Origin of the sequence: Microvirga zambiensis WSM3693, from assembly GCF_016735695.1 — a bacterium.
Taxonomy (GTDB): domain Bacteria; phylum Pseudomonadota; class Alphaproteobacteria; order Rhizobiales; family Beijerinckiaceae; genus Microvirga; species Microvirga zambiensis.
Window position 1 is genome coordinate 1 of the sequence record NZ_JAERQD010000040.1, and the last position, 57,671, is coordinate 57,671.

Here is a 57,671-nt window from a genome sequence, read left to right on the forward strand (position 1 = left end):
GAGGCAGATCTTGAGGCAACGATATAGCCGAGGTTGGGAATGATGTCAAGAACAAAGTGAGAACATAACATCACGCTTCCGTCCTGCCGCCTCGCCCCCCTCGTCCCCGCGCCGTCATGGCCGCACTTGGTGCGGCCACCCACGTCTTCGAGAACCGCCGCGCTGCTTAAGACGTGGGTGCCCGGGACGAGCCCGGGCATGACGGCGCGGGGGGGCATTCCCGGTCCGAGAGGCGCCGCGCTCCACCGTATCGGGATCACCGGCACTGATCCCCGGAACAAGTCCGGGGATGACGGCAGAGGGTTTTCACCCCAGCTCGAAGGTCGTGATGCCGAAGATCCGCGACAGGGGCAGGTCGGGCGTCTCGCCGCGATACATCCGGGCCGTCTCAAAAACCGGCGACAGGCCGTGGCGGGTGGCGAGCCGGATCGCAGCCTCGTTCGGTTCGGGCAGGTCGAGAAAGACCGGAGCACCGCCGGCCTCGGCGGCGAGGCCACGAAACAGCAGTTCCGCCTCGTGTTCGCCCTCGGCAAAGAGCGGACCGATCTTGAAGCCGCTCCGACAGGCGCGGATAACGCCGTAGCCCCTCACTGCCCCATCCTCCACGAGGGCCAGGACCTCGCGCGCATCGGGCCTGAGCCAGCAGCGCAGGAAGGCTTTTCGCGCGGCGGGGAAGAAGGGCCGGTCATAGGCGAGGATGGCCTCGAAGAGAGCGGCATCGGCCGGCCGCAGGCGCGGATCCGTGGGCGCATCCACATGCGGCGTGCCGCCGAAGCGCACGTTGCGGTGCGCGAGCGCGAAGCCGGAGCGCGCGTAATTCGCCTGCTGCGCCACGACGCCATCGAGACCCACGGTACGGCCTTTCAGATGATCCATGCCGGCCTGCCAGAGGCGATAGCCGAAGCCGCGGCCGCGCCATTCCGGCCGCGCGATGTAGAGGCCGAGAAAGCCGAAGGCCTCGCCGTAGCGCACGACCGAGATCGAGGCGACCGGCTCGCCGTCCACGAACCCCATCAGGAAGCCCGCCGGATCGGCTGGATAAAAACATTCCGCATCGTCGAGGCCGGGATTCCAGCCCTCCGCCGCGGCCCACCCGATTGCCACGTCGAGATCCGCGCGCGTCATCGCGCGAATGGTCAGGTCGTCCGGCTCGGCATGGGCCATGTTCGGCCTCGTCAATCAGCGCTGCGGGAGCATCGACCCCAGGATAGAACGCACATCACGCGAGGCAAGCGCCCTTCAGCACGGTGGGGCGCTGCACGCCCGTGAAAACGCCTCTAGAACCACGGCAGAAAGATTTCCCTCCATAGCGAGAAAGCACTTTTCCGTTCGACGGTGCCGCCCTTGGTCTCGACAAGATGACGGAGCGCATCGGGGATTAGGAATTTGTCGCCTGAGAGAATCTTGGACGAGAAGACGAATCGTGTCTCGTCAACGCTCCGCGATCTCACTTTCCGCCGGTTGAAGAAAGAGCGAAACCGCAGGCGGACAGGCTGCCCCGTGGTGATGCAGAGGTCCAGCGGTTCGCCGCTGAGATAATGCACCTCGAGACGTCGGATATCGTGGAATGCGATGGGATCGACCAATTGAAAGTGCCAGAATTTCTCTGCGTCGAATCCTGCATGATGGCCTTTATGAAACACGCCACGAAGCGCAATGAGGGCGCCTTCGCTGATGGCCATCAGAAAAGGTAGGAAGATCACAAGACCAAGCACGATTTTGAGGAACGTGAAAGGCGCTTCGTCGAATTCCAACGCTGCCGATATGAGGGCAATCGGTGCGATGATCCATACCAAGGGGAGAAGCGGCAATCCGAGAACAAGCAGCACCGCCATTCTCCACCGCTGCATTCGGACGAGATAGGGCAGTTCGATGCGTCGTGGCGGAAGGTTCGTGGTGCGCCAGACCGTTGGTTGGCCCGGGAGATCGAGAATTTGCGGCGCTGCCTCGCCTGGGTTCATCGCCCGATCGCCTCCGATGCCCTGGGTTCAAGCAGGCCCAGCACAAGGGTGGCTGCGTCGGACAGGAGAGAACCGAGGATAGGGATGACGAAAAGATGAGACGGACGAGCGATGATCATCCCGCCATTAGGCGCGCCTCATCGCAAAAAACAATCAAATTGTTACTTTGATACAAAAACAGCCTGGGAGGACCCAGGCTGTTTCACATCGGACGAAAGCGGAAGTCCGAGAGCCTTACAGCCCCAGCTTCTTCTTGCGCTGGGCCAGGGTCCGCAACCGCAGCGCGTTGAGCTTGATGAAGCCGGCGGCGTCGCGGTGGTCGTAGGCGACCGCGCCTTCCTCGAAGGTGACGAGGTCCTGGTCGTAGAGGGAATAGGGGCTTGTCCGGCCGATGAGATGGACGCCGCCCTTGTAGAGCTTGAGCTTGACTTCGCCGGTGACGAATTCTTGGGATCGGTCGATCAGAGCCTGCAGCATCTCGCGCTCCGGCGAGAACCAGAAGCCGTTATAGATGAGCTCGGCATATTTCGGCATGAGCTCGTCCTTCAGGTGAGCCGCGCCGCGGTCGAGGGTGATCGACTCGATGCCGCGATGGGCGAGGTGAAGGATCGTGCCGCCGGGGGTCTCGTACATGCCGCGGCTCTTCATGCCGACGAAGCGGTTCTCGACGAGGTCGAGGCGGCCGATGCCGTTGATCCGGCCGAGTTCGTTGAGCTTCGCCAGCAGGTCGGCGGGGCCGAGCTTCTTGCCGTCGATGGCGACCGGGTCGCCCTTCTCGAAGGTGATGGTGATCACGGTGGGCTTGTCGGGCGCGCTCTCGGGGCCGTCGGTGCGCGAATAGACGTAGTCCGGCACCTCGACGGAGGGATCCTCCAGCACCTTGCCCTCGGAGGAGGCGTGCAGGAGGTTGGCGTCGACGGAGAAGGGCGCCTCGCCGCGCTTGTCCTTGGCGATCGGGATCTGGTGCTGTTCGGCGAATGCGATCAGCTGCTCGCGGGAGCGCAGGTCCCATTCGCGCCAGGGGGCGATCACGGTCACGTCCGGCTTCAGGGCATAATAGCCGAGCTCGAAGCGCACCTGGTCGTTGCCCTTGCCGGTGGCACCATGGGAGACCGCATCGGCGCCGACCTTCTCGGCGATCTCGATCTGCTTCTTGGCGATCAGCGGCCGGGCGATGGAGGTGCCCAGCAGGTAAAGGCCCTCGTATTGCGCGTTGGCGCGGAACATCGGGAACACGTAGTCGCGCACGAACTCGTCGCGCAGGTCCTCGATGAAGATGTTTTCGGGCTTGATGCCGAGCAGCTCGGCCTTCTTGCGCGCCGGCTCCAGCTCCTCGCCCTGGCCGAGATCGGCGGTGAAGGTCACCACCTCGCAGCCATAGGTGGTCTGCAGCCACTTGAGGATGATGGAGGTGTCGAGGCCGCCGGAATAGGCGAGCACGACCTTGTTCACGCGCTTCTCAGCCATAGCAAGGATTCCAGAGTAGAAAGGGTGTCAGCGACTTAAAGCGGAAGCCTTGTCCGCGCAACGGCATTTATCGCGCCGGCATGCTCCCTCTGCATTCCTGACCGGAATGATGCGGCCTGCCATCACTCAAGGGAATGCGGTACGTCCCTCCTCGGAGGATAACGAGCCGGCTCAGGAGGCAAAAGCCCTGCTGCCGGAGCGACTGGCCCCGAAGGACGCGCATGATCCGTCAGCCCATTCTCGAATTCTGGTACGAATTCGCCTCGACCTATTCCTATCTCGCCGCCATGCGGGTGGAGAAGGCGGCTGAGGCGGCCGGGATCCAGCTTCTGTGGCGCCCCTTCCTGCTCGGGCCGATTTTCAAGGCGCAGGGGTGGGAGACCTCGCCCTTCGCTCTCCATCCCGACAAGGGCCGCTACATGTGGCGCGACATGGAGCGCGAGGCCGCCCGGCTCGGGCTGCCCTTCTACCGCCCCAAATCCTTTCCGCAGAACGGCGTCCTTGCCGCGCGCATCGCGCTTCTGGGGGTCGATCGCGGCTGGACGCCCGCCTTCACGCGGGCCGTCTACACGGCCGAGTTCGGCGAGGCGCAGGATATCGCCGACCCGGAGGTGCTGGGCCCGATCCTGACGGATCTCGGTCTCGATGCGCAGGCCGTGATCGCCGAGGCGCAGACCGACTGCAACAAGCAGCGCCTGCGCCGGATGGGCGACGAGGTGCTCTCGCGCGGCATCTTCGGGGCGCCGACCTTCTTCACCGAGGACGGCGAGATGTTCTGGGGCAACGACCGCCTGGAACAGGCCCTCGACTGGGCCATCGCCCAGGCCCGCCGTTCGGACTGGCCGGTTTGACGGTCAACTCCTTGAAAGCCTTGTGATCCCGGGCCATTTGGGATAAGACAACCCCCATCCGACGAGACATTGACGGTTTTCGATTGTCAGGGTGCGTGTTCCGCGCCCTCGCGGCGTCCCGGAAAAGTCTTGTCGGTACAGCGTTTCCATCCGTCGACGATACGCCGGCCTGCTCCATGGAGCAGCATGCCTCGGACATGGCCCTCAAAGGGGCGTCTTGAGGCAGCGGCGGCTGGAAACGGCCCGTTAACACGAGCCGCCGGCGTTGCCCCTTTGAACGAGGGCCATTCAGGAGAACTTAATGTCTGCAGCTTTGCAACAGCCGAGCCGTGAAGATTTCGCGGCCCTGCTCGAAGAATCCTTCCGCACCTCCGAGATCAGCGAAGGCTCGGTCGTGAAGGGCAAGGTGGTCGCGATCGAAAAGGACGTCGCGGTCATCGATATCGGCGCCAAGACCGAAGGTCGCGTCGCCCTGAAAGAATTTGCCGGCCCGAACCGCGACCAGACCGTGGTCGTCGGCGACGAGGTCGAAGTCTATGTCGAGCGCATCGAGAATGCGCTGGGCGAGGCCGTCATCTCCCGTGACAAGGCCCGCCGCGAAGAATCGTGGGTGAAGCTCGAGAAGGCCTTCGAGGCCGGCGAGCGCGTCAACGGCACGATCTTCAACCAGGTGAAGGGCGGCTACACGGTCGACCTCGACGGCGCCGTGGCGTTCCTGCCGCGCTCCCAGGTCGATATCCGCCCGGTCCGCGACGTCACCCCGCTCATGGGCGTGGCTCAGCCGTTCCAGATCCTCAAGATGGACCGCCGCCGCGGCAACATCGTCGTGTCGCGCCGTACGGTTCTCGAAGAGAGCCGCGCCGAGCAGCGCTCCGAGCTCGTGGCCAACCTCGAAGAGGGTCAGGTCATCGACGGCGTGGTCAAGAACATCACCGAATACGGTGCGTTCGTTGATCTCGGCGGCATCGACGGCCTGCTGCACGTCACCGACATGGCATGGCGCCGCGTCAATCATCCGTCCGAGGTCGTAACCATCGGCCAGACGGTGAAGGTGAAGATCATCAAGATCAACCACGAGACGCACCGCATCTCGCTCGGCATCAAGCAGCTTCTCGCCGATCCGTGGGAGGGCATCGCCGCCCGCTACCCGGTTGGCGCCAAGCTGAAGGGCCGCGTCACGAACATCACCGATTACGGTGCGTTCGTCGAGCTCGAGCCGGGCATCGAAGGCCTGATCCACGTCTCCGAGATGTCCTGGACGAAGAAGAACGTCCATCCGGGCAAGATCATCTCCACCTCGCAGGAGGTTGAGGTCGTGATCCTCGAGGTCGATCAGGTGAAGCGCCGCATCTCGCTCGGCCTGAAGCAGACGCTCCAGAACCCGTGGGAGGCCTTCGCCGAGAAGCACCCTGTCGGCACCGTCGTCGAGGGCGAGGTGAAGAACAAGACCGAGTTCGGTCTCTTCATCGGCCTCGAGAACGACGTCGACGGCATGGTCCACCTCTCGGACCTCGACTGGAACCGTCCGGGCGAGCAGGTCATCGACGACTTCAAGAAGGGCGATGTCGTGCGCGCCCAGGTTCTCGACGTCGATGTCGAGAAGGAGCGCATCTCGCTCGGCATCAAGCAGCTGGCCGGCGACCCCTTCGCCGAGGCCGGCGAGCTGAGGAAGGGCCAGATCGTCACCTGCGAGGTTCTCGAGGTGAAGGACGGCGGCCTGGAAGTGAAGATCGTCGACACCGACCTCTCCACCTTCATCAAGCGCTCCGAGCTTGCTCGCGACCGCGCCGACCAGCGCCCCGAGCGCTTCGCCGCCGGCGAGAAGCTCGATGCCCGCGTCACGCAGTTCGACCGCAAGGCCCGCCGCGTCACCGTCTCCATCAAGGCCCTCGAGGTCGCTGAGGAGAAGGAAGCCATGGCTCAGTACGGCTCGGCCGATTCGGGTGCCTCGCTCGGCGACATCCTCGGCGCCGCCCTGAAGGCCAAGGACAAGAAGTAATCGGGTTCTGCACGTCAGAGACTGATGGATCCCCGGGCCGCAAGCCCGGGGATTTTTGTTTGGCTACCGCACGATATTCCCTCTCCCCTTTGCGGGAGAGGGGAAAGGCGCGCCATATATTTTTGGATCAGCCTCTGAGGATCCGACAAAGCTTCGTAGAGGTTTTTGTTGGCCGTTCCGCTTGCCGCCCTATCTGCTTCGCGGTGAAGCGTTTTCGGGCGGAAAGGGATTCCGCTCCGCCGCCTGGAAAATGCGCTCAAACCGATCTAGGGTGCTGCCCCTCGCACCCGGTGCGAATCCAGCACGATACGATTTCGAGAGACGATCAGATGTCCATCGATGCCGAAGCCATCGCCGACCGCCGCCGTCTGCGCCGCAAGCTTTCCTTCTGGCGCGTGGCGGGCTTCTCCGGCTTCATCGCGGCTGTCGCCGCCATCGGCTATGCGGCCGCCGACCGGGTGGGCTACGGCGCGCTCCAGCATCAGATCGCCCGCATCTCCATCGACGGGGTGATCACCGGAAACCAGCGCCTCGCGGACCTGATGCAGCGGGTCGGCGATTCGAGCGCGGTCTCCGGGGTGGTGATTTCCATCAACAGCCCGGGCGGCACCACCACAGGCTCGGAGGAGATCTACCGCAACATCCGCCGTCTCGCCGAGAAGAAGCCCGTCGTGACCTTCGTCGACGGCACGGCCGCCTCGGGCGGCTACATCACGGCGATCGCCACCGACTACATCGTCGCCCGCGAAACCTCCATCGTCGGCTCGATCGGCGTGCTGTTCCAGTATCCGGATCTGACGGGCCTCATGGGCCAGGTAGGCGTGAAGCTGGAGGAGGTGAAGTCCTCGCCCCTCAAGGCGGAGCCGAGCCCGTTCAAGCCGACCTCGCCGGAGGCGCGCGCCGCCATGCAGGCCGTGGTCAACGACACCTATGACTGGTTCAAGACGCTGGTGCGCGAGCGGCGCCGCTTGAGCGAGGGCGAGCTGACGACGGCCTCCACCGGCCAGGTCTTCAGCGGCCGCCAGGGCGTGCCCCTGAAGCTCGTCGACAAGATCGGCGGCGAGCGCGATGCGATCGCCTGGCTCGAGCAGACGAAGGGCGTCGCCAAGGACCTGCCGATTCGCGACTGGAAGCCGAGCTCGGACCGGGACCTCTCGATCTTCGCCATGAGCGCGGGGGTCGCCGATCTCTTCGGTTTCGAGCGGGTCGCGGAAGCGCTGCGTAGAACATCCGCTCATGCCGAGATAGCGCAACTTGACGGCCTCCTGGCTGTCTGGCAACCTTCGGAAAAATAAAGCAACGTCAAAGATATAGCTCTTCCATGATCAAATCCGAACTGGTGCTCAAGATCGCCGAGCAGAATCCCCACCTCTACCAGCGCGATGTCGAGAAGATCGTGAACGCGATCCTCGATACGATCGGTGACGCGCTGGCCCGGGGCGACCGTGTCGAGCTGCGCGGCTTCGGGGCGTTCTCCGTGAAGAAGCGGGACGCCCGCACGGGCCGCAACCCGCGCACGGGCGCATCCGTTGCCATTTCCGAAAAGGTCGTTCCCGTGTTCAAGACGGGCAAGGAAATGCGGCAGCGGCTCAATGCTCCGGCTCCGAAGGTGCTCAAGGCCGCGGCCGCCCAGTGATTCGTTAAGAGGTGTCCGTGATTCGCTTTCTGAAGGCGCTCATTCTTCTGCCGATTGCCATTCTGGTCGTGCTGCTTGCGGTGGCGAACCGCGCGCCGGTGACCCTCTCGCTCGATCCGTTCTCACAGGACGCGCCGGAATTCGCGACCAAGCTGCCCCTCTTCGCGATAATCTTCGCCGCGGTCATGCTCGGCGTCGTGATCGGCGGCGTGGCGGCTTGGCTTGCGCAGGGCAAGAACCGGCGCGCTGGCCGCCAGTCTCGCCGCGAGGCGCGCGAGCTGCGCTATGAGACCGAGCGCCTGAAAGCGCAAAGCGCGCCCGGCACGACCCTGCCGGCCACCGTTCCCTCGCCGCAAAGTTCCAGGTTCTAAGCTCCGCCCATGCGCGTCGTGACATCCGCCGAGATCGATCGGGTTCTCACCTTTCCCGCCCTGATCGAGGCTCTTGCCGCTGCCTTTTCCGGCGACATGGTCACGCCGGTGCGCCACCATCACGAGATCGAGCGGGAAGGCACCCACGGCACGCTGCTGCTCATGCCGTCCTGGACCGGGCCTGCGATGCAGGACGGCTTTCTCGGGGTGAAGGTCGTCACGGTCTTCCCCGAGAACGGAGCAAAAAACCTGCCCAGCGTGATGGGCTCCTACCTGCTCATGGACGGCACTACCGGCGCGCCGGTCTCGATTCTCGACGGCGCGCGTCTCACCGTCTGGCGCACCGCCGCCGCCTCGGCGCTCGCCGCTCGCCATCTGGCGCGCGAGGATGCGAGCCGCATGGTGATGGTCGGTTCGGGCGCACTCGCTCCCTTCCTCATCCGCGCCCATATGAGCCAGCGTCCGATCCGCGAGATCGCGCTCTGGAACCACAGGGCTGAGAAGGCCGACAAACTCGCCGCTGAGCTTGCCCGCGAGGGCCTGCCCGTCACGGCCGTGACGGATCTGGAAACTGCCGTGCGCGCGGCCGACCTCGTCTCCTGCGCGACGCTGTCGACGGCGCCCATCATCCGGGGCGCCTGGCTGAAGCCGGGCGCGCATCTCGATCTCGTCGGCGCCTTCAATCTCAAGATGCGCGAGGCGGACGACGAAGCCCTGTTGCGCTCGCAGGTCTATGTCGACACGCCTGCAGCCAAGGTCGAGGGCGGCGACGTGGCAGTCTCGCTGCAGGCCGGCGCGATGCCCGAGAGCCATGTGCTGGGCACGCTTGCCGACCTGTGCCGCAACCCGCCCATGCGCGAGGATCAGGCCATCACCGTCTTCAAATCGGTTGGTGCTGCCCTCAAGGATCTGGCTGCGGCGATGGTGGTGTGGCGCTCGCTGGCAAAAGCGTAGTAAAAGTACGCTCATGGACAATTTGATAAAAATCTGCGGGCTCTCCACGCCCGAGACCCTCGACGTCGCCCTTGGAGCGGGCGCGGATCTCGTCGGCTTCGTGCGTTTCCCCAAGAGCCCCCGTCATGTCAGCCTCGATCTCGGCCATAAGCTTTCCCTGCAGGCGAGGGGGAGGGCGCAGCGCGTCGTTCTCCTGGTCAATCCCGGCGATGAGGACATCGCCCAGGCCATCGAGGCCATCAACCCTGACCTGATCCAGCTGCATGGAAGCGAGACGCCCGAGCGCGTGGCCGAGATCCGCTCCATGGTCAAGCGGCCCGTCATGAAGGCGTTCGGCGTCGCGGAGCCTTCGGATCTCAAGGCGCTGACCCCCTATGCCAGCCGCGTCGACCGCTTCCTGCTCGACGCCAAGCCGCCGCGCACGGCGAATGCGCTTCCCGGCGGCAACGGGCTCGCTTTCGACTGGCGGCTGCTGAACGGGCTTGACCCCAAGCTTTCCTTCATGTTGTCAGGGGGCCTCACCCCGGACAACGTGGCGGAGGCGATCCGGCTCACCAAGCCGGAAGCCGTCGACGTGTCGACTGGGGTGGAGAGCGGGCCGGGTCTCAAGGATCCGGCGCGGATCGAGGCCTTCATCAGGGCCGCCCGGACAGCATTCGCTGCTGCTCATCACTAACATCGGGTGTACGTCCTCTCCCAGGGCGTGCTCTTAACGCCAAGGCAGGACAGGCCGTGTCAGCTCAAGCTCAACCCAATTCCTTCCGCACCGGACCCGACGAGCGCGGGCATTTCGGCACCTTCGGCGGCCGCTTCGTCGCCGAGACCCTGATGCCGAACATCCTCGAGCTGGAAAAGGCCTATGAGGAGGCGAGGAACGATCCGGCCTTCCATGCCGACATGGCGAGCTACTCGACCCATTACATCGGCCGCCCGAGCCCGCTCTATTTCGCCGAGCGCATGACCGAGCATCTTCGTGAGGTTTCTGCGGCCTCCGGCCGCTCGGGCGGAGCCAAGATCTACTTCAAGCGCGAAGAGCTGAACCATACCGGCGCGCACAAGGTGAACAACGTGCTGGGCCAGATCCTTCTTGCCCGCCGCATGGGCAAGAAGCGCATCATCGCCGAGACCGGCGCCGGCCAGCACGGCGTCGCCACCGCAACGCTCTGCGCCCGCTTCGGCCTCGACTGCGTGGTCTATATGGGCGCGGTCGACGTGGAGCGGCAGAAGCCCAACGTCTTCCGCATGCACATGCTCGGCGCCAAGGTCGTGCCGGTGCAGTCGGGCACGAAGACCCTGAAGGACGCCATGAACGAGGCCCTGCGCGACTGGGTCACCAATGTCGCCGACACCTTCTACTGCATCGGCACGGTGGCGGGGCCGCATCCCTATCCGGCCATGGTGCGCGACTTCCAATGCGTCATCGGCAACGAGACGCACGAGCAGATGATGGCGGCGGAAGGCCGCCTGCCGGATTCGCTCGTCGCCTGCATCGGCGGCGGCTCCAACGCCATCGGCCTGTTCCATCCGTTCCTCGACGACAAGGACATCGAGATCTACGGGGTGGAGGCGGCCGGCCACGGCCTCGACAAGCTGCATGCGGCCTCGCTCTCCGGCGGCCGCCCGGGCGTGCTGCACGGCAACCGCACCTACCTGCTCATGGACCATGACGGGCAGATCCAGGACGCCCATTCGATCTCCGCCGGCCTCGACTATCCCGGCATCGGTCCCGAGCATGCCTGGCTGCACGAGATGGGCCGGGTGAAATACATCTCCGCCACCGACCAGGAGGCGCTCGACGCTTTCCAGCTCTGCTCGCGCCTCGAAGGCATCCTGCCGGCGCTCGAGCCGGCTCATGCGCTCGCCAAGGTGATGGAGCTGGCGCCAAGTAAGCCGAAGGACCACCTGATGGTGGTCAACATCAGCGGCCGTGGCGACAAGGACCTGTTCCAGATCGCCGAGCATCTGGGCGACCAGATCGTTTGAAACCTTTCCGTCATGGCCGTCCCCGGACATGATCCGGGGATCAGTCCCGGCCACCCACGTCTTGGGAACCACAGCGCTGCAAAGACGTGGGTCCCCGGAACAAGTCCGGGGATGACGACGAAGGTTCTTTTCAAAGGTCGTAACGGTTTCACCCCGCCTCTCTCCCATGCTAAAGACGCAGCCCATGACCCAACGCATCGAAGCCCGTTTCGAAAAATGCCGCGCGGAAGGCCGCGCCGCGCTCGTCACCTATGTGATGGCCGGCGATCCGGATCCCGAGACCTCGCTCGCGATCCTCAAGAGCCTGCCCAAGGCGGGAGCCGACATCGTCGAGTTCGGGCTGCCCTTCACAGATCCCATGGCCGACGGCCCGGCGATCCAGGCGGCGGGCTTGCGCGCGCTGAAAATGGGCCAGGATACGGTCAAGACCCTCGACCTCGTCCGCCGCTTCCGGGCCGAGGATCAGGACACGCCCGTGATCCTCATGGGCTATTTCAACCCGATCTACGTCTACGGCGTCGACCGCTTCCTCGCCGACGCGAAGGCGGCTGGCGTCGATGGCCTGATCGTCGTCGACCTGCCGCCGGAGGAGGATGACGAGCTCTGCCTGCCGGCGCTCGAGGCGGGGCTCGCCTTCATCCGGCTGGCCACCCCGACCACCGACGACAAGCGCCTGCCGGCGGTGCTCACGAACACGGCGGGGTTCGTCTATTACGTGTCGATCACCGGCATCACCGGCGCCGCGACCCCGGATTTCGGCAAGGTTGCGACGGCCGTGGAGCGGATCAAGCGCCATACGCCTTTGCCGGTGGTGGTGGGCTTCGGCGTCAAGAGCGGGGCCCATGCGGCGGCGGTGGCTGAAGGAGCCGATGGCGTCGTGGTAGGTTCTGCCCTCATCGATGCCCTGAAAAACACCCTGGACGACCAGGATCGCGCAACGGCAGGCACCATCGAGGCGGTCACGAAGCTGGTGAAGGAATTGAGCGACGGCGTGCGCTCAGTGGCAAAACGCGCGGCGGCCTAATACATACAGAACGTCATGACCGCACTTGATGCGGTCATCCACGCCTTCGAAAGCGTGGTCAGACGTGGATGGCCGGGACAAGCCCGGCCATGACGAGAGGATTGGTACCATGAACTGGATTTCCGAAGTCGTCCGTCCGAAGATCAAAACGCTCTTCAAGCGCGAGGCGCCGGACAATCTCTGGATCAAGTGCCCGGAGACGGGGCAGGTGGTGTTCCACAAGGATGTGGAGGCGAACCAGTGGGTGATCCCCGGATCCAACCACCACATGCGCATCTCCGCCACCCAGCGCCTGCAGCTGATGTTCGACGGCTCGACCTGGCTCGACGTGGCTTTGCCCGAGGTGCCCGTCGATCCGCTCAAGTTCCGCGACGAAAAGAAATACATCGACCGCCTGAAGGATGCGCGCACCAAGACCGGTCAGCAGGACGCGTTCAAGGTCGGTTTCGGCCGGGTCGACGACCTGCCGATGACCATCGCGGTGCAGGATTTCGGCTTCATGGGCGGTTCGCTCGGCATGGCGGCGGGCGAGGCCTTCATCAAGGGCGCCGAGACGGCGCTCGACAAGAAGACACCCTTCGTGCTCTTCGCCGGCTCCGGCGGCGCGCGCATGCAGGAAGGCATCCTCTCCCTGATGCAGATGCCCCGCACCACGGTGGCGATCCGCCGCCTGCGCGATGCGAAGCTTCCCTACATCGTCGTGCTCACCAACCCGACCACGGGCGGCGTGACCGCGTCCTATGCCATGCTGGGCGACGTGCATCTCGCCGAGCCCGGCGCGCTCATCGGCTTTGCCGGCCCGCGCGTGATCGAGCAGACCATCCGCGAGAAGCTGCCTGACGGCTTCCAGCGCGCCGAGTATCTCAAGGAGCACGGCATGGTCGATGCCGTCGTGCACCGCCACGACCTGAAACCGACGATCGCCCGCCTGTCGCGCCTCTTCACCAAGGCGCCCTCCGCCAGAACCGCTGCGGTACCCGTCGCGGCGAATGCCGAGATCACGGCAGCGGCCGCCGAGTAAGCGAGAGAGCAGGGCATGGAATCCTCCGATGCGCTGATCGCGCGCTTTCTCGCCCTGCATCCGAAGACCATCGACCTGTCGCTCGGGCGCATCCAGCGGCTTCTGGCCCAGCTCGGAAGCCCCGAGCGCCGCCTGCCGCCGACGATCCATGTGGCCGGCACCAACGGCAAGGGTTCGACCATCGCCTTCATGCGGGCGATCCTGGAAAGCGCGGGGCTCGCCGTCCACGTCTATACCTCCCCCCATCTGGTGCGCTTCCACGAGCGCATCCGGCTCGGAAAGATCGGCGGCGGGCGCTATGTGAGCGAGGAGCGGCTCGTCGAGGCCTTCCGCCGCTGCGAGGCGGTGAATGCGGGCGAGCCGATCACCGTGTTCGAGATCACCACCGCTGCGGCGCTCCTGATCTTCTCGGAGGAACCGGCCGACGTGCTCCTGCTCGAGGTCGGCCTAGGGGGCCGCTTCGACGCCACCAACGTCATCGACCATCCCGCCGCTGCCGTCGTCACGCCCATCGGCCACGATCACGCGGAATATCTCGGCACGACACTCCAGGCCATCGCCGGGGAGAAGGCGGGCATCTTCAAGCGCGGCTGCCCGGCCGTCATTGCGCCGCAGGATTACGTCGAGGCCGACCAGACCCTGTTCGCCGCAGCCGAGCGCATCGGCGCGTCCCCGATCCTCGTCGGCCAGCAGGATTTTTCCGTGCACGAGGAGGGAGGGCGCCTCGTCTACCAGGACGAGACGGGACTTCTCGACCTGCCGCGCCCGAAGCTCATCGGCCGCCACCAGTTCACCAATGCGGGCACGGCGATCGCGGCGTTGCGCGCCGCCGGCTTCGAGAAGTTCGAGGCCCAGGCCTTCGAGGCGGGCGTCACCCGCGCCGAATGGCCAGGCCGCCTGCAGCGCCTCAACCGGGGCCGCCTGCCCGAGATCGCGCCGAAGGATTGCGAGATCTGGCTCGACGGCGGCCACAACCCGGATGGCGGCCGCGTGCTCGCCGCCGCCATGGCCGACCAGAGCGAGCGCTCCGATGCGCCCCTGGTGATCATCGCCGGCATGCTCGGCACCAAGGATTCGGGAGCCTTCTTCAAGAATTTTTCGGGACTCGCCCGCGAAGTGATCGCGGTGCCGATCTCCGGCCAGATCGCCGCGCGCCCGGCGGAAGAGGTCGCCTCCATCGCGTCGAGTGTTGGGCTCACCACCTCGACCGCGCCGAGCGTCGAATCCGCGCTTGCCGCACTCCACAACTACGTCTGGGACCGCCCGCCCCGCGTGCTGATCTGCGGCTCGCTCTACCTCGCCGGCGAGGTGCTGGCGGCGAACGGGACATTGCCGGAATAGCTCTTCGTCATCCCCGGACTTGTTCCGGGGATCCACGTCTTCAGGCCCTTAAAACGTGGATGGCCGGGACGAGCCCGGCCATGACGAGGATGTAGGTGTTTTGACCGGACTTAGGCCGAAGCCTGGATCCAGCGCGAGAGTTCGCCCTTGGGGGCGGCACCGACCTTCTGGGCGACGACCTTGCCGTCCTTGAACATCATCAGCGCCGGGATCGAGCGGATGCCGAGCTGGGAGGAGATCTGCGGGTTCTCGTCCACGTTGAGCTTGGCGATCTTCACCTTGCCGGCCATCTCGTCGGAAATCTCTTCCAGAGCCGGGCCGATCATGCGGCAGGGGCCGCACCACTCGGCCCAGAAATCGACCACGACGGGCTCGGAGGATTGCAGGACGTCCTGCGAGAAGCTTGAGTCGGTCACCTTAACGGTTGCCATGCCATCACCTTTGACTTGAGCGCGACTCAGGTTCCGAGCCGCTCGGCTATAGGGCCAAGGTAAGAACCGGCGTTTCGGGAATCAAGCAAGGGTCATCGCCCTCACGCCGCTTTGATGAGGGTAAGTGCCGATTCCAGGTCCGGTTCCATGAGCTCGTGGATCACCGGGCCCGAAGTCCAGATCAGGAAGGTGCGGATGCGCTTTCCCGGATAGATCTCGGACAGCAGGGCCCGGTAGAGCGCGAGCTGCGCCACGTAGGATTTCGGCGGCGCCTGCCCGGCCTTCGGCGGGCGCGCGGTCGTCTTGAAATCCGCGACGAGCACTTCCCCTCCGAGCACGGCAAGCCGGTCGATCTGGCCCGAGACCATGATCTCGCCCTCTGTCGTGCAAACCCTTCCGGCGATGGGCGCTTCCGCGCGCGAGCCTTTGCCGAACAGCGGCTTCAAATCCGCATGGTCGAGCACGGCGAGGGCATTGGCCAGAACCGATTCGCGAAGTTCGGCGGCGAGGCGCGGCGCGCGGGCTTTGATATAGGCGCGCGCCATGCTCTCGCGATGCTCGGACGCGAGCGCAGGCAGGCGCTCCAGGAGAGCGTGGACCAGGGTTCCGCGCAGGCGCGCCTCGGGCGCGTAGGGCCCGTCGCCGGGCCGCGTCATGCGGTCGGCGGCACCGAGCGCGCTGGAGGGTCGGATCGGCGGCATGGGCTCGGGCTCCGCCACGACCGCCGTGGTGAGCCAAGCCGGCACCGCGATGGGATCGAGCGGCACGATGTCGGATTCGGCGACGAGCGTGCGCGCGAGCGGCGAGCCTTCGCGCCAGATTTCGATCTCGCCGTAGGGCGCCACATCGCGTTCGAGCCCGTCGGCCTTGGCCACGAGCCCGCGCCGGATCATCTCGCACCAGGCTTCCTGCCTGGTCTCGTTGCCGTTCGTGCGATAGGGCGCGATCACGAGCCGGTCCTTGGCGCGGGTCATCGCGACGTAAAGCAGCCGGTTGTGCTCCTCGTAGCCCCTGGCGTGCAGGGTCTCACGCGCCTGGAACATCACGTCCGAATCCGAAGTCTTGCCCGACGACCAGACGGGGATCCTGTCTCCCATCCTCGTGTGCAGTTGCAGCAGCGGCGGGTCTCGCCCCAGCACCTCGCAGCCGTCGATGAGCACCACGATGGGCGCTTCGAGGCCCTTCGCGCCGTGTACGGTCATCACGCGCACTTCGTCGTTCACGGAATCGAGGTCGCGCTTGATCGTGTGCGAGGCGGATTCGAAACGGTTGAGGAAAACCGTAAGCGACGGCGTCTCCGTCATCTCCGATTGATGCGCGAAACATAGGAAAGCATCGATCGCATCGCCCGCCTCGCTGCCTAAGCGCGCCACGAGCAGGGAGCGTCCGCCGCGGGGACCGAGCAGGGTGGCGAAGAAGCCGAAGGGGCCGTGGATGCGCGCAAGCTCGCGCCAGGCAGCGAGCGCCTCGCAGCCGCGCCCGGCTTTCGCATCGCCGTTGTCCGCGTGGCGCATCAAGGCGGCGTGCAGCGATTCATCGTCAGCGCGGTCGCTGGCGATACGGATGAGGTCGTCGTCGGTCAGCCCGACGAGAGGGGACTTCAGCGCGGTCGCGAGAGTAAGATCATCGTCCGGCAGAAGCGCCGCGCGACCTGCGGCCACGAGATCGAGCACGGCGATGTGCTCGCCGATATTGAGCCGGTCGGCACCGGCCACCGGCACGCCTGCCCCTTTCAGCGCGCGGATCACCGCCTCGAAGGCCGCGCCGCGCTTTCTGACCAGCACGAGCACGTCGCCGGCCTTCCACACGCGGCCCATCTCGTCGCCCTTGGTGGTCCAGCATTTCACCGCCTGCGCGATGCGCCGCGCGACCGCGACGGGCGGCGCGTGCTGTTCGGGCTCGTCGATGGGAAGCACCCAGGCCTCGGGCTCTTCTTCTGCGGCAGGCGTTTCGATCGGCCACAATTCCACGAGGCCCGGCGCGTGCGGGCGCGCGCTCTCATGCACGGTGCCGATGGCCTTGTCCTCGAAGGAAAGGCCCTTGAAATTCGTCTCGACCGCGAAGGTGGCGTCGACCGCCGAGAGCACGGCTCTGCCTGAGCGGAACGACATGGTGAGCGACACGTCCTCGAAGTGAAGCTCCGCCTCGCGCACCTTCTGCGACCAGTCGCGGCGGGTCGTCTCGAATTCCTGCGGAGCCGCACCTTGAAAGCCGTAGATCGACTGCTTGGGATCACCGACCGCAAAGAGCGTGCGCATACGCGCACCCGAAGCGCCGGCGCCAGCCGTAAAATCCTCCGTGATCCTGCGCAGGATCTCCCATTGCTCCGGGTTCGTGTCCTGCGCCTCGTCGATCAGCACGTGATCGATGCCGCGATCGAGCTTGTAGAGCACCCAGGCCGTGTCGCCACGCGACAGCAGCGCCAGCGTCTTGTCGATGAGGTCCTGGAAGTCGAGAGCGCCAAGGCGCATCTTCGCCTGCTCGACGCGGGTGTGGATCTCGGCGGCGAGCGTGAACAGAGCTCCCGTACGTTCGGCGGCGCGCGCGGCCTTGCGCTTGTCGATCAGCGCGCACACGCGATCCTGTTCGCGCAGCAGCGCATCCTTCAGGCTCTCGCTGACATCCTTGGTAAGGAAGGCCGACCCTTTTCGCGGCGTGCCGGTATCCGTGAGGAAGACCGAGAGGTAGTGTCCCAGCTTGTCCGCAATGTCCTTGGCTTCCGAAGCGGCGATGAGAGAGGTGGCCCGCTTCTGATCGGTCGATTTCCCGCCGAGCAGCTCCTGTGCGATGGCGGACCATTTCTCAGGCTCGAGGCCGTCTTCGAGCATGGCGCGTTCGACGGTTGCGAGCGTCTCATCCGGGCCAAGCCCGAGCTCCTGGCGCAGCCGCGCGACGCCGGTCGGATCGTGCAGGAACGTCTTGCACTTGAGGGCTGCGTTGATGGCGGAGGTGAGCGCGTCGCCCACCGCATCGACGCTGACGATGTCGAGGGCGTCCGCCAGGGCATCGTATCGTTCATGGCCGCTCGCCGCATCCGCCATCACGTTGGCGGTGGCCTGCGCCAGCATCTCGTCGGTCTGGGTCTCGTCGAGCACGGCGAAGCGCGCGGGCACATTGGCCTCGAAGGGCACGAGATGCAGAAGCCGCTCGCAGAAGGCGTGGATGGTGTCGATCTTCAGGCCGCCCGGCGTCTCCACCGCACGGGCGAAGAGCGTGCGCGCGAGCTTCAGCTGCTGCCGCGTCGGCACGGCACCTTCGAGTTCCGTCAGCTCCCCGACGAGGCTCTCCTCGTCGAGCGTGACCCAGCGTCCGAGGCGCTCGAAGACGCGGATCGCCATGTTGGCGGCGGCGGCCTTGGTGAAGGTGAGGCACAGGATACGTCCGGGCAGCGAACCGCTCAGCAGCAGGCGCACGACGCGGTCGGTGAGCACCTTGGTCTTGCCCGCGCCCGCATTGGCAGACACCCAGGCCGAGGCGCGCGGGTTCGCTGCGCGGCGCTGCGCGTCCTTGGTGTAGTCCGGGATGACGAGATCGGCGCTCATTCGGATCCCTCGCCGCCGCCTGCGCTCGCCAGCGACCATTCCTTCACCCGCGCGAGATGATCGTATTCCGAGAAACGGCGCGCGTATTTCGGGAAGGGCCGCGAGACGTAGGCCGCCTCGCCCTTCGCGAAGCGCACGATCATGCCCTCGAAACGGCGGCGGTGCTCCTCGACGATCTCGGACACCGAGCGTTCCTCGCCGCGTCCGGGCTTGATCTCGCGCGGATCGAGAGGAGTGCGTCCGCCGGTCGTGTGCACGTAGAGAAGAACCGGCGTCTCCTTCGCCATGGGAAGGCCCTTGAAAGCGCCTTTCATCAGCATCATCGCCTCGAGCGTGAGCTGCGGCGAGAAGCCGGCATAGACCTCTTTCACGCCGGGCGGCTGGCCGGTCTTGAAATCGACGATGGCGAAGCCGCCGTCGCGGCGATGCTCGATGCGGTCGGCGCGCGCACGCAGGTTGAAGATGGTGCCGTCGGGCAGGGGGATCGACAGGCGGGCCGAGCGTTCCGCGTAGATCTCCACGAGATCGGGGCGGCGGTTCTGCTCCCACACCACGAATTCCGTCGCGAGCCGCGTGAAGCGCGGCCACCATTCCGCATAGAGCTCGGGATAGGCCTCCGCGATTTCGGCGAAGGCGTCCGTGCCGAGCGCAAGCAGGATCTCCTGCGCATGCGCCGGCAGGGCCTTCGGATATTGCTCGGCGAACGTTCCCAGCACATCGTGAATGATCGTGCCGCGCTCGGCGGCGCTTGGCGTCACGGCGATGGCATCGAGCGCGTCGAGTTTGAGGACGTGACGCGCGAAGATCGAATAGGGATCGCGCACCAGGATCTCGATTTCGGTGACGCTGAGATCGCGCGGAAAGAGCGCCGGATCGGGCTTCGGCCGCGGGCGCGGGAGCGGCGGAGCGGGTTCCTGCGTGTCGAGAGTGCGGGCGAGGCGGCGGTAATACTCGCCGGCCTTCGTCATGCGCTCCCACACCTCCTTGCCGGCAAACGCCTTCAGCCGCTGCAGGAAGCGCGAGGGCACCATGGGCGAGCCGTCGCGCTTGTGTGCGCGGGTGATCACGACATCATGCGTGCCGAGGGCCTGCACGAAATCGTGCGCGGTCTGGCCGATGCGCCGCTCCGGCGGCATCAGGCCGACCCGCGCGCGCATGGGACGGTTGAGGAAGGCGTCGGTCACCGTGCGCGGCGGCCATGTGCCCTCGTCCAACCCGCCGAGCACCACGCGGTCGACGGAGAGAAGGCGCGCTTCGAGAAGGCCCAAAATCTTCAGGCGGCGGTGCGTGGCGCGGGGTGAGGGGCTCAACGAGCGCTGCTTGGCGAGCGCGGTGAAGAAGGTCGGATAATCGACGAAGCGGCCGGCGAGCGGATGGCCTTCCTCTTCGCGGATGTCGGAATGTTCGAGATCGTCGAAGAGCGCCGCGAGCGATTCTTTCGAGGAATCGTCGTCCTGCGCCTCCGCGTCGTCCTCCGGTCCGGCCAAGAGCAGCTCGACGGCGCGGCGATGATGCTCGACCAGCGCCATCAGATCGAGCTGGCCCTCGCCATGCACTGACGGCGTGAAGCTGTCGAAGGCGATGCCGAGGCGCTCCAGCAGCGCGTCCGCGAGATTCCAATCGTCTTCCGTCAGACGCTTGCGTGGACGTGGGGCCCGGCGGTCGCTCTCCGCGCGCCGTGCGGCGAGAGCCGTGCGCATGCCCTCGATGCCGAGCGCGGGAGCGGGCCCGCGCAGCACGCCGATCTCGAGCACGCTCGCCGCATGCGCCACGGTCTCGCGCGAAAAGCCGAGGCGTACGAGCGGATGGGCGAGCAAGGCCAGCAGCCGCACCGGTCTCAAGTCGTCGGCTGCCGCCTCCGCGGCCAGCCGCGCGAGGCGTCCCGCCGGCGTGTCGGAGAGCGGAATTCCGGCGGAATCCTCGACCGTGAGGCCCCAGCGCGCAAGTTCCGCCGTCACGCGCGCAGCAAGCGCACGATCCGGCGTAACGAGAGCCGCGGTCTTCAGCGGATCGGCGATGGTTTCGCGCAAGGCGATTGCGATCGCAAAAGCCTCCTCGCGTTCGTCCGTAGCCTCCACGATGGCAAGTCCCTCGCCGCCGCTGCGGCTCAAGGCGACGCGATCCTCACGTGCAATCAGCGCCCAGCGGTCGGTGGTGTCCGCCGGACGCAGGGCTTCCGAGAGAAGATGATTGCGCGCGCGCGCAGCGTCCGGCACCGCGCCGAGGATCGTAACGACGGAGCGCGGGATGCGCAGATGCCGGTCGAGGAGGCGGCGGAGCGAAGCCTGAGGATGGCTGTGCACCGGGTCGGTCTCGTCGTCGCCGGCACCGCCGATCGTCGACCAGCTCTCCTCGTCGAGATCCGTGTCGAGGCCGGGCAGCACGATGGCGCCTTTGGGGAGCCGCGCGATCACGCCCATGAGGTTCGCGGTGGCGGGCACCGAGCCGGTCGAGCCGGCGACGATGATCGGATGCTCGGGCCGTTCGCGATGCAAGCGCTTGGCCTCCGCATCGAGCAGGGCATTGCGCCTTTGCGCCGGATCGCTCGCCTGGCGCTCGGCGAGAATCCTGGGCCAGTTCTCGCTCGCGATCTGCACGAAGCGGCGGGTGATCTCGAAATAGGTCGAGTAATCCGAATCCACCGCCCCTTCGAGGGCGTGCCAGTCGATGCCCTCCGTGGTGAAGGCATCCATCAGCGTTTCGAGATCGCCCGCGAGGTTCACCGCGTCGGCTGGGGAGGCCGGCACCATGAAGGGCACTTCGGGGCCGAGCTGCAGCAGGGCGCGGTCGACTTCAGCCGACCAGCGCTGCACGAGGCGCGTGAGGATGAGGCGGCGCTCCAGCGGCGGGATCGGGGGCTTCAGGCTCGCCGCCTCCTGCAGCGGCGTACCCTCCAATCCGGTCAGCTCGAACTCGGCCTCGTCGGTTTCGCCCAAGGGGACGATGCGGGGCAGAAGCTGCGCCTTGCCGCCGCCGCGCTCGGCGAGCAGCGCGATCAGCGCGCGGGTGGCGCGGCGGTTCGGGACGTAGATGGTGATGTCGGCGAGCGCCGCGGGATCGTCGGCAAGCAGCCCGACGAGGTGGCCGTCGAGCAGCGCGTCCACCAGGGTCGGCAGGAAGGCGCAACCCGGAGGGATGGAAAAGACGCGTGGCAAGGTTTTTGAATGATGCATGACCTGATCGGAAAACCGGGACCCACTTTTCCGGGTCATGCTCGGCACCTCACACTCTCAACGCTGACTGGCGGCGAGGCATTTTTCAGCCTCGGCAATGGCCTGGGGCTCCCCAACATGCAGCCATTGCCCCTCCATGCACAAGCCGTAGAGGCGGTCCTTGGCGATGGCGCGGTCGTAGAAGGCATTGGCCGAGAACGCGCCTTGCGGCGTGCCGTGAACGAGTTCCGGCTTCACGATCGCGACGCCCGCGTAGGCGAATGGGGCGCTCGGATCGGTTCCGCGGCGGCGCAGGCGGCCGCCATCGTCCATGTGAAAATCGCCGCGGCCCTCGAATCCGATGCTTGTGGATAACGGCGCCACGAGCATCAGGATGTCCATCCGATCCGGGTCCCAGGCGCGCACCAAGCGTTGCAGATTCGGCTCTTGCGTCTCGATCCAGAGCGAATCGGAGTTGAAGGTGATGAAGGGATCGCCGCCTAAGAGCGGCAGCGCCTTCTTCACGCCGCCGCCGGTCTCCAAAAGTTCGCCGCGCTCATCCGAGATGACGACGTGCGGCGTCTCGCGGGTGCGCAGATGCGCCTCGAGCATATCGGCGAAGTGATGCACGTTCACCACCACGCTCTCGACGCCGGCTTCATGCAGCTTGTCGAGGGCGAAGTCGATCAGGGTCCGGCCCGCCACCTTCACGAGGGGCTTCGGAATGGTGGCCGTGATGGGCAGCATGCGCTTGCCCAAGCCTGCAGCGAGGATGATGGCTTTGCGGGGCGCGCGCGAGGACGTCTGGGACAAGGGCTGGCTCAGGATTCGGGAGGAACTTCGTCCAGCTGCGGGATGAGCCTCGGCAGGTAATTCTCATACCAGCCCTTGAGCTTTCCCAAAGCGGGATGGGCGAGATTGCGGATGAGGTAGGCTTCGATCCGCGGCAGGTGCTTGAGGTAATGCGGTTTGCGGTCACGCCGGTCGAGCCGGGCGAAGATGCCGAGGATCTTGGTCGCCCGCTGGCCCGCCATGATCGCATAGGCGCGGGCGAAGGCCGAGACCTCGAAGGCGGGATCGGCCGCTTTCCGGTCGCGGGCATAGAGGCCGATGAGCTTCAGTTCGAGCTCCGGCGGCACGGTTACGCGCGCATCCTGCAGGAGGGAGGCGACGTCGTAGGCCGGCGAGCCGAGAACCGCGTCCTGGAAGTCGATCATGCCGACGCGCTGCAGGCCCTCGCGCTCCGGCAGCCAGATCAGGTTCGGCGAATGGTAGTCGCGCAGCGTCCAGGTGGCGGGCGCAGCGAGAATCTCGGCAAGAGTCTCGGTCCACAGATTGACGAACTCCGCCCGCGCCGAGCCCGAAAGCTGCGTGCCGATGATGTGCGGCACATACCAGTCGAGCAGCAATTCCACTTCGATCAGCAGAGCCTCGAGATCGTAGGGCGGGATCGGGTGCTCGATACCCTCCGCAACCGGCAGCACCTGCGGCAGATTCTGGCCGTGAAGCTTCGCAAGAAGCCGGGTCGCTTCCGCATAGCGCTCCGTGATCGGGCCGCCGGCGTCGGTGACGGGCTCGGCGCCGAGATCCTCGATGAGGAGCAGGCCGGCCTCCAGATCCTCGCCGTAGATGTAGGGCGCGCTGAAGCCCAAGCCGCGCAGGCCCTTGTCCATGGCCACGAAGGCGTTCACCGTCTCGGCGAGCTTGGCGATGGTGGTGTAGGGCTTGCCCCGGCGCACCGGCGGCCCGACCGGGCGCGGCGGTGAGATCATCAGGAGCGCGGTTTCGCCGGAAGGCTTCACCAGGCGCTCGTAGGAGCGGATCACCGATGCGTCGGCCGTCATGGGATGGCGCGCCGCCTCATTCCAGCCGCATCGTTCCACGAGATGCCGATAGGCCTTCATGCGCTGGAGCCGGGATGCGAAGCCGCCCGTTCCGGTGAGCATGGCCAGCCGGCCCTTGCCCTGGCCGCCGGGCGCAAAATCAAGGCGGATGTCGAGATGATCGGTTTTCAGCGCATCCTCGGCGCGCTCCGGCCATTCCACGAGCGCGATGGCGTTCTCCGTCATCTCGTCCCAGCCGAGCTCCACCAGTTCGTAGCCGCCGGAGAGGCGGTAGAAATCCGCATGGACGATGGGTGATTGCAGGCCGTCATAGACCTGCATCAGGGTGAAGGTCGGGCTCGGAACCTCGAGCTCAGGCTCGCCGGCAAGCGTGCGCACGAGGGCGCGGGCGAGCGTCGTCTTGCCGGCGCCGAGGCCGCCGGACAGGGTCACGAGGTCGCCGGGTTTCAGCTCCTCGGCCAGGATGCGCGCGAAGCTTTCCGTCGCTTCGTGGTCCGGAAGCGTCACGATCCATGCGGCCTGCGAAACGTCCTGCTCGGGCATGAGGGCCAATCCGTTCACCATCGCTGATCCTACTCGGCTGCGATGGGAGTTAGCGCAGAATGCGCCGATCTGCCATCCGAGGGGCTTTCGCGCCGGTCATTGGGGAAGATGCATGTGACCGTGGTTCCGATGCCCGGCGCGGAGGAAATCTCGATGCGCCCGCCGTGCAGCTCCACGAAAGAGCGCACGATGGACAATCCTAAGCCCACGCCGCGATGGCGCGTTCCCAGCGTATGACTCTCGAAGCGCTCGAAAATGCGCGCTTTGATCTCCGGCGGAATGCCGCGGCCCTGGTCCTTCACGTCGAAGATCACCTCGCCGCCGCGCTTGCGCGCCGCGACGCGGATGGTCTGTCCGGGCAGCGAGAACCCGACCGCGTTGGAAAGCAGGTTGAACAGGATCTGGCGCACGCGCTTGCCGTCGGCGACGAAGGTGCCGATGTCGTCGGGCGCATCGATGACGAGGTTGAGCGAGGATTCCGCGAGCCTGTCCTCGAGCCCGCGCATGGCGGCCTCGATGGTGGAGCGGATGTCGACGATCTCCGGCGTCAGTTCCAGCGAACCGGTATCGATGGAGGCGAGGTCGAGAATGTCGTTGAGGATCGCGAGCAGCGATGCCGACGAGCGCATGATGTGATCGGCGTAGTCGCGCTGACGCGGGTTGAGCGCGCCGACCGTCTCGTCGCCGAGGAGCTGCGTGAATCCGATGATGTTGGTAAGCGGCGAGCGCAGCTCGTAGGAAACGTGGTGCACGAACTCGTCGCGAAGCCGCGAGGCGCGCTCGAGCGCATCGTTGCGCTCGGTGAGCGCGCGTTCAACGTTCACGCTCGCCGTCATGTCTGTGAAGCTCAGAAGCGTCGCGCCGTCGGGGAGCGGCTGGGCCGTGCAGTCGAGGGCGGTGCCGTCGTGCCGCTCGATGCGGCAGGTGAGGCCCATGCGCATGTCGGCAAGACCGGCGACGGCGCCACGGATGTCGATCCACGGTTCGTCGCGCGGGGCGAGCGGGCGGCAGGCCTTGATGATCGTGTCGATATGCGGGTTCGCGGCCGTCATCTCCGGCGCGAGGTTCCACATCTCGGCGAAGGCGCGGTTGTGCAGCTTGAGGCGCCCGTCTGAGCCGAACACGGCGACGCCCTCTTTCAGGGTGTCGAGGGTCTCGCTCTGCACGCGGGTGAGCGAGTGAACCTGCGAGGCGAGCTCGAAGCGTTCGCTCACGTCGTCGAAGAGGTAGGTCACGCCGCCCTGCGGGTTCGGGTTGATGACCACGCGCAGGGTCCGCCGGTCGGGCAGGTGCCACCAGGTCTCCTGCTGCTCGACGGAGCGGTAGCCCTGCAGGAAATCGGCCTTCCAGGCGCGAAAATCCGCCTGTTCGGGAAGCTTGCGCGCGGCGCGCAGGCGGTCGAGCACTTCGCTGTCCGAGGGGCGTAGGGCAAGGAACGCCGCATCGAGGCCCCAGAGGCGCTGATAGGCGGCATTGCTGAAGATGAGGTTCTGCGATCCGTCGAAGATCGCGACGGCGGCCGGCAATTGATCGAGGGTGCGCACATGCGCATCCATCTGACGCTGCAGGTCGGTGCGCACCGCTTCGAGTTCCGACACGTCGACGGCGATGCCCGCGCTGCCGCCGGCGGTGGGCCGCTCGATCACGTCGAGCACCGCGCGGTGACCGGCGACGACGGCGGTCACACGGCTCGAGAAAGTAGCGCCGGATTGCCGCCGGCGCCGCGCTTCCTCCCGGGTCGGCGCGCTCAGAAGCTCCAGGGAGCGCCCGATCGCATCGTCGAGGTCCTTGGCCTCGACGGAGCGCAGATAGGCCTGGTTGGCCCAGAGCAGACGGTCTTCCGCATCGCGGATCCACAGGGGATAGGCGACGTCGTCGAGGAGCATCGTCATGGAGCGCAGATCGCTGCGCGTGGTGGCGAGCTTCGCCTGCGCCTGCAGCAGCTCGGCCCGGTCGCCGGTCACGTCGCGCAGCCGCAGGATGGCGCGTCCGCCGATGGTGCGGCCCTCCACGTCGATGAAGCGGTTGCCGAGGCAGCGCGCGGTCAGGCGAAAGGCCTGGCCCCGCTCCTTGAGCTGTTCAAGGGCGATCTCCACGGCGGCGGCATCGCCCGGGCTCAGCCAGGTGCCGAAGGCGAGCGCCCGCTGGGCGGGGGCGTTGTCGCCGACGATGGTGGGGTCGCCCTGGAAGCGCGGTTCTCCGCCGCGCCCGTTCCAGCTCACGAGCAGCTGCCGCTCGGAGCCCATGAGCAGGGCGGCGAGATCGTCGGCGCCGCGCAGGGACGCGAGTTCGTTGCGCAGGGCGCGCTCCGCCCTTGCGGCGCGCCGGCGCTCGTACATCAGCAGCATCGAGGTGGTGGTCGAGAAGGCGACCAGACCCATGAAGAGGCCGAAATAGACGGCGTTATGCAGATCGAAGCGATGCAGGAGACCGAGGAGGTCCGAGGCCTTTTCGGCGACGGGGAGCAGGAGGTCGTTGGCGAGGGCTGCCTGGGACGTCCCAGCCAGCAGGATCAACGAGAGGGATGCGCAGCGCGAGCCGGCGAGAGAGAATCTCCCGTCGCTTTCATTCTCCTGACGCTCCCCGTGCCCGGCCATGCCGTGCTGCCCTTTCTTCCATGTGGCCGATTCAGGGCCAAGTCTGAGCCATCCCCCGCCACGTCCTCCGACGCCACAGAAGCCATCCGTCTACGCATGAACGGAACTGCCGGCACAGGTTCGAAGCCGAAGCACAACCGGCCGATTCGGTTCACTCTAGACCACCCCTGACTCCGCCAGAAAGGGGGTTAACACCCGCTTAAACTTCCTTTGGAGAACCTGTGCGCAATTCGTCGAACCATATTGCATTTGTAACACACACATGCCGGTGCGATAGCGCGGCCGATTCGTTAGCCGTCGAAAGAAGATTGCCCGGCCGGGCAAGAAAAAGCCCGGCCGAAGCCGGGCTTTCGAAGACTTGAATCGGAGGGCCGATCAGTAGCGGTAGTGATCCGGCTTGAACGGGCCCTTCTCGGAGACGCCGATATAGGAGGCCTGGTCCGGACGCAGCTTGGTGAGCTTCACGCCGATCTTCTCGAGATGCAGCGAGGCCACCTTCTCGTCCAGGTGCTTCGGCAGGGTATAGACCGTCTTCTCGTACTTGCCGGCGTTGTTCCAGAGCTCGATCTGGGCGAGCGTCTGGTTGGTGAACGAGGCCGACATCACGAAGGACGGGTGACCCATGGCGTTGCCCAGGTTCACGAGGCGGCCTTCCGAGAGCAGGATGATGCGGTGCCCGTCGGGGAACGTGATCTCGTCGACCTGCGGCTTGATGTTGGTCCACTTGAGGTTTTTGAGGCCCGCGACCTGGATCTCGTTGTCGAAGTGGCCGATGTTGCAGACGATCGCCCGGTCCTTCATCGCCCGCATGTGGTCGAGGGTGATGACGTCCTTGTTGCCGGTGGCGGTGACGAAGATGTCGGCGCGGGGAGCCGCGTCCTCCATGGTCGTGACCTCATAGCCTTCCATGGCGGCCTGCAGGGCGCAGATCGGGTCGACTTCCGAGACGAGCACGCGGCAGCCGGCCTGGCGCAGCGAGGCGGCGGAGCCCTTGCCCACGTCGCCGAAGCCCGCGACCATGGCGACCTTGCCGGCCATCATCACGTCCGTGCCGCGGCGGATGCCGTCGACGAGCGACTCGCGGCAGCCATAGAGGTTGTCGAACTTCGACTTGGTGACCGAGTCGTTCACGTTGATCGCCGGGAAGAGGAGCTTGCCCTCCTTGGCCATGATGTAGAGGCGGTGCACGCCCGTGGTGGTCTCTTCCGAGACGCCCTTGATCGCGGCGGCGACTTCCGCGAACCAGCCCTTCGGCTTCTCCTTGAGCAGGCGCTTGATCAGCGCGAAGAGCACTTCTTCTTCTTCCGCGCCCGGCTTGTCGAGGAAGGCCACGTCGCCCTGCTCGGCGCGAAGACCCAGATGGACGAGCATGGTGGCGTCGCCGCCGTCGTCGAGGATCATGTTCGGCACGCCGCCGCCATGCCAGTCGAACAGCTTGGCGGTGTAATCCCAGTACTCGGTCAGGGTCTCGCCCTTATAGGCGAAGACCGGGATGCCGGCGGCGGCGATGGCGGCGGCAGCGTGGTCCTGAGTCGAATAGATGTTGCAGGAGACCCAGCGGATGTCGGCACCCAGAGCCTTCAGGGTCTCGATGAGGACCGCGGTCTGGATGGTCATGTGGAGCGAGCCGGCGATGCGGGCGCCCTTCAGGGGCTGCTTCGGGCCGTATTCCTCGCGGACGGCCATCAGGCCCGGCATCTCGGTCTCGGCGATCGAGATCTCCTTGCGGCCGAAATCGGCAAGGCTGATGTCTTTGACGATGTAATCCTGCGCCATGATGGCCTCTCTCTTTCACCCGTGCGGTTGAGTTGGCGCAGTCTCTACCAGAGCTCGCGGAGAGAGGCAATCAAGATATAAAGATGTCTTTATATGTCCGGTGAGAGGATAGGCCTATCTCTGACCGTCATGGCCGGTCTTGTGCCGGCCATCCCGATACGGAAAAGCGCCGCGCCTCACCGATCGAGATCACCGGCACGAGGCCGGTGACGACGTGGGAGGGATGGGAACGACTGGAAGCGGGCCTACTCGTCCTCGCCGAATTTGTTGGCGAGAAGGTCGTCGATGGCCTGGAGGCAGATCGTGGCGTCCTGGCCCTTGGCGGTGACGGTGATGGTGGTGCCCTGCGCGGCGGCGAGGGTCAAAAGGCCCATGATCGAGCGTCCGCCCACGGTCTCGCCGCAGCGGGTCACGGTCACGTCCGCGTTGAAGCGCTCGACGGTCTGGACGAACTTGGCGGATGCACGGGCATGGAGGCCGCGCCGATTGACGATCGGCAGCTCCCTGACCAGGGCGCCGTCGGGCACGGCAACAGGCGGGCAGTCCTGATCGAGGGGGCGGTCCATCGCGGTCATTTTCCCGACAGAACGCGCGAAGCGATGTTGATGTATTTGCGTCCCGCCTCCTGGGCATGGGACACCGCGTCGGCCAGGGGCTCCTCGTCGCGCACGCTGGCGAGCTTGATCAGCATGGGAAGGTTGATGCCCGCGACCACCTCGACGGAGCCGCCATTCATGCAGGAAAGAGCCAGGTTCGAAGGCGTGCCGCCGAACATGTCCGTCAGGACGACAACCCCCTCGCCCGAATTGACCCGGCACACAGCGGCCATGATGTCCTTGCGCCGTGTCTCCATGTCGTCGTCGGGGCCGATCGTGATCGTTTCAAGCTGCTCTTGAGGTCCCACGACATGCTCCAGCGCCGCCTTGAATTCCGTCGCGAGCTGCCCGTGAGTGACGAGCACCATTCCAATCATAATGTTACAGGTCCGAAGGCTCCAAGAGCGGAGCCGCTATTTTGTGCACCGCGAAGCCAAGCGCAAGAGCATTGAGCGGAAAAGTTCATCACAGTGTCACGACCGTGTCGCAAACACCACTCAGGCAGCCCAGGGCGATGTCCGCCGAGATTGCCCCGGCCTGAAGACGAAGGCGAGGGATCATGACGCCGCATAGGACAATTTGCTTCTCGCCCTCCTCGGGATAGCGATCGGGGTCGTCGCACAGATCGATCACCAGCCGCACGATGGCCGCGGTTTCGAAGGGCTGCCGGACGATGCCGAGGCCATGGATCTCGATGCAGCCGCCGAGGGGCTCCACAGGGCGCGCGAGGAGACGGCCATTGTGCTGTTCGAGGCGCGTCCGGTCGTCGCTGACGAGACGCCCGAAGCGGCCGGTCTCGTTGGCCCGGGAGATCACGTCGCGGGCGAGAGTCGACTTGCCCGAGCCCGACGGGCCGCGGATCAGGAGGCCCGCCTCGCCGACGAGCACGCAGCCGGCGTGAATGGTCTCCGCCCCCGTCAAGGCTCCCTCTTCCCCGGCTCGCGCCTGGCCTTGCCCTTATCCTTCCTGTCCTGATCCTTCTTGGCCTTCGCCCCTTCGATGGGCAGGCGGATGATGAAGCGGGCGCCGAGCCGCCGGGGCTCGCCGGTCTCGTCGGGGGAGCCGAGACGGTTCTCGGCGCGGATCGTGCCGCGATGGGCCTCGATGATCTGGCGCGAGATCGACAGGCCGAGGCCGGAATTCTGGCCGAAGCCCTGCTCGGGCCGGTCGGTGTAGAAGCGCTCGAAGATCCGGTCGAGGGCATCCGGCTCGATGCCCGGCCCGCTGTCCTCCACCAGGATCTCGACCTCGTTCCTGCGGCGGCGGATCGAGACCCGCACCGTCTCGTCGGGCGGCGAGAACGAGCGCGCGTTGTCGATCAGGTTGTTGAACACCTGGCCGAGGCGGCTGTCATGGCCGAGGACCAGGAAGGCATCCCGGCCATGCGCCTGGCGGTCGATGCTCAGGGTGATGAGCGGGTCGTGCTCCTGGCGGCGCTGATTGGCGACCGAGACCACCGCCTCGAGAAGGCGCACCATGTCCACCGGCTCCGAATCGGAGCGGGCAAGCTCCGCATCGAGGCGCGAGGCGTCGGAGATGTCGCTGATCAGGCGGTCGAGGCGCTTCACGTCGTGCTGGATGATCGACAGAAGCCGCTGGCGCGAGTCGTCGCTGCGGGCGAGCGGCAGGGTCTCGACCGCGCTGCGCAGCGAGGTCAGCGGATTCTTCAGTTCGTGCGCCACGTCCGCGGCGAAGCTCTCGATCGCGTCGATGCGGTTGTAGAGCGCCTTCGTCATGTCGCGCAGAGCGCCCGACAGGTGGCCGATCTCGTCCGCGCGGCCGGTGAAGTCGGGAATCTCCTGGCGGGATTTCGTCCCCCAGCGCACCCGCTCGGCAGCCTCCGCGAGGCGGCGGACCGGGCCGGCGATGGCGCCGGCGAGAAAGAGCGACAGCACGATCATCACCACGGCTGCCACCAGGAAGACCTGCAGCAGGGCGAAGCGCTCGGAGGCGATGATGGCGTCGATGTCGCCTTCCTGGGTGGAGAGCAGGAGCGCGCCCTGGACCGCGCGGAAGCGCTGGATCGGCACGGCGACGGAGACGATGGTCTCGCCCCGGTTGTTGACGCGCACCACGCTCGATTGCTGGCCCGCGAAGGCCTGCTGCACTTCGGCTAAGGATTTGCCGTTGGCGGGGCCGGCCTCCTCGAGCACAGGACGCTTGGTGCGCCGGAACATCTTGCGGATGCTGTTCCAGGTGCGCTCCATCACGCTGGTCGTGTCCTCGACATTCGCGACCGGCGGCAGCTCCATGCGCAGGATGTCGCCGCGGGAATAGAACGACCTGGAATCGAGCAGCAGCAGTCCGTCCCGGTCGAAGATGCGGGCGCGGGTCTTGGTGGGCGTCACGAGGCGGCGCAGCAGGGGCGCGACGCGCTCGGGATTGATCGAGAACTCGAGAGCCGAGAAGGATTCGTCGGTGAACCGCTCCGTTTCGCCAGCCTGCATCTGCAGCAGCTGGTCCGGATCGATGGTGATGGTGTTGGTTTCCACCGTGGCCGAGCCGGCGATGGCGCCGGCGATGATCTCGCCCTGGGTGAGCAGGCTCTGCACGCGGGCTTCGATCAGTCCTTCGCGGAATTGATTGAGATAGAGGAAGCCGATGAGCAGCGCGACAAGGCCGGCGAGGTTGAGGACGACGATCCGGCGGGTCAGGCTCGACGAGCCGCTCTGGATGATCATGCGGCCGAATTGCTTCAGCCGCTCCAGGGCGCTCCGGGGAGCCGGCGGATCGTCGAATGTCGCCTCGGCGTGGATGGGCTCAGCCTTCATGCCGCTCGTTGGCCCCGCCAGTTCGCTTGCGCCTTCAAAAGCGTCAGGCTTCCTTGAAGCGGTAGCCCACGCCGTAGAGGGTCTCGATCATTTCGAAAGTCTGGTCAACCGACTTGAACTTCTTGCGCAGGCGCTTGATGTGGCTGTCGATGGTCCTGTCGTCCACATAGACCTGGTCGTCATAGGCCGCATCCATCAGGGCGTTGCGGCTTTTCACCACCCCCGGGCGCGTGGCGAGCGCCTGCAGGATCAGGAATTCCGTCACGGTGAGGGTGACCGGCTCGCCCTTCCAGGTGCAGGCATGGCGTTCCGGGTCCATCTTGAGCTGCCCGCGCTCGAGCGCCTTCGGGTCGGCCTCCTTGGGCGCGGTCTGGTCCTTGGGCGCGAAACGGCGCAGAACGGCCTTCACGCGCTCGACCAGCAGACGCTGGGAGAACGGCTTCCGGATGAAGTCGTCGGCGCCCATCTTGAGGCCGAACAATTCGTCGATCTCCTCGTCCTTCGAGGTCAGGAAGATCACCGGCAGGTCCGATTTCTGGCGCAGGCGGCGCAGCAGCTCCATGCCGTCCATGCGCGGCATCTTGATGTCGAAGATGGCGAGATCCGGCGGGGCATGCTTGAGCCCGTCCAGGGCCGAGGCTCCGTCCGTATAAGTCTGAATGCGGTAGCCCTCCGCCTCGAGGGCGATGGACACAGAGGTCAGGATATTGCGATCGTCATCGACGAGGGCGATCGTTGGCATGAACTCTTCCTTAGCTTAAGCACGGGCGAATGTCGGCTGTTTCGTCCCGTCTGACAACGCAGAGGGCCCAAAAATGTCCCCAACTGCGCCTTTCTCGTGGCACAAATATGGTTTCGCCCAGGAGATGGACCAGGGGGTGGCCCTGACGTGGTGCCTGTGAGACGGCAATTCAACCGAGGCCGAACCATCGGTCGCGGCCGCAAGAACACGGCTCCGATGCCCGCGTGTGTTTTCCCTTGCGGCAGGTAACCATCATACGAAAGAACTCGAAAAATCCCGGAAATCCAGGCGAATGAGCCGATTGAAGGTCTGGCATCCGGGAAAATAGAATGCGATGAAACGGCCAGAGTTGACCGGATCGGCAGCTGACCTAAAGAAGGTTCCATGTTCAAGCGTGACGGCAAAGTTTTGCCCGAATTGTTTGGCCCTACCCATCCGACGGCCATCGGACAGCGGCCCATCCGGCCGCGCGGTGACCGGCAATCAGGAGAAGTCTTCCGTGGAAAATATCGGCGTGTTCAACAGCGCACAGGGCGCTGAGGGCTCCGGCCTCCGCAACCTCAAACGGGTCTATTGGAATCTCGAGGCGCCCGCGCTCTACGAGCAGTCCCTGACCCGGGGCGAGACCAGGCTGGTGCAGGGCGGTGCGCTTCTGGCCGACACCGGCGTGCATACGGGCCGCTCGCCAAAGGACAAGTTCGTGGTGCGCGACGAGACCACGGAAAACACCGTTTGGTGGGACAATAACGGCGCCATCACCCCCGGCCATTTCGATACCCTGCTGGCCGACTTCCTCGCCCATGCCGAGGGCAAGGAGCTGTTCGCGCAGGATCTCTACGGCGGCGCCGATCCGGCCTACCGGGTCAAGGCCCGCGTCTTCACGGAATATGCCTGGCATTCCCTCTTCATCCGCAACCTGCTGATCCGCCCCGATCGCGGCGAGCTCACCGATTATGTGCCGGGACTGACCATCATCGACCTGCCGTCCTTCAAGGCCGATCCGGCCCGTCACGGCTGCCGCACGGAAACGGTCATTGCCTGCGACTTCAAGCGCAAGATCGTGCTCATCGGCGGCACGTCCTATGCGGGCGAGATGAAGAAGTCGGTCTTCACCTATCTCAACTACGTCCTGCCCGCCCAGAAGATCATGCCCATGCATTGCTCCGCCAATGTGGGCGACAGGGGCGACGTGGCCGTGTTCTTCGGCCTCTCCGGCACCGGCAAGACCACGCTCTCCAACGATCCGGACCGCGTTCTGCTCGGCGACGACGAGCATGGCTGGACCCCGAACGGCGTATTCAATTTCGAGGGCGGCTGCTACGCCAAGACCATCCGCCTCTCCCGCGAGGCGGAGCCGGAGATCTACGCCACCACCGAGCGCTTCGGCACGGTGCTGGAGAACGTGACCATCGACCCGATCACGCGCATTCCCGATTTCGACGACGCCTCGAAGACCGAGAACACGCGCTGCGCCTATCCGCTCGACTTCATTCCCAATGCAAGCCCCAGCGGCCGCGCCGGCATTCCGAAGAACATCGTGATGCTCACCTGCGATGCCTTCGGCGTGCTGCCGCCCATCGCCAAGCTGACGCCGGCGGAAGCCATGTACCACTTCCTCTCCGGCTACACCGCGAAGGTGGCGGGTACGGAAAAGGGCGTGAAGGATCCGGAGGCGACGTTCTCGACCTGCTTCGGCGCGCCCTTCATGCCGCGTCACCCCTCCGAATACGGCAACCTGCTGCGCGATCTCATCGCCAAGCACTCGGTCGATTGCTGGCTCGTCAACACGGGCTGGACCGGCGGCAAATACGGCGTCGGCCGGCGCATGCCGATCCGCGTCACCCGCCGCCTGCTGACGGCGGCGCTCGACGGCTCGCTCTCCCGCGCCGATTTCCGCCGCGATCCCTATTTCGGCTTCGCGGTGCCGACCTCGGTGCCCGGCGTCGAGCCGCACATCCTCTATCCGGTCAAGACCTGGCAGAACAAGGCGGAATTCGCCGAGACCGCCCAGCGCCTGATCGACATGTTCAATGAGAACTTCAAGCGCTTCGAAGGCCACGTGGACTCGGACGTCCGCTCCGCCGCCCCGCAGACCTCGATCGCGGCTTAGCGAATAAAGTTACAATCTTTTCGGAATAATGTTACCAAGGCGGCCCATGGGCCGCCTTTTCTCATTTCCTGCAAAGCTGCTTCTCGCCGGCATCGCCATCGGCCTGATGGCCTCTCCTGCCATGGCGGAAGTCTGCGACAAGGTCATGAGCGGGGTCGGCGCCGGCTGGCCGATGCCCGTAGGCTTGTGGCGCCATCTGCTGAACGAGCTTCTGTCCTTTCCCGTCCTGATCGGATTGGGCGTCGCTGCCATCACGATTGCGGATCCCAAATTCGGCCGCTGGTTCTCACTTCCGGCCGGTCTGGGGGTCGGAACGCTCGCCGCGATGTCGGTCCAAGAGAACCTGTTTCCGCGTCAGCTCGTGGAATTGGCACGCCTGGAGGGCTGCGGCGATGCCTATTGGGCAAGCGCCATCCTCTCCACGCTCGTGACCGTCCTGTTGATGAGCACCTTCGTCTGGTCGTTCTACCGAAAGTCCGACCAGGACAGCTGATGCGACTTCGCACTCCCGACGATCGGGCTGGGACGTCATTCTTCCCTAACGGAAGAAAGAAGGAATTCCGCGCGGCCGCGAAGCTCGCGACGCTAAAGTCACCCCAGACGCTTCCCAGCCATGCATTAAAGGAATTCTGAAAAAGCAAAATGCCTGTATGATGACAGGCAAGTAAGACGGGATTCGCCTAGGGCGTTCTCGCGTCCAGGTGGGATCCGCTCGTGCTCCAGCTGACAGGTGTTCTTTTCGCGATTGGCGCAAATGCTCTGTTTGCCGCCAGCGATACCCTCGTGAAGCTGCTTTCCACCCGCTATCCCATCTTCCAGATCATCGCCATGCAGGCGAGCGTGGCCTGCATCGTGGTGGGCTTCGTGATCTGGCGCGACAAAGCCTACCGGCTCTCGACTGTGCGAAACCCGAAACTGCTGATCAGCCGGGGCTTTCTTGCCGGAATCGGAACGGTGTCCGGTTTCTACGCCTTCTCGCTTCTGCCGCTCGCCGACGTCTACGCCATCACCTTCGGCTCGCCGCTCGTCGTCACGGTGGCGGCTGCGTGGCTCCTGGGTGAACGCACGGGGCTTGCCCGCTGGATCGCGATCCTGGTCGGCTTTGCAGGGATCCTGATCATGGTGCAGCCGGGACATGGCGCGCTGTCCCTCGGACATCTCGCCGCCTTCATGAATGTCTTCGTCGGCGCCGGCGTCGTCCTGATCATGCGCTCCATCGGCTCGCAGGAAAACCGCGCGATCATGGTTGCGGCCGTGATGGCAGGACAACTCGCGGCGAGCCTTCCGGGCGTGTTCATGAGCCACACGCCCGCCTGGAGCGATGTCGGTCTCGTCATCATCTCGGGTCTCGTGATGGTGGCGTCTCAGTTCCTCATGATCGAGGCCTTGCGCAGGGCTCCCGCCTCCAGCGTCGCGCCCATGCAATACACCAAGCTGGTCTGGGCTATTCCGGTGGGGCTTTTCGTGTTCGGTGACGAGCCGAAGCTGCATGTGCTCGCCGGCGCGCTCGTGGTGATCGGATCGGTCCTCTACCTGCTCAACCATCAGCGCCGGTCCGAAGGCTGGGCGCGCAGGGTGAGCGTCTCGGCGCCCGATGATCTCGAGCCGTCCGTGCAAGCGGAGTGTCTGAAGGGAGAGAAGCTTGGTTGAGACGAAAAGCATGTCGCCAACCTCTGGATCGCAGCTGTCGTTGCACGGCAGGACCGCGCTGATCGTCGGCGGGTCGAGCGGGATCGGCAATGCGATCGCCCACGGCTTTCAGTCCAGCGGCGCGCGGGTGGCGATCGCTGCCAGAACGCCTGCGAAAGTCGAAGAGGCGACGCGGCGCCTGCAGGCCTTCGATTCCGAGGCGAGAGGCTACGTGGTCGATGCCTCGCAGCCTGAGGAGATCGACCGGCTTGTCGAAGCGGTCCTCACCGATCTGGGGCCTCCGGACATTGTCGTGGTGTGCCAGGGCATCACGATTCTCAAACCCGCCGAGGCGTTCACGCCGGCGGAATATGGCGAGGTCATGCATACGAACCTGCGCAGCGTGTTCTTCACCTGCACCGGCTTCGGCCGCCCTATGCTGGAGCGCGGATCGGGCTCGATCATCACCATCGCCTCGCTCGCCGCCCATCGCGGCTGGCCGCTCGCCTCGGTCTACGCGGCCAGCAAGCATGGCGTCGTCGGGCTGACCAAGTCGCTCGCGGCGGAATGGGCGGATCGCAACGTGCGCGTCAACGCCATCTCGCCAGGCTTCTTCATGACCGATCTGAACCAGTCGAAGATGAGCCCGAAGCGCAAGGAGAACGCGCTTCTTCGCACGCCCATGGGCCGCTTCGGCCAGCTCGACGAGCTCGTCGGCGCCGCGATCTATCTCGCCTCGCCTGCATCAGGGTTCGTGACGGGAAGCGTCCTCAACGTCGACGGAGGCTACCTCGCCTCCGGCATCTGAACGGGTTCAGGCAACGAAGAACGGAATGCGCATTGCATGGCGATAGGTTTCGCCGGGACGCAGCACGGCCGAAGGGAAATGCGGAGTGTTCGGCGCGTTCGGATAGTTCTGCGTCTCGAGGGCGAAGCCTGCATGCTTCTCGTAAGAAGCACCGCCTTTGCCGGTGGCGGGGATCTTGCCGAAATGATTGGCGGTGTAGAACTGGACGCCCGGCTGGTTGGTCCAGATCTCCAGACCGCGGCCTGAGACCGGATCGAGAGCGCGGGCGGCGCGGTGCAGTGGAGTGCTCCCGCCATTGAGGCAGAAATTGTGGTCGTAGCCTGCTTCCGGCAGCTGCGCGGTGTCGTCGAACATGGCGCCGATGGGACGCGATGACCGGAAGTCGAAGGCGGTGCCTGCGACAGGCGCCAACTCGCCGGTCGGGATCTTGGCCGGGCCGACGGGCGTGTAGCGATCGGCGTCGATGACAAGGAGCTGGTCACGGATGTGCCCGCTGTCGTGGCCAGCGAGGTTCCAATAGCCGTGATGGACCAGATTGATGATGGTCGGCCGGTCGGTGGTCGCCTCCATCAGGATCTCGAGAGCGGCATCCGCCGTCAGCCTGTAGGTGACGGAGGCGGTGACGGCGCCCGGATAGCCTTCGTCGCCGTCGGGCCGGTGAAGCGTCATCCGCACCGCGTTGTTCGCCGTGTCGGCCTCGCCGCTCCAGACCCGCTTGCTGAACCCGCCAAGGCCGCCGTGGATGTGATTGGGCGGTTCGTCGACCGAGAGGGAATAGGTCTGCCCATTGAGCGTGAATGTTCCATCGGCGATGCGGTTGGCATAGCGGCCGCAGATCGCGCCGGCATTGCCGCGGGTACGGACGTAGGATTCGATGTCGTCGTAACCCAATACGATATCGGCTGAGCGCCCTTCGCGATCGGGGGCGAAGAGGCGGCTTACGGCCGCGGCATAGGTGATGATCGTCGCGCGGATCGCGCCGTTCTCGATCTCGAAGGCTTCGACGGGTTGACCGTCGATGGTGCCGAAGGCGGTTTTCTGGATGCTCATGACCGGACCACAAAAATGCCGGCAGCGCCGCCATGTGGCCTTGCTGCCGGCAGTTGGAGAGAACTCAAGCATCGGACGCAAAAGTGGAATCCACTTTTGGGATCCATCCGATGCTCCTTACTCATTTGGCGCATCGCATGATGCGCTAATGGATCTCGGGCTCCGGCACGCCGCCGGATCCTTCGAGGAAGTCGAAGTCGCAGCCTTCGTGGGCCTGGCGGATATGCTGCGCGAAGAGCTTGTTGTAGCCGCGCGGGTAGTCGCGCGGCGGCGGCGACCATGTGCGCAGGCGATCGGCGATCTGCTCGTCGCTGACGTGCAGATGGATCGAGCGGCTCGGCACGTCGACGGTGATCAGATCTCCGTTACGCACGGCGGCGAGCGGGCCGCCGATATGCGCCTCCGGCGAGACATGCAGGATGCAGGCGCCGTAGCTGGTGCCGCTCATGCGCGCATCGGAGATGCGCAGCATGTCGCGCACGCCCTGACGCAGGAGTTTCTTCGGGATCGGCAGCATGCCCCATTCCGGCATGCCAGGGCCTCCGATGGGCCCGGCATTGCGCAAGACCATGATGTGATCGGGCGTGACGTCGAGGTCGAGATCGTTCACGGCCTTCGTCATCTCGTCATAGGTGTCGAAGACGATGGCGGGGCCCGTATGCTGCAACAACCGCGGCTCGGCCGCCGGCGGCTTGATCACGCAGCCGTTCGGCGCGAGATTGCCGCGCAGGATCGCCGTGCCACCGGAGGCTGCGATCGGCTTGTCGAGCGGACGGATCACGTCGTCGTTGTAGACGGCGGCGCCTTCGAGCGCATCGCGCAAGGTGCCCGTCACCGTACGCTCGTCGAGATGGAGCAGGGGCTCGAGGCGGGAGAGAAGGCCGCGTATGCCGCCGGCGATGTGGAAATCCTCCATCAGCCATTCGCCCGAGGGACGCAGGTTGGCGATCACCGGCACCTTCTGCGCGAAATCGTCGAAATCCTGCAGGTTGACCTCGATGCCGGCACGGCCTGCCATCGCCACGAGATGGATCATCGCGTTGGTCGAGCCGGCGAGCGCATTGTGAACCATCAGCGCATTCTCGAAGGAACGCCGCGTGAGGATGTCGCTGGGTTTCAGATCGTCCCACACCATCTCGACGATCTTCCGGCCGGTGAGGCTCGCCATGCGCGGATGGGCGGCATCGACCGCCGGGATGGAGGCTGCTCCCGGCAAGCTCAACCCTAAGGTCTCGACGATGGAGGTCATGGTCGAGGCGGTGCCCATGGTCATGCAGGTACCGGGCGAACGCGCGATGCCGGCCTCCATATCGTTCCATTGCTGGTTCGTGATCGTGCCGGCTTCCTTCTCGGCCCAGTACTTCCAGATGTCGGATCCAGAGCCGAGGATCGTGCCGCCGTGGTGGCCGCGGATCATGGGGCCTGCCGGCATGAAGATCATCGGCAGGTTCATGCTGATCGCGCCCATCACGGTTGCGGGCGTGGTCTTGTCGCAGCCGCCCATGAGCACGGCACCGTCGATCGGGTGCGAGCGCAGCAACTCCTCCACCTCGAGCGCGAGGAGGTTGCGGTAGAGCATGGTGGTCGGCTTGACGAAGTTCTCCGACAACGACAGGGCCGGGAGCTCGATGGGGAAGCCACCGGCCTGCCACACGCCGCGCTTCACGTCTTCGACGCGCACGCGGAAATGCGCATGGCAGGGATTGATATCGCTCCAGGTATTGATGATGGCGATCACGGGCTTGCCCATGAAATCTTCGCGCGCATAGCCCATCTGCAGCGTGCGGGAGCGGTGCCCGAAGGACCGCAGATCGGTCACACCGAACCAGCGGTGACTTCTCAACTGCTCAGGCGTCCGCTTCGTCATGACCGTCTCTCTCCCTGCGCATTGCAGCGCAAAAGCCATATATCATACAAATTTAGAAATTGGTCGCCGTTTTGAGTGTGACTGTCAAGTGCGCAGAGCGGCTTCGGACGAGGGGTTAGAGCATCGGACCTGAAAGAAAATCTACTTTTGGGATCCCATCCGATGCCTCATCTCTTAGCCGGCGCATCATTGAGCGCGACCCGAGGGGCCGCGTCGGCGAATAACCGGGTCCGCGCTTTCGCACGATGCGCCGGGGGTTCAGGCTTTTGCGGAGGAGCGCAGCTTGGGCGCTCTGAGCGCAGGCTTCGCAGAATTCTGCGTGATCCGCTCCATGTAGCGGTTGCGGCTGTTGGCGAGATGCGCGCGCATCATCGCTGCAGCAAGATTCGAGTCGCCCATGGCGATGGCATCGCGGATCGCACGATGCTCGCGCTCGATCACGGCGAGATAATCCTGCTTGCCCTCATCCTCGTCCACCTGGCGCACGATATGCCGGCGGGGGACGGCGAAGCCGCCGAGGAAATCGAGGAACCGCGCGAAATACGGGTTCTTGGTTGCGCCTGCGAGGATGCGATGAAACTCGAGATCCGCCGCGATGCCGTAATCCTCGCCCTTGACGATGTTTTCGAGTGCACGGTCGAGCGCGGCCAGCTCCTCGTCCGTGCGGCGCACGGCGGCGAGCGAAGCGGCTTCCACCTCTACGGCGAGGCGCAATTCGAGCATCGCGAGAATGTCGTCGACCTCGCCATTGCTGAGGGAGGCGAAAAAATCCGATTTCGGCGGCGGCGGCAGCACGAAGGCGCCGGCACCTTGGCGGGTCTGAACGAGCTTGGCGGCTTTCAGCGCAGCCACGGCCTCGCGCACCACGGTCCGGCTCACGCCCGCGGCGGCTGCGAGTTCAGCCTCCGTCGGCAGACGATCGCCCGCCTGCAGCCGCCCTTCGGCGATCTCGCGCGAGATCGCTTCTGCCAGATCGCTCACCAGATTGCGTTTACGGGCGACGGTGTTGAGGGACAGGCCGGAGAGGAAGGTGCTTTCGGTCATCGAGCTCTTGCGTGCCTCTTGCAAGGCGCTGGAAAACTGGGATCCGCCCGTCGCCGCTTCCAATGGTCCGAAAGCGATCCGCCGGGCCTGCCCCGTGGGGCGGAGCGGAGGTCTGTCCTCGCGGACGAAGCGTCCGTTCTGGCTGACCAACTTGTCGTATGTCTCACTACTTGTCGAGACCCTCGAAGTCAAAGCAAATCGGTTTCACTGTCACATCTCCTGGTGGAAAAACGCCCGGCGCAGATGGAGTTTGACTTACCTGCGCCGGCTTGTCAAAATTTGTATGTTGCCATACAAGAATGGCGCCGGCTGATCCGAGGCCGACACTCAACGACAAATCGATCCAGGGAGGTTTTCTGATGAAGGCAGTTCTCGCGGCCATCGGCCTGTCCTGTCTCCTCGGTGTCGGCGCAGTCCAGGCGCAGGCACCGGCATGGCCGCAGAAACAGGTCACGATCGTCGTGCCTTTCGGCGCCGGCGGGACGACCGACCTCTTCGCCCGCATCGTCGCCGAGCAGCTTCAGGCCAAATACGGCAAGCCCTTCGTGATCGAGAACCGCCCGGGTGCCGGCGGCAATATCGGGACGACCGCCGTCGCCAAGGCCGCGCCGGACGGGCACACGCTTCTGGTCGGCACGGTGAGCACCCATGCCATCAACCCGTTCCTCTACAAGAACCTGCCGCACGACACGGAAAAGGATTTCGTGGCGATCACGGGCCTGGCCAAGCTTCCCAACCTGCTGGTCGTGACCCCCAAGGTACCGGTCAAGACTTTTGCCGAATTCGTCGAATACGCGAAGCAGAATCCCGGCAAGCTGAACTATGGCTCGTCCGGCGCCGGCACCTCGCAGCATCTCGCCGCCGAGCTGTTCCAGCTCAAGACCGGCGCGAAGATGACCCATGTGCCGTTCCGCAGCTCGCAGGACATCGTCAATGGCCTGATCGGCGGCCATATCGATCTCGCCTTCGACAACATGACCATCGCCTGGCCGCAGGCGCAGGCCGGCACCGTGCGCGCGCTCGCCGTCACCAGCCCGGAGCGCAGCGCGCAGGCGCCGGAAATCCCGGCCATCGCCGAGTCTCTGACCGGCTTCGACGCGACCTCATGGAACGGGCTGTGGGCGCCCGCCGGCACGCCTCAGGCTGTCGTCGACACCATCGCGGCGGATGTGAAGGCGATTCTCGAAAAGCCCGAGGTCCAGAAGAAGGCCGCCGAACTGGCCTCGACGCCTGCGCCGATGACGCCGAAGCAATTCGCCGAATACATCCAGGGCGAGCGGCAGAAATGGTCCGAGGTCGTGAAGGCCGTCGGCATCCAGCTCGGCCAGTGACGAATTCTATTATTCCTGAGCCGAGCGAATGAGCGACCGGCCCATCCAGAACAGCCATCAACACAGCGAGACATATCCATGCTGACAAAGATCGAAACCTCCGAACTCGCCCGCTCCGTTCTGGCCGTTCCGCCTTTCGCCCTGACGCCCGACTTCGAGGTGAGCCGCGAGGCCAATGCCAAGCTGATCCGCCACCTTGAAGCCGGCGGCGTGTCGACGCTGCTCTATGGCGGCAATGCCAACGTGCATAACTGGCCGGTCTCGCGCTTTGCCGACTGGCTCGACAGCCTCGAGGAATCGGTGGCCGACAGCACGTGGCTCATCCCCTCCGTCGGTCCGGACTGGGGCAAGCTCGTCGACGAGGCCGCGATCCTGAAAAGCCGCCGCTATCCCGCCGCCATGGCGCTGCCGATGATCGCGCCGCAGACGCCGGACGGCGTGGTGCGCGGCCTGCAGGAGTTCGTCGACCGGTCCGGCGTGCCGCTGATCGTCTACATCAAGACCGACGGCTACGTGCCCGCCAAGGCCATCGGGCGGATGGTGGAGCAGGGCGCCGTCTTCGGCATCAAATATGCCGTGCCGCGCAGCGACCTGACGCAGGATGCCTATCTGCAGGAGCTGATCGATGCGGTCGGTGCCGAGCGCATCGTGAGCGGCTTCGGCGAGCCGCCGGCCTTCCCGCATCTCACCCATTTCAAGCTCGCCGGCTTCACCGCCGGCTGCGTCTGCATCGCGCCGCATCTGTCGATGTCCTATCTCCACGCCCTCAAGCGCGGCGACGAGGCGGAGGCCAAGCGCCTGCTCGAAACCTTCCTGCCGCTCGAAGCCATCCGCGAACGTCACAACGCCATCCGCGTCCTGCACACGGCGGTCTCGCTCTCCGGCGTCGCCGATATGGGCCCGATCCTGCCGCTGCTCACCGAGGCGGATCCGGCGATCCACGGCGAGATCAAGGAGGCGGCGCGGGCGCTGCTCGCTGCTGAAATGACCGCTCGACAGCAGGCCGCTGCCGCGTAATGTGATCGGCCAAGTTGGTCGGCCGGACGCGATCCGGCAGCATGAAGGCGCCTGTGATTTCGATGGTTGAGTCCAATACCGGTCTCCTGGACGTGCTGTCCGCCCGTCTGGGAGCCAAGCATGTGATCGTCGATCCCGCTGAGATGGCGGGCTATCTCGTCGAGGAGCGGAAACTCTACCGCGGCACCGCCATGGCGGTGGTCCGTCCGGGCAGCACCGAAGAGGTTGCCTTCGTCGTCGGGGAATGCGCGAAGGCAGGAATCGCCATCGTGCCGCAGGGCGGCAATACCGGCCTCGTCGGAGGCGGCGTGCCGCATAAGGGCATCGTGCTCTCGCTCGCGCGGCTAGACCGCATCCGCGAGGTCAATGCCTTCAACGCCACGATCACAGCCGAGGCCGGCTGCATTCTTAAAAGCGTTCAGGACGCCGCCAACGCGGTCGATTGCATCTTCCCCCTGTCCCTCGCCTCGGAGGGCTCCTGCCGGATCGGCGGCAACATCGCCACCAATGCGGGCGGCGTGAACGTGCTGCGCTACGGCAATACCCGCGATCTCGTGCTCGGGCTCGAGGTGGTGCTGGCCGACGGGCGGATCTGGAACGGCCTCAAGGGCTTGCGCAAGGACAATATGGGCTACGACCTGAAGAACCTCTTCATCGGGTCGGAGGGGACGCTCGGCATCGTGACCGCCGCGGTGCTGAAGCTGTTTCCGCGACCCAAGACGCAGGTGGTCGCCTTCGTCGGCTGCGCCTCCCCCCATGCGGCGCTCGACCTCTTCGAGAGCCTGCGCCAGCGGGCGGGCGACGAGCTGACGGCCTTCGAGTTCATGCCGCGCTTCGCGCTTGAGATCGTGCTCAAGCATGCCCCCGGCGCAGTCCGCCCGCTCGCTGGCGATCATGCCGCCTATGCCCTGATCGAACTCTCCTCGCCTGACCCGGAACTCGACCTGCGCGAACAGCTGGAGAAGGTGCTGGAGGCGGCCTTCGAAGGCGGCACCATCGAGGATGCGACTATTGCGGCGAGCGACGCTCAGAACACGGCCCTCTGGCACTTGCGCGAAAGCCTCTCCGACGTGCAGGGGCTCGAGGGTGGCTCGATCAAGCACGACGTGTCCGTGCCCGTCTCCGAGGTCGCCGATTTCATCGTCACGGCAAGCCGGGCCTGCGAGGCGGCGCTGCCGAGCGTACGCGTCTGCGCCTTCGGCCATTTCGGCGACGGCAACATCCATTTCAACCTGAGCCAGCCCGTCGATATGGAGAAGCAGGTCTTCCTTTCGCAATGGGAGCGCTTCAACCGCATCGTCCACGACATCGTCCATGCCATGAACGGCTCGATCGCCGCCGAGCATGGGGTCGGGCTCATCAAGCGCGACGAGCTGGCGCGCTACAAGGACCCGGTCGCCCTGGACCTGATGCGCACCGTCAAGGCGGCGCTCGATCCGCACAACATTCTCAACCCAGGAAAGATCGTGTCCCTGGGCGAGGACCTGCCGCCGGCTCTGCCCGTCGGAAAGGCCTGAGGCACCCGTTCCGTTTTGCCGGCGGTTGAGGTAACAAGGCCAGGCCTGCCTGTCAGGTCACAGACAACCGGACGTAAAGCCACTGGACCTCCATGAGCGCTCCCGCCGTCAGCCGACAATTCGTTCGAGACGCAGAGGCGACGAAGCGCCGGATTCTCGACGCGGCAACGGCGGAATTCGCCGGCCACGGTTATGGCGGGGCAAGGGTCGACCAGATCGCGGAGGCCGCCCGCAGCAACAAGCGCATGCTTTATTACTATTACGGGAGCAAGGAGGCGCTGTTCCTGGCAACCCTCGAGGCGGCCTATGACCATATCCGCGCGGCGGAGCGGGAATTGCACCTGGAGGAATTGTCTCCGCTGCAGGCGCTGGAAGAGCTCGTGCGCTTCACGTGGAACTACTTCGTGAAGCATCCCGAGTTCATGATGCTGCTCAACACCGAGAACCAGCATCGCGCGAAGCACCTGAAGAAATCCGGGCAGGTGCACACCATGAACTCCCCGGTCATCGAGACCATCGGCGTCATCCTCAAGCGTGGCGAGGCCACAGGCGAGATCCGCCCCGGCATCGATCCTGTCCAGCTCTACGTGTCCATCGCCGGGCTCTGCTACTTCTACCTGTCCAACGTCTATACCCTCTCGGTGGCGTTCGGCCGCGAGCTTCTGTCCGCGCCCGCCATGAAGGAGCGCATCGACCACGTGGTCGATTTCGTGATCGCCGGCGTCAGCGCCTGATTTTTCCAAACGATGCTTGACATGTCCGACAACTCGGCCTCTAATTAACTGGTTGGTTACATAGAGCGGTCGAAGCCGCCCACGGAACCCATCGGAAACGCACTTGGGGATGACGCCATGTCGTCGAAGCTCGCGCGCGCCAGCCAGAATCTGCTAAATTCGGCCTGGATCAGGCCGTTCGGACTATTGGTCCATAGCCGCGGTCATCTGGACTAACGATCATGTCAGGCACGCGACTTCGCATCCGTGACATCCAGACCTTTGAGCGGCCGATGCGCTTCGCGCGCCCGTTCCGCTTCGGCCTCGTGACCGTCGACGAGGCGCCGCAGGCTTTCGTGCGGGTGGAGGTCGAGGTCGAGGGGGCTGGCGTAGCAACCGGCATCACCGCCGAGATGATGATGCCGAAATGGTTCGACAAGAACCCGGCCAAGACGCCCCACGACACCATCGCGGATCTGAAGGCGAGCGTCGGGGAGGCTGCGCGCTCCTATGCCGAGGCGAAGGAGTGGGACACGGCCTTCGGCCACCATGCCCGCGGTTTTACGGCGCAGAAGATATGGGCCGCGGACAAGGGCCTTCCCGGCCTCGCCGCATCCTATGGGCCGGCGCTGATCGACAAGGCGGTCGCCGACGGCCTGCTCAAGGCACTCAAGTTTCCCTTCCAGGACGGGTTGCGGCGCAACGTCTTCGGCATCGATGCGCGGCTGACGCCTGATCTCGACGAGGGGCGCATTCAGGCCTTCCTGGCAGGGATACGACCGGTCGGCGAGGTTCGCCTGCGGCACACGATCGGGATGCTGGATGCGCTCGAGGGCGAGGGCAGCCTTGCGGAGGAGATCGCTCACGCGCGGCTGCAGATGTTCAAGATCAAGATCGGCGGCGATGTCGAGGCGGATATCGCGCGGCTGCAGGCGATCCATGAGCTTCTGTCGCGGCAGGTTCCGGACTACCGCGCGACGCTCGACGCCAACGAGCAATACGACCCTGAGCGTCTGCGGACGCTTCTTCGGGCGATGCAGAGCGGCTCTCTGAAAAGTTTCCGCGAGCGCCTGCTTTATATCGAACAGCCCTTCGACCGGGCCGGGACCTTCGCGGCGCCTCTCGGCGATCTCGCCGCCGAGATCCCGTTCATCATCGACGAGGCCGATGGCGATTACGATGCCTTCCCGCGCGCGGTCGAGCTCGGCTATCGCGGCGTCTCCTCGAAAGCCTGCAAGGGATTCTACAAGTCGGTCCTGAACGGCGTGCGCGTGGCAGGCCTCAATGAGCGGCAGCCGGGCCGGTTCTTCGTCTCCGCCGAGGATCTCACCTGTCAGGCAGGGCTCGGGATCGAGCAGGACACGGTACTCGTCGCGACGCTCGGGCTCACCCATGCCGAGCGTAACGGGCACCACTACGTCGAGGGCTTCGGCCCCGCACCGGATGCGGAAGCGGCGCATTTCGCCGCCGCGCATCCCGATCTCTACCGAACGCAGGGCGGCCGCATCGGCCTTGCTTTCGAACGCGGCTCGCTTGCGACCGCCTCCCTATTGTCTGCCCCAGGTTTCGCCGGCGGTGCCGAGCCTGACTGGAGCAGTCTCGTTCCTCTCTCACACCATTATCGATAGGAGTTTTCATCATGGCTCAACGCAGATTAGGCATCGTGATGCATGGCATCACCGGCCGCATGGGAATGAACCAGCACCTCATCCGCTCGGTGGCCGCTATCCGCGCGCAAGGGGGCGTGACGCTCTCCGACGGCTCGAAGGTTCAGCTCGATCCGATCCTCGTCGGACGCAACGCGGATAAGATCGAAGAGCTCGCGAAGACATACGGCATCGAGCGCTGGACGACCGATCTCGACAAGGCCATCGCCGATCCGAAGGACGAGATCTTCTTCGATGCGGCGACGACGCAGATGCGCCCGACGCTGCTCGAGCAGGCGATCAACGCCGGCAAGCATATCTATTGCGAGAAGCCGATCTCCACGAACCTGCCCGAGGCGCTGAAGATCGTCCGTCTCGCCCGCGAGAAGGGCGTGAAGAACGGCACCGTGCAGGACAAGCTCTTCCTGCCCGGCCTGCAGAAGCTGAAGATGCTGCGCGATTCCGGCTTCTTCGGCCGCATGCTCTCGGTGCGCGGCGAGTTCGGCTATTGGGTGTTCGAGGGCGATTGGGGTCAGCCGGCGCAGCGCCCGTCGTGGAACTACCGCTCCGAGGACGGCGGCGGCATGATCCTCGACATGGTCTGCCACTGGCGCTACGTGCTCGACAACCTCTTCGGCGAGGTGCGTTCGGTCTCCTGCATCGGCTCGACGCATGTTCCCGAGCGTGTCGACGAGAAGGGCAAGACCTATCAGGCCACCGCCGACGATTCGGCTTACGCCACCTTCATGCTCGATGGCGGCGTGATCGCCCACATCAACATGTCCTGGTGCACCCGCGTCTATCGTGACGATCTCGTCACCTTCCACGTGGACGGCACGCATGGATCGGCCGTCGCCGGCCTCACCGATTGCGTGATCCAGCCGCGCCAGGCGACGCCGCGCCCGGTCTGGAACCCGGACCAGAAGCAGACCATCGACTTCTACGACACCTGGCAGCCGGTGCCGGACAACACGGTCTACGACAACGGCTTCAAGACGCAGTGGGAGATATTCGTCCGCCATGTCGTCGAGGATGCGCCGTACAAGTACACCCTCGTCGAAGGCGCCAAGGGCGTGCAGCTCGTGGAATGCGCCCTCGAGAGCTGGCGCGAGCGCCGCTGGGTCGACGTGCCGCCGCTGAATGTCGGCGCTTCGAAGGAGAAGCAGCATGAACCGGCCTGAAACCGTCAGCGCCCTGTCGATCCGCCTGCCGCAGGCGGATCGCAGCCTGGAGACCTATAAGCTCTCCGCGCCCAAGTCCTTCCCGGACAAGGTCAGCGGGCCGATGAACCGCATCGCGTTCTCGGCTGCCCATGTGGTGGCCGATCCGCTCGCCGATGCGGATCCGTGGCTGCAGGCCGCCATCGACTGGGACAAGACTATCGCCTATCGCGAGCGTCTGTGGGATCTCGGCCTCGGCGTCGCCGAAGCCATGGACACGGCGCAGCGCGGGATGGGCCTCGACTGGCCGACCTCGCTCGAGCTGATCCGCCGCTCGGTCGGCGCCGCCAAGGCGCGAGGCGATGCCCTCGTGTTCTCCGGCGCCGGCACGGATCACCTGGCGCCGGAAGCCGCGCGCAGCATCGATGACGTGATCCGCGCCTACGAGGAGCAGTTCGCCGCCATCGAAGGAGTCGGCGGGCGCATCATCCTCATGGCTTCGCGTGCCCTCGCCCGCGTCGCCAAGTCGGCCGACGATTACGTCAAGGTCTATGACCGCATCCTCAGCCAGGCGAAGGAGCCCGTGATCATCCACTGGCTCGGCGACATGTTCGATCCGGCGCTCGCTGGCTATTGGGGCACGAGTGATCTCGATGCCGCGATGGATACCTGCGTGTCGATCATCAACAGCCATGCGGGCAAGGTCGACGGCGTCAAGATCTCCCTCCTCGACAAGGACAAGGAGATCGCCATGCGCCGCCGCCTCGACAAGGGCGTGCGCATGTATACGGGCGACGACTTCAACTATGCCGAGCTGATCGCAGGCGACGATCAGGGCTATTCGCACGCGCTGCTCGGCATCTTCGATGCCATCGCGCCGGCAGCCTCGTCGGCTCTCGTGAGTCTTGCCGCGGGCGACCTCGACGCGTTCCACGACGTGCTCGCGCCGACGGTGCCGCTGTCGCGGCACATCTTCCGGGCGCCGACGCGGTTCTACAAGACCGGCGTGGTGTTCATGGCCTATCTCAACGGCCATCAGGACCACTTCACCATGATCGGCGGACAGGAGAGCACCCGTTCGACCTTGCATCTCGCCGAGCTTTTCCGTCTGGCGGACAAGGCCGGCCTGCTGCGCGATCCCGACCTCGCAGTCGAGCGCATGCGCCACGTCCTCGCGACGCACGGGGTGGAGGCTTGAAGCATGCGTGACTTCACACGCGATCACCGCGCCCTGTCGATCAACACCGCGACGGTGAGAAAGCAGGGCGACCTCGTCGCCATCGCGGAGGCCTGCGCCAGAGCCGAGATCAAGGCGATCTCGCCCTGGCGCGACCAGGTGGCGAGTGTGGGCCTCAACCGCGCCGTGGCGGCCGTCAAGGATGCGGGGCTCGAACTCTCCGGCTATTGCCGCGGCGGCATGTTCCCGGCCGATGCGGCAAGGCTTCAGGAGGCGACCGACGACAACCGCCGTGCGGTGGACGAGGCGGTTGCGCTCGGCGCACCCTGCCTCGTGCTCGTGGTCGGCGGCCTGCCGCAATACTCGCGGCCGGGCTCCGAAGCCTCGAAGGACATCGATGCGGCGCGCGCCATGGTCGAGGACGGGATCGGGACGCTGCTCGAATATTCCCGCAAGGCCGATCTCCCGCTCGCCATCGAGCCGCTGCATCCGATGTACGCGGCGGACCGGGCCTGCGTGAACACCATGAGCCAGGCCCTCGACATCTGCGACCGGGTCGATCCGGAGCGCACGGGCATGCTCGGCCTTGCGGTCGACGTCTATCATGTGTGGTGGGATCCGAACCTCAAGGAACAGATCCGCCGCACCGGCCAGGACCGGCTGCTCGCCTATCACGTCTGCGACTGGCTCGTGCCGACGACCGACCTGCTGCTCGATCGCGGCATGATGGGCGACGGCGTCATCGATCTGCGCGGCATCCGCCAAGAGGTCGAGGCAGTCGGATATACCGGCTACTCGGAGGTGGAGATCTTCTCCGAGAACAACTGGTGGAAAAAGCCGATGGAGGAGGTGCTCGCCACCTGCATCGAGCGGCATCGCGCGGTCGTCTAAAAAGCCGCGCGTTCGCGATCTTTGACATCGTGTCTTGAACTTGGCTCCCGCCTACGGGCGGGAGCCACAACCCGTCACGCTGCGCGCGTCGGTTTCAGCAGAAACGGAGCGCCCGCAGCGTCTGCGATCTCGCGCAGTTTCAGCATCAACGTTTCCGGGATCGGAACGCCATTGGCGAGCCGCTCATCGCGGGCGGTCCATTCAGGTTCGCCGGGCACCAGAACCGGCTCATCGTCACGGATCGGCTTTACGGCATGCAGGGTGTCGATCACCACGTCCAGATCGGACTGGAAGTCTTGCCTTGCCCTGAAGGCCTCGGGATTCAGCGCCATGAAGAAATGGCCGATATTGTCCGGATCGGACGGCGTCTGCGTCAGGTTCCTGATCGGTGAAAAGGAGCCGCCCGAGAGGGTGCCCGACAGGATCTGGGCGATCAGGCCCAATCCGTATCCCTTATGCCCGCCCATTTCGGTGCCGGCACCGCCGACGGGGGTCAGCCCGCCCTCGCTGCCCTCGAAGATCAGTTTGAAGGCCTCTCCTGAACCGGTGACGGACCGGCCCTGGCCGTCGATCACCCATCCCGCTGGAAGGTCCTTGTCCTTGAGTGCGTAAACCTTGACCTTGTTCGCTGCGACGACGCTGGTGGAGATGTCGAGGCAGATGGGCCGGTGACGACCTGCCGGCGCTGCGATCGCAATCGGATTGGTGCCGAGAACGCGCTCGACGCCATTGGTCGGAACGACCGAAATCACGCGGGTGGTCGAGGAGACGACACCGATCAGCCCGCGCTCCGCTGCCATCGTGGCGTAGTAGCCCGCCGCGCCGAAATGATGCGAGTTGAACACCGATACGGCGCCGACATCGTGCGCCAGGGCTTTTTCGATGGCGAGATTCATGCCCATCAGCGCCGCCGGATGTCCCAATCCGGCGCCGCCGTCGATCAGGGCCGTGCTCGCGCTCTGCCGCACGATCCTCGGCTCGGCCCGGATCCGCAACTGACCGGCATTCTGCATCTGCGCATATTGCGTCAGCATCGAGATGCCGTGGGAGTCGATGCCGCGGAGGTCGGTCTCGACCATCACCTCCGCCGTGAGGCGCAGGGTCTCCTCGCTCATGCCCCAGGCGCGCAGGATCGCTTCGATCTGGGCGCGAATCACCTCGGCCGAGATAGTCTCGCTCGCGATCATTGGCTATTGTCTCAAGTGGTTGGTGCGACTGCTCCGGCGCGCGAAGCTAAAAAGGGAGGTGGACCAGGCCACCTCCCATCTTTGTCATCAGGCTGCAATGGCCTGTGTCGGATCGAGCAGCTTCGAGACGCTGACCATCTGGCCCGTCTTCGCGCTCTGCAGCGCCGCGACGCCGCACAGAACCGACATGGCGCCGGCGCGCGAGCCGGCCCGCTGCTTCAGGGGATCAGGCGTGCCCGGCTTGAACAGCATGTCCTGCAGCTTCGGATCGCCGCCGAAATGGCCGCCCGGCTCGTGCGGAACCTGGATAGTCTCGACGCCGCCGAAGTTCCGGACGAGCTGGATCTCGTCATATTCCGGCGTTTCCCAGGGCTGGCGCTCATATTGCCGCATCTGAATGCGGCCCTTGGTGCCGTCGAAGGCGATGAAATGCCCTTCGATGGGCATGTAGGTGTTGACCGAGTAGGTGACCTGCACGCCCTTCTTGTAGCGGATCATGGCCGACATCGTGTCGGGAATGTTGATCTCCTCACGGAACACGCAGGCATCGCGGACATAGCCGTCCTCGCGGGAGGGATCCTCGTAGAGGGCCTCGAGCCAGGGATCCTTGCTGATGTCCACGTAATAGTCGCAGTAGCTGGCATGTTCGCAGGTCTTGCAGCGCTCGCCGCGGAATGGGCCGGCCTTGCCGTATTTGCGCAGGCTCGCGAAGGCGAAGACCTGTTCCGGATCGTCGTCCAGATACCAGTTCATCAGGTCGAAATGGTGCGTGCTCTTGTGCACGAAAAGGCTGCCGGAATTTTCCTCCACCGCATGCCAGCGGCGGAAATAGTCGGCACCGTGCTTGTTGTCGAGAAACCAATGGAAATCGATGGAGGTGACATCGCCGATCACGCCCGAATTCAGCAGTTCCTTGATCTTCCGAACGGTGGGAGCGTAGCGGTAGTTGAAGGTCACATCGACGCGGCGCCCGGTGCGCTTTTCGGCATCCAGGATGCGCCGCACCTTCTCGGCCGTGGTGGTCATCGGCTTCTCGGTGATGACGTCGATGCCGGCCTCGAGGGCGCGCACGATGATCTCGTCGTGATTCGAATCCCGGGTGCAGACGATGACCTGGTCAGGCTTGACGGTAGCGATCATCTCCTGGGCGTCGGTGTAGATGGGGGCATCTATTCCCAGAAAGCCCCGCGCGCGCTCGGCCCGAAGGCGATTCTTGTCGCAGAGGGCGACGATCTCGACGTAGTTGCTGTAGTCCTTGACGACGTTGACGCCCCACATGCCCGTGCCGCGATGGCCGGTGCCGATGAGGGCGATCCGTTTCCTGCTTGAGCGGTCCATTCTCCTGAGGTCTCCTGCTGCTTCGCTCGGATGGTTATGAGAGCGTTAAATTTGTCAGACAAATTAGAGCTTTCAGTCTGAGGCGAACCACGGTGTGGGCTCTTTCCGTCTGCGTTTTATCTCTTGAAGAGGCTTCGGTCTCGAAGCTTAGACCGCCAAATTACATCATACAACTGGTTGACATACAACCATTCTAAATTCTAGCTTCATGCCGGACGGCGACAAAAGAAACGCGCCCCGTGACGGCTGAGGCCAGGATGGAAGACAGGCCTGAGCAGGCGCCACAAGAGGGCTGTCGTCGAGGGCCATAAATTCGCGCTGCCGATGAGGCAGCGTCACAAGAGGGAGACACGCCACATGACACATGACTTCGACCGCAGGACTTTATTAAAGGCGGCTCTTGGCTCCGCCGGACTTGCTGCCCTCGGCAGCGTGCCGGCCTTTGCCCAGGATTCCCGCATCCGCCTGTACTGGTGGGGATCCAAGGAGCGCTCCGACCGCACCCTGAAGGCGGTCTCGCTCTACCAGGACCGCAATGCCGGCGTGAAGATCGACGGCGAAACCCTGGCCTGGGGCGATTACTGGCCGCGGCTTGCCACTCAGGCGGCCGGCCGCAATGCTCCCGATCTGATTCAGATGGATTATCGCTACGTTGCGGAATATGCACGCCGCGGCGCTCTGCTGCCGCTCGACGAATTCGTCGGCAAGTCCCTCGACATCAGCGATTTCGACAAGGCGTCGCTCGACAGCTGCAAGGTCGACGGCAAGCTTTACGGCATCAATCTCGGCAACAACTCGAATGCCATGATCTACAACAAGGCCGCGTTCCAGAAGGCCGGCGTGGCCGAGCCGATCGACGTGACCTGGGACAAGTTCTTCGAACTCGCCGCCGCGGTGACGAAGGCGCATAACGGCGAATATTACGGTACGTCAGACGGCAGCGGAGAAGAATCGCCTTACGAGAACTGGCTGCGCCAGCGCGGCAAGGCGCTGTTCACCGAGGACGGCAAGCTCGGCCTCGACGAGAAGGACGCGACCGACTGGTTCGCCATGTGGGCCAAGGCGCGTGAAACGAAGGCTTGCCCGCCGGCCGATCTGCAGGCGCTCGACAAGAACAACATCGAGACCAACCTGCTCACGCAGGGCCGCGCGGCCTGCGCCTTCAACCATTCGAACCAGTATGTCGGCTACCAGGTTCTCAACAAGAACCCGCTCGGCATCACCATGTACCCGCAGGGCGCGGGCCCGAGCCCGGGCCATTACCTGAAGCCGTCGATGATGTGGAGCATCTATGCTCGCACCAAGGTGGCCGAGCCGGTTGTGAAGTTCGCGAACTTCACCGTGAAGGATGTCGAGGGCGCGAAGCTCCTCGGCGTGGAGCGCGGCGTTCCCGCCTCGCCGAAGATCCGCGAGGCGGTCTCGGCCGATCTCGACGCCATGGGCAAGCTCGTGGTCGACTTCATCTCGCACGTCACGCCGAAGGTCGGGCCGATCCCGCCCGCTCCGCCGAAGGGCGCCGGCGAGATCCAGACGATGCTGCGCCGCATCGCGGAGCAGGTCAGCTTCGGCCGCGTGTCCGTGGCCGATGGCGGCAAGCAATATGTCAGCGAGGCCCAGGCCATCTTAAGCCGCGCCTGACGCAAAGCTCCGCCTTTTGACTCACCAGGCCGACCCAGCCGAACCGGGTCGGCCTGTCCGTCTATCATGACATTGCAGTGAGCCAATCAATATGACGACAACCGCTCAAATTCCTTTGACGATCATCGAGCCGGAGAAGACGAGCAAGCGCTGGCGCGGCCTGTCGCGTGCGCTCGTTGCTTACTCCTTCCTCATCCCCTGGCTCATCGGCTTCCTCGGGCTGACGCTCGGCCCGACGCTCGCGTCCCTCTATCTGTCCTTCACCAATTTCGACCTGCTGCAGGATCCGCAGGTCATCGGCCTGGCGAACTATCAGCGCATCTTCACAAATGACGCGAAGTTCTGGCATTCGATGCAGGTGACGTTCACATATGTCATCCTGGCGGTTCCGCTGAAGCTGGCCTTCGCACTCGGCCTCGCCATGGTGCTCAACCGCGGCATTGCCGGCCTGCCGCTCTACCGCGCCCTGTTCTATCTTCCCTCGCTTCTCGGCGCGAGTGTCGCCATCGCCGTGCTGTGGCGCCAGCTCTTCGCCAAGGACGGCCTCGTCAACGTCGTGCTCGGCTTCTTCGGCTTCGCCGGGCCGAGCTGGATCTCGGATCCGAGCTACTCTCTCTATACGCTCGTCCTGCTCAGCGTCTGGCAATTCGGTTCGCCGATGATCATCTTCCTCGCCGGCTTGCGGCAGATCCCACCGGACGTGTACGAGGCAGCCAGCATCGACGGCGCCAACAAGGTGCAGCAATTCATCAAGATCACGCTTCCGCTGCTCACGCCGGTGGTGTTCTTCAACTTCATCGTGCAGACGATCGATGCCTTCAAGGCCTTCACGCCGGCCTTCATCATCAGCGAGGGCACCGGCGGGCCGATCGACTCGACGCTCTTCTACACCCTCTACCTCTATCAGGAAGGCTTCGCCTATTTCCGCATGGGATATGCGTCGGCCCTGGCATGGATCCTCTTGATCATCATTGCCTGCTTTACCGCCTTCTCCTTCCTGACCTCTCGCTACTGGGTGCACTACAATGACTGACACCACAACAGTCGCCACCACACCGAACGTCTCGGGAGGCCGCTCGCTCCTGTATCACGTGATCCTCTGCGGCGTGTCGCTGATCATGCTCTATCCGCTCCTGTGGATGCTCGCGAGCAGCTTCAAGCCCGATGACGAGATCTTCGGCAATGCCTCGCTCTGGCCGGAAACCTTCACCATCGATGCCTATATCCGCGGCTGGTCCGGCCTGACGGTCAGCTTCGGAACCTTCTTCTGGAACTCGCTGGTCATCGCGGTGCTCAGCGTGATCGGCAACGTGTTCTCGTGCTCGCTGGCGGCCTACGCCTTCGCGCGCCTGAAATTCCCGCTGAAGAACTTCTGGTTCGCGCTCATGCTGGGCACGCTGATGCTGCCCTATCACGTGACCCTCATCCCGCAATACGTGCTGTTCCTGAATCTCGACTGGGTGAACACCTTCCTGCCGCTGGTGGTGCCGAAATTCCTGGCGGCCGACGCGTTCTTCATCTTCCTGCTGTATCAGTTCTTCCGCGGCATCCCGCGCGAGCTCGACGAGGCGGCGATCATCGACGGAGCGGGGCCGTGGCGCATCTTCTGGAGCGTCATGCTGCCCTTGTCGATTCCGGCGCTTGCCACGGCTGCGATCTTCACGTTCATCTGGACCTGGGACGATTTCTTCGGGCCCCTGATCTATCTGAACGATGCCAGCCAGTACACAGTTCAGCTCGGCCTGCGCACCTTCGTGGACTCCACCGGCAAATCCGACTGGAGCGCGCTCTTCGCCATGTCCGTGGTCGCTCTGATCCCGGTTCTGTTGTTCTTCGCGGTCTTCCAGCGCCTTCTCATCGAAGGCATCGCGACCACCGGTCTGAAAGGTTAAGGACAAGCGAATGTCAGCACTTGGAGTTCGCTTCGGCGTCATCGGCATCAACCACAACCATATCTTCGGTCAGGTCGATGCCCTTCTCGGCGCCGGGGCCGAGTTCGTGTCCTTCTTCGCCGAGGAGGACGAACTCGCAGCACCCTTTGCGGAACGCTATCCGCAGGCGCGGCGCGTCCACGACGCCCGCCAGATCCTGGAGGACGACGGCATCGCCGTCGTCGTCAGCGCCGCCATCCCCAAGGACCGCGCACGGATCGGACTTGCCGCGATGCGTCACGGCAAGGATTACATGGTCGACAAGCCGGGCATGATCACGCTCGAGGAATTGGCCGAAGTCCGCCGTGTCCAGAAGGAGACCGGGCGCATCTACTCGATCTTCTATTCGGAGCATTTCAGCAGCCGGGTGACCGACAAGGCCGGCGAGCTCGTGCGCTCCGGCGCCATCGGCAAGGTGGTGAACACCCTTGGCCTGGGGCCGCACCGGCTCAATGCGCCAATCCGCCCATCATGGTTCTTCGAGCGCGCGGCCTATGGCGGGATTCTCACCGACATCGCTTCTCACCAATGCGAGCAGTTCCTGTTCTATACGGGCGCGAAGGATGCGGAGATCACCTATGCGCTGGTGGCGAACCGCAACAATCCGCAGGCGCCCGGACTGCAGGATTTCGGCGAGATGACGCTCAAGTCCGAGAACGCCACGGGCTATATCCGCGTCGACTGGTTCACGCCGGATGGCCTGCCGATCTGGGGCGATGGACGCGTCATGATCGTCGGCACCGAAGGCACGATCGAGATGCGCAAATACATCGACGTTGCCGGACGTGAGGGCAAGGATCACCTGTTCCTTGTCGACAAGGCCGGCATGCGCCATCTCGACTGCTCCAACGAAGAGCTGCCCTACGGCCGCAACTTCCTGAACGATGTGCGCGACCGGACCGAGACAGCCATGGGGCAGGAGCATTGCTTCAAGGCCATGGAACTCGTGCTGAAGGCACAGGCCCTGGCGGAAGAGGCCCGCTGATGCTCGACTTTCGCCTGCTCAAGGACGTGC

General features: G+C 65.0%; 49 protein-coding genes (1 of these 49 running past the window's edge). 29 read left to right on the forward strand and 20 right to left on the reverse strand.

Translation table 11 applies throughout. The annotated features are described in order from the left end of the window. Positions 1-306: 306 nt before the first annotated feature. The 3 genes from JKL46_RS24040 to JKL46_RS24050 form a co-directional block, all read right to left on the reverse strand. Positions 307-1,164 carry a GNAT family N-acetyltransferase gene (locus tag JKL46_RS24040; protein WP_201838161.1) on the reverse strand — a complete coding sequence of 286 codons (858 nt, stop codon included), beginning with the start codon at positions 1,162-1,164 and terminating at the stop codon, positions 307-309. Positions 1,165-1,277: 113 nt separating this feature from the next. Further along, positions 1,278-1,961 (reverse strand): hypothetical protein, encoded by a 684-nt coding sequence (locus JKL46_RS24045; protein WP_201838163.1) that lies wholly within the window; start codon positions 1,959-1,961, stop codon positions 1,278-1,280. A gap of 234 nt (positions 1,962-2,195) precedes the next feature. Beyond that, the gene (locus JKL46_RS24050) at positions 2,196-3,428 is read right to left on the reverse strand and encodes an argininosuccinate synthase (RefSeq protein ID WP_201838165.1); all 1,233 of its coding nucleotides are present in this window, start codon (positions 3,426-3,428) and stop codon (positions 2,196-2,198) included. Positions 3,429-3,649: 221 nt separating this feature from the next. Here JKL46_RS24050 and JKL46_RS24055 point away from each other — a divergent pair, with 221 nt between their 5' ends. The 11 genes from JKL46_RS24055 (at position 3,650) to JKL46_RS24105 (ending at position 14,608) form a co-directional block, all read left to right on the forward strand. After that, positions 3,650-4,279 (forward strand): 2-hydroxychromene-2-carboxylate isomerase, encoded by a 630-nt coding sequence (locus tag JKL46_RS24055; RefSeq protein WP_201838167.1) that lies wholly within the window; start codon positions 3,650-3,652, stop codon positions 4,277-4,279. Between the two features lie 301 nt (positions 4,280-4,580). Beyond that, the gene (gene rpsA, locus JKL46_RS24060; protein ID WP_201838170.1) at positions 4,581-6,278 is read left to right on the forward strand and encodes a 30S ribosomal protein S1; all 1,698 of its coding nucleotides are present in this window, start codon (positions 4,581-4,583) and stop codon (positions 6,276-6,278) included. Positions 6,279-6,607: 329 nt separating this feature from the next. Further along, on the forward strand, positions 6,608-7,573 hold the full coding sequence (gene sppA / locus JKL46_RS24065) for a signal peptide peptidase SppA (RefSeq protein WP_201838172.1): 966 nt from the start codon (positions 6,608-6,610) through the stop codon (positions 7,571-7,573). 26 nt (positions 7,574-7,599) lie between these two features. Beyond that, positions 7,600-7,914 (forward strand): integration host factor subunit beta, encoded by a 315-nt coding sequence (gene ihfB, locus JKL46_RS24070; protein ID WP_201838173.1) that lies wholly within the window; start codon positions 7,600-7,602, stop codon positions 7,912-7,914. A gap of 17 nt (positions 7,915-7,931) precedes the next feature. Further along, positions 7,932-8,285, forward strand: a complete 354-nt coding sequence (locus JKL46_RS24075; protein ID WP_201838175.1) for a lipopolysaccharide assembly protein LapA domain-containing protein — start codon at positions 7,932-7,934, stop codon at positions 8,283-8,285. 9 nt (positions 8,286-8,294) lie between these two features. Further along, entirely contained in the window at positions 8,295-9,239 is a 945-nt protein-coding gene (lhpI, locus tag JKL46_RS24080; RefSeq protein ID WP_201838177.1) for a bifunctional Delta(1)-pyrroline-2-carboxylate/Delta(1)-piperideine-2-carboxylate reductase, read from the forward strand. Positions 9,240-9,252: 13 nt separating this feature from the next. After that, positions 9,253-9,915 carry a phosphoribosylanthranilate isomerase gene (locus JKL46_RS24085; protein WP_201838179.1) on the forward strand — a complete coding sequence of 221 codons (663 nt, stop codon included), beginning with the start codon at positions 9,253-9,255 and terminating at the stop codon, positions 9,913-9,915. 56 nt (positions 9,916-9,971) lie between these two features. Then, positions 9,972-11,222, forward strand: coding sequence for a tryptophan synthase subunit beta (gene trpB, locus JKL46_RS24090; RefSeq protein WP_201838181.1), 1,251 nt, complete (start codon positions 9,972-9,974; stop codon positions 11,220-11,222). A gap of 184 nt (positions 11,223-11,406) precedes the next feature. Beyond that, positions 11,407-12,246: a tryptophan synthase subunit alpha gene (trpA, locus tag JKL46_RS24095; protein ID WP_201838183.1), complete on the forward strand. Its 840-nt coding sequence runs from the start codon at positions 11,407-11,409 to the stop codon at positions 12,244-12,246. A gap of 109 nt (positions 12,247-12,355) precedes the next feature. Further along, positions 12,356-13,267 carry an acetyl-CoA carboxylase, carboxyltransferase subunit beta gene (accD, locus tag JKL46_RS24100; RefSeq protein ID WP_201838184.1) on the forward strand — a complete coding sequence of 304 codons (912 nt, stop codon included), beginning with the start codon at positions 12,356-12,358 and terminating at the stop codon, positions 13,265-13,267. A 15-nt stretch (positions 13,268-13,282) separates the two neighbouring features. Further along, positions 13,283-14,608 (forward strand): bifunctional folylpolyglutamate synthase/dihydrofolate synthase, encoded by a 1,326-nt coding sequence (locus tag JKL46_RS24105; RefSeq protein ID WP_201838185.1) that lies wholly within the window; start codon positions 13,283-13,285, stop codon positions 14,606-14,608. Between the two features lie 110 nt (positions 14,609-14,718). Here JKL46_RS24105 and trxA read toward each other — a convergent pair whose 3' ends face one another. From trxA to JKL46_RS24165, 12 genes are all read right to left on the reverse strand, one after another. Then, positions 14,719-15,039: a thioredoxin gene (trxA, locus tag JKL46_RS24110; RefSeq protein ID WP_201838187.1), complete on the reverse strand. Its 321-nt coding sequence runs from the start codon at positions 15,037-15,039 to the stop codon at positions 14,719-14,721. A gap of 101 nt (positions 15,040-15,140) precedes the next feature. Next, complete coding sequence (gene addA / locus JKL46_RS24115) at positions 15,141-18,581, reverse strand: double-strand break repair helicase AddA (protein ID WP_201838188.1); 3,441 nt, start codon at positions 18,579-18,581, stop codon at positions 15,141-15,143. Then, positions 18,578-21,754: a double-strand break repair protein AddB gene (gene addB / locus JKL46_RS24120; RefSeq protein WP_201838190.1), complete on the reverse strand. Its 3,177-nt coding sequence runs from the start codon at positions 21,752-21,754 to the stop codon at positions 18,578-18,580. Before addB ends, addA begins: the two co-directional genes overlap by 4 nt. 57 nt (positions 21,755-21,811) lie before the next feature. Further along, positions 21,812-22,546 (reverse strand): nucleotidyltransferase family protein, encoded by a 735-nt coding sequence (locus JKL46_RS24125; protein ID WP_201838193.1) that lies wholly within the window; start codon positions 22,544-22,546, stop codon positions 21,812-21,814. Between the two features lie 8 nt (positions 22,547-22,554). Beyond that, positions 22,555-24,141 (reverse strand): tRNA (adenosine(37)-N6)-threonylcarbamoyltransferase complex ATPase subunit type 1 TsaE, encoded by a 1,587-nt coding sequence (gene tsaE / locus JKL46_RS24130; RefSeq protein WP_201838194.1) that lies wholly within the window; start codon positions 24,139-24,141, stop codon positions 22,555-22,557. A gap of 8 nt (positions 24,142-24,149) precedes the next feature. Further along, complete coding sequence (locus JKL46_RS24135; protein WP_201838196.1) at positions 24,150-26,717, reverse strand: sensor histidine kinase; 2,568 nt, start codon at positions 26,715-26,717, stop codon at positions 24,150-24,152. A gap of 375 nt (positions 26,718-27,092) precedes the next feature. Further along, a complete protein-coding gene (ahcY, locus tag JKL46_RS24140) occupies positions 27,093-28,493 on the reverse strand; it encodes an adenosylhomocysteinase (protein ID WP_201838198.1) in 1,401 nt (466 codons plus the stop codon). Between the two features lie 245 nt (positions 28,494-28,738). Further along, entirely contained in the window at positions 28,739-29,059 is a 321-nt protein-coding gene (locus JKL46_RS24145; protein WP_201838200.1) for an HPr family phosphocarrier protein, read from the reverse strand. Positions 29,060-29,064: 5 nt separating this feature from the next. Beyond that, a complete protein-coding gene (locus JKL46_RS24150) occupies positions 29,065-29,466 on the reverse strand; it encodes a PTS sugar transporter subunit IIA (protein ID WP_201838202.1) in 402 nt (133 codons plus the stop codon). Positions 29,467-29,554: 88 nt separating this feature from the next. After that, complete coding sequence (locus JKL46_RS24155; protein ID WP_201838203.1) at positions 29,555-30,010, reverse strand: HPr kinase/phosphorylase; 456 nt, start codon at positions 30,008-30,010, stop codon at positions 29,555-29,557. Next, the gene (locus JKL46_RS24160; RefSeq protein ID WP_201838204.1) at positions 30,007-31,860 is read right to left on the reverse strand and encodes a sensor histidine kinase; all 1,854 of its coding nucleotides are present in this window, start codon (positions 31,858-31,860) and stop codon (positions 30,007-30,009) included. The genes JKL46_RS24155 and JKL46_RS24160 overlap by 4 nt, the downstream gene beginning before the upstream one ends. A gap of 43 nt (positions 31,861-31,903) precedes the next feature. Further along, positions 31,904-32,602, reverse strand: a complete 699-nt coding sequence (locus JKL46_RS24165; RefSeq protein ID WP_201838205.1) for a response regulator transcription factor — start codon at positions 32,600-32,602, stop codon at positions 31,904-31,906. Between the two features lie 499 nt (positions 32,603-33,101). Here JKL46_RS24165 and JKL46_RS24170 point away from each other — a divergent pair, with 499 nt between their 5' ends. From JKL46_RS24170 to JKL46_RS24185, 4 genes are all read left to right on the forward strand, one after another. Beyond that, positions 33,102-34,712 (forward strand): phosphoenolpyruvate carboxykinase, encoded by a 1,611-nt coding sequence (locus tag JKL46_RS24170; protein ID WP_201838207.1) that lies wholly within the window; start codon positions 33,102-33,104, stop codon positions 34,710-34,712. Between the two features lie 46 nt (positions 34,713-34,758). Continuing rightward, complete coding sequence (locus JKL46_RS24175) at positions 34,759-35,205, forward strand: hypothetical protein (RefSeq protein WP_201838210.1); 447 nt, start codon at positions 34,759-34,761, stop codon at positions 35,203-35,205. A gap of 221 nt (positions 35,206-35,426) precedes the next feature. Further along, on the forward strand, positions 35,427-36,362 hold the full coding sequence (locus JKL46_RS24180) for an EamA family transporter (protein ID WP_201838212.1): 936 nt from the start codon (positions 35,427-35,429) through the stop codon (positions 36,360-36,362). A 10-nt stretch (positions 36,363-36,372) separates the two neighbouring features. Beyond that, positions 36,373-37,149 (forward strand): SDR family NAD(P)-dependent oxidoreductase, encoded by a 777-nt coding sequence (locus JKL46_RS24185; RefSeq protein ID WP_201838214.1) that lies wholly within the window; start codon positions 36,373-36,375, stop codon positions 37,147-37,149. A 6-nt stretch (positions 37,150-37,155) separates the two neighbouring features. Here the strand turns inward: JKL46_RS24185 and JKL46_RS24190 are convergent, their stop codons facing one another. The 3 genes from JKL46_RS24190 to JKL46_RS24200 all read right to left on the reverse strand — a co-directional run bounded on the left by JKL46_RS24190 (position 37,156) and on the right by JKL46_RS24200 (position 41,110). After that, complete coding sequence (locus JKL46_RS24190; RefSeq protein WP_201838216.1) at positions 37,156-38,199, reverse strand: aldose epimerase family protein; 1,044 nt, start codon at positions 38,197-38,199, stop codon at positions 37,156-37,158. 145 nt (positions 38,200-38,344) lie between these two features. Continuing rightward, entirely contained in the window at positions 38,345-40,066 is a 1,722-nt protein-coding gene (araD, locus tag JKL46_RS24195) for an L-arabinonate dehydratase (RefSeq protein ID WP_201838218.1), read from the reverse strand. 258 nt (positions 40,067-40,324) lie between these two features. Continuing rightward, positions 40,325-41,110: a FadR/GntR family transcriptional regulator gene (locus tag JKL46_RS24200; protein ID WP_201838220.1), complete on the reverse strand. Its 786-nt coding sequence runs from the start codon at positions 41,108-41,110 to the stop codon at positions 40,325-40,327. Here JKL46_RS24200 and JKL46_RS24205 point away from each other — a divergent pair. The 9 genes from JKL46_RS24205 to JKL46_RS24245 all read left to right on the forward strand — a co-directional run bounded on the left by JKL46_RS24205 (position 41,097) and on the right by JKL46_RS24245 (position 50,562). Further along, entirely contained in the window at positions 41,097-41,423 is a 327-nt protein-coding gene (locus JKL46_RS24205) for a hypothetical protein (protein WP_201838222.1), read from the forward strand. The genes JKL46_RS24200 and JKL46_RS24205 overlap by 14 nt on opposite strands. Before the next feature lie 46 nt (positions 41,424-41,469). Further along, positions 41,470-42,441 carry a Bug family tripartite tricarboxylate transporter substrate binding protein gene (locus JKL46_RS24210; RefSeq protein WP_201838224.1) on the forward strand — a complete coding sequence of 324 codons (972 nt, stop codon included), beginning with the start codon at positions 41,470-41,472 and terminating at the stop codon, positions 42,439-42,441. A gap of 78 nt (positions 42,442-42,519) precedes the next feature. After that, positions 42,520-43,458: a dihydrodipicolinate synthase family protein gene (locus JKL46_RS24215; protein WP_201838225.1), complete on the forward strand. Its 939-nt coding sequence runs from the start codon at positions 42,520-42,522 to the stop codon at positions 43,456-43,458. Positions 43,459-43,520: 62 nt separating this feature from the next. Beyond that, entirely contained in the window at positions 43,521-44,975 is a 1,455-nt protein-coding gene (locus JKL46_RS24220; RefSeq protein ID WP_246529492.1) for an FAD-binding oxidoreductase, read from the forward strand. 92 nt (positions 44,976-45,067) lie between these two features. Continuing rightward, entirely contained in the window at positions 45,068-45,709 is a 642-nt protein-coding gene (locus JKL46_RS24225; RefSeq protein WP_201838227.1) for a TetR/AcrR family transcriptional regulator, read from the forward strand. Between the two features lie 221 nt (positions 45,710-45,930). Further along, positions 45,931-47,316: an enolase C-terminal domain-like protein gene (locus tag JKL46_RS24230; RefSeq protein ID WP_201838228.1), complete on the forward strand. Its 1,386-nt coding sequence runs from the start codon at positions 45,931-45,933 to the stop codon at positions 47,314-47,316. Positions 47,317-47,327: 11 nt separating this feature from the next. After that, entirely contained in the window at positions 47,328-48,515 is a 1,188-nt protein-coding gene (locus tag JKL46_RS24235) for a Gfo/Idh/MocA family protein (protein WP_201838229.1), read from the forward strand. Next, complete coding sequence (locus JKL46_RS24240; RefSeq protein ID WP_201838230.1) at positions 48,502-49,692, forward strand: dihydrodipicolinate synthase family protein; 1,191 nt, start codon at positions 48,502-48,504, stop codon at positions 49,690-49,692. Before JKL46_RS24235 ends, JKL46_RS24240 begins: the two co-directional genes overlap by 14 nt. 3 nt (positions 49,693-49,695) lie before the next feature. Beyond that, the gene (locus JKL46_RS24245; protein ID WP_201838232.1) at positions 49,696-50,562 is read left to right on the forward strand and encodes a sugar phosphate isomerase/epimerase family protein; all 867 of its coding nucleotides are present in this window, start codon (positions 49,696-49,698) and stop codon (positions 50,560-50,562) included. A 74-nt stretch (positions 50,563-50,636) separates the two neighbouring features. On the opposite strand, the gene JKL46_RS24250 is transcribed toward JKL46_RS24245, so the two are convergent. After that, positions 50,637-51,749, reverse strand: a complete 1,113-nt coding sequence (locus JKL46_RS24250; RefSeq protein WP_201838234.1) for an Ldh family oxidoreductase — start codon at positions 51,747-51,749, stop codon at positions 50,637-50,639. A gap of 87 nt (positions 51,750-51,836) precedes the next feature. Continuing rightward, entirely contained in the window at positions 51,837-53,087 is a 1,251-nt protein-coding gene (locus JKL46_RS24255) for a Gfo/Idh/MocA family protein (protein WP_201838236.1), read from the reverse strand. 357 nt (positions 53,088-53,444) lie between these two features. On the opposite strand from JKL46_RS24255, the gene JKL46_RS24260 reads away from it, so the two are divergent. From JKL46_RS24260 to JKL46_RS24280, 5 genes are all read left to right on the forward strand, one after another. After that, positions 53,445-54,725: an ABC transporter substrate-binding protein gene (locus JKL46_RS24260; protein ID WP_201838238.1), complete on the forward strand. Its 1,281-nt coding sequence runs from the start codon at positions 53,445-53,447 to the stop codon at positions 54,723-54,725. 91 nt (positions 54,726-54,816) lie between these two features. Continuing rightward, positions 54,817-55,758, forward strand: a complete 942-nt coding sequence (locus JKL46_RS24265; RefSeq protein WP_201838240.1) for a carbohydrate ABC transporter permease — start codon at positions 54,817-54,819, stop codon at positions 55,756-55,758. Beyond that, a complete protein-coding gene (locus JKL46_RS24270) occupies positions 55,751-56,617 on the forward strand; it encodes a carbohydrate ABC transporter permease (protein ID WP_201838242.1) in 867 nt (288 codons plus the stop codon). Before JKL46_RS24265 ends, JKL46_RS24270 begins: the two co-directional genes overlap by 8 nt. A gap of 10 nt (positions 56,618-56,627) precedes the next feature. Then, the gene (locus JKL46_RS24275; protein WP_201838244.1) at positions 56,628-57,641 is read left to right on the forward strand and encodes a Gfo/Idh/MocA family protein; all 1,014 of its coding nucleotides are present in this window, start codon (positions 56,628-56,630) and stop codon (positions 57,639-57,641) included. Next, positions 57,641-57,671, forward strand: partial view of an SMP-30/gluconolactonase/LRE family protein gene (locus JKL46_RS24280; protein WP_201838246.1) — the start only. Its footprint extends 848 nt past the window's final position; 31 of the gene's 879 nt are visible here — the first part of the coding sequence; its start codon is at positions 57,641-57,643; its stop codon lies off the right edge, out of view. Before JKL46_RS24275 ends, JKL46_RS24280 begins: the two co-directional genes overlap by 1 nt.

Bases quoted from the DNA above. Each gene is read 5' to 3' on its own strand.
- rpsA (WP_201838170.1), top strand. From the start codon at position 4,581: ATGTCTGCAGCTTTGCAACAGCCGAGCCGTGAAGATTTCGCGGCCCTG.
- JKL46_RS24250 (WP_201838234.1), bottom strand. From the start codon at position 51,749: ATGATCGCGAGCGAGACTATCTCGGCCGAGGTGATTCGCGCCCAGATC.
- JKL46_RS24220 (WP_246529492.1), top strand. From the start codon at position 43,521: ATGGTTGAGTCCAATACCGGTCTCCTGGACGTGCTGTCCGCCCGTCTG.
- JKL46_RS24145 (WP_201838200.1), bottom strand. From the start codon at position 29,059: ATGGACCGCCCCCTCGATCAGGACTGCCCGCCTGTTGCCGTGCCCGAC.
- JKL46_RS24260 (WP_201838238.1), top strand. From the start codon at position 53,445: ATGACACATGACTTCGACCGCAGGACTTTATTAAAGGCGGCTCTTGGC.
- JKL46_RS24105 (WP_201838185.1), top strand. From the start codon at position 13,283: ATGGAATCCTCCGATGCGCTGATCGCGCGCTTTCTCGCCCTGCATCCG.
- addA (WP_201838188.1), bottom strand. From the start codon at position 18,581: ATGAGCGCCGATCTCGTCATCCCGGACTACACCAAGGACGCGCAGCGC.
- trxA (WP_201838187.1), bottom strand. From the start codon at position 15,039: ATGGCAACCGTTAAGGTGACCGACTCAAGCTTCTCGCAGGACGTCCTG.
- JKL46_RS24175 (WP_201838210.1), top strand. From the start codon at position 34,759: ATGGGCCGCCTTTTCTCATTTCCTGCAAAGCTGCTTCTCGCCGGCATC.
- addB (WP_201838190.1), bottom strand. From the start codon at position 21,754: ATGCATCATTCAAAAACCTTGCCACGCGTCTTTTCCATCCCTCCGGGT.
- JKL46_RS24040 (WP_201838161.1), bottom strand. From the start codon at position 1,164: ATGGCCCATGCCGAGCCGGACGACCTGACCATTCGCGCGATGACGCGC.
- JKL46_RS24230 (WP_201838228.1), top strand. From the start codon at position 45,931: ATGTCAGGCACGCGACTTCGCATCCGTGACATCCAGACCTTTGAGCGG.
- JKL46_RS24245 (WP_201838232.1), top strand. From the start codon at position 49,696: ATGCGTGACTTCACACGCGATCACCGCGCCCTGTCGATCAACACCGCG.
- araD (WP_201838218.1), bottom strand. From the start codon at position 40,066: ATGACGAAGCGGACGCCTGAGCAGTTGAGAAGTCACCGCTGGTTCGGT.
- JKL46_RS24240 (WP_201838230.1), top strand. From the start codon at position 48,502: ATGAACCGGCCTGAAACCGTCAGCGCCCTGTCGATCCGCCTGCCGCAG.
- trpA (WP_201838183.1), top strand. From the start codon at position 11,407: ATGACCCAACGCATCGAAGCCCGTTTCGAAAAATGCCGCGCGGAAGGC.
- JKL46_RS24270 (WP_201838242.1), top strand. From the start codon at position 55,751: ATGACTGACACCACAACAGTCGCCACCACACCGAACGTCTCGGGAGGC.
- ahcY (WP_201838198.1), bottom strand. From the start codon at position 28,493: ATGGCGCAGGATTACATCGTCAAAGACATCAGCCTTGCCGATTTCGGC.
- JKL46_RS24225 (WP_201838227.1), top strand. From the start codon at position 45,068: ATGAGCGCTCCCGCCGTCAGCCGACAATTCGTTCGAGACGCAGAGGCG.
- JKL46_RS24185 (WP_201838214.1), top strand. From the start codon at position 36,373: ATGTCGCCAACCTCTGGATCGCAGCTGTCGTTGCACGGCAGGACCGCG.
- JKL46_RS24235 (WP_201838229.1), top strand. From the start codon at position 47,328: ATGGCTCAACGCAGATTAGGCATCGTGATGCATGGCATCACCGGCCGC.
- JKL46_RS24200 (WP_201838220.1), bottom strand. From the start codon at position 41,110: ATGACCGAAAGCACCTTCCTCTCCGGCCTGTCCCTCAACACCGTCGCC.
- tsaE (WP_201838194.1), bottom strand. From the start codon at position 24,141: ATGGTGAACGGATTGGCCCTCATGCCCGAGCAGGACGTTTCGCAGGCC.
- JKL46_RS24150 (WP_201838202.1), bottom strand. From the start codon at position 29,466: ATGATTGGAATGGTGCTCGTCACTCACGGGCAGCTCGCGACGGAATTC.
- JKL46_RS24255 (WP_201838236.1), bottom strand. From the start codon at position 53,087: ATGGACCGCTCAAGCAGGAAACGGATCGCCCTCATCGGCACCGGCCAT.
- JKL46_RS24160 (WP_201838204.1), bottom strand. From the start codon at position 31,860: ATGAAGGCTGAGCCCATCCACGCCGAGGCGACATTCGACGATCCGCCG.
- JKL46_RS24165 (WP_201838205.1), bottom strand. From the start codon at position 32,602: ATGCCAACGATCGCCCTCGTCGATGACGATCGCAATATCCTGACCTCT.
- lhpI (WP_201838177.1), top strand. From the start codon at position 8,295: ATGCGCGTCGTGACATCCGCCGAGATCGATCGGGTTCTCACCTTTCCC.
- JKL46_RS24055 (WP_201838167.1), top strand. From the start codon at position 3,650: ATGATCCGTCAGCCCATTCTCGAATTCTGGTACGAATTCGCCTCGACC.
- accD (WP_201838184.1), top strand. From the start codon at position 12,356: ATGAACTGGATTTCCGAAGTCGTCCGTCCGAAGATCAAAACGCTCTTC.
- JKL46_RS24045 (WP_201838163.1), bottom strand. From the start codon at position 1,961: ATGAACCCAGGCGAGGCAGCGCCGCAAATTCTCGATCTCCCGGGCCAA.
- JKL46_RS24215 (WP_201838225.1), top strand. From the start codon at position 42,520: ATGCTGACAAAGATCGAAACCTCCGAACTCGCCCGCTCCGTTCTGGCC.
- JKL46_RS24210 (WP_201838224.1), top strand. From the start codon at position 41,470: ATGAAGGCAGTTCTCGCGGCCATCGGCCTGTCCTGTCTCCTCGGTGTC.
- JKL46_RS24050 (WP_201838165.1), bottom strand. From the start codon at position 3,428: ATGGCTGAGAAGCGCGTGAACAAGGTCGTGCTCGCCTATTCCGGCGGC.
- JKL46_RS24275 (WP_201838244.1), top strand. From the start codon at position 56,628: ATGTCAGCACTTGGAGTTCGCTTCGGCGTCATCGGCATCAACCACAAC.
- sppA (WP_201838172.1), top strand. From the start codon at position 6,608: ATGTCCATCGATGCCGAAGCCATCGCCGACCGCCGCCGTCTGCGCCGC.
- JKL46_RS24135 (WP_201838196.1), bottom strand. From the start codon at position 26,717: ATGGCCGGGCACGGGGAGCGTCAGGAGAATGAAAGCGACGGGAGATTC.
- JKL46_RS24265 (WP_201838240.1), top strand. From the start codon at position 54,817: ATGACGACAACCGCTCAAATTCCTTTGACGATCATCGAGCCGGAGAAG.
- JKL46_RS24190 (WP_201838216.1), bottom strand. From the start codon at position 38,199: ATGAGCATCCAGAAAACCGCCTTCGGCACCATCGACGGTCAACCCGTC.
- ihfB (WP_201838173.1), top strand. From the start codon at position 7,600: ATGATCAAATCCGAACTGGTGCTCAAGATCGCCGAGCAGAATCCCCAC.
- JKL46_RS24085 (WP_201838179.1), top strand. From the start codon at position 9,253: ATGGACAATTTGATAAAAATCTGCGGGCTCTCCACGCCCGAGACCCTC.